Origin of the sequence: Paenibacillus anaericanus, assembly GCF_003994475.1 — a bacterium.
Classification (GTDB): domain Bacteria; phylum Bacillota; class Bacilli; order Paenibacillales; family Paenibacillaceae; genus Fontibacillus; species Fontibacillus anaericanus.
In genome coordinates this window covers 1-56483 of the sequence record NZ_RZNY01000028.1, presented here as the reverse complement: position 1 = coordinate 56483, position 56483 = coordinate 1, and the positions used below count along the sequence as shown (strand labels likewise).

The 56483-nt window shown below is 44.3% G+C and carries 70 protein-coding genes, 1 rRNA gene and 1 other annotated feature (1 of these 72 running past the window's edge); of the genes, 1 reads left to right on the top strand and 70 read right to left on the bottom strand.

The genetic code is table 11. The features are described 5' to 3' along the window. From EJP82_RS23120 to EJP82_RS22815, 62 genes are all read right to left on the bottom strand, one after another. Nucleotides 1–366, bottom strand: the 5' portion of a protein-coding gene (locus tag EJP82_RS23120; RefSeq protein WP_127194436.1) for a phosphoadenylyl-sulfate reductase. Its footprint begins 327 nt before the window's first position; the window shows 366 of its 693 coding nt (coding positions 1–366); the start codon lies at nt 364–366; its stop codon lies off the left edge, out of view. 161 nt (nt 367–527) lie between these two features. Then, complete coding sequence (gene rpsI, locus EJP82_RS23115) at nt 528–920, bottom strand: 30S ribosomal protein S9 (protein ID WP_127194435.1); 393 nt, start codon at nt 918–920, stop codon at nt 528–530. Between the two features lie 19 nt (nt 921–939). Next, nucleotides 940–1377: a 50S ribosomal protein L13 gene (rplM, locus tag EJP82_RS23110; RefSeq protein ID WP_127194434.1), complete on the bottom strand. Its 438-nt coding sequence runs from the start codon at nt 1375–1377 to the stop codon at nt 940–942. 246 nt (nt 1378–1623) lie between these two features. After that, nucleotides 1624–1980: a TFIIB-type zinc ribbon-containing protein gene (locus tag EJP82_RS23105; RefSeq protein WP_127194433.1), complete on the bottom strand. Its 357-nt coding sequence runs from the start codon at nt 1978–1980 to the stop codon at nt 1624–1626. Nucleotides 1981–2044: 64 nt separating this feature from the next. Further along, nucleotides 2045–2851 (bottom strand): tRNA pseudouridine(38-40) synthase TruA, encoded by an 807-nt coding sequence (truA, locus tag EJP82_RS23100; protein ID WP_127194432.1) that lies wholly within the window; start codon nt 2849–2851, stop codon nt 2045–2047. 156 nt (nt 2852–3007) lie between these two features. Further along, nucleotides 3008–3373 carry a 50S ribosomal protein L17 gene (gene rplQ / locus EJP82_RS23095; RefSeq protein WP_127194431.1) on the bottom strand — a complete coding sequence of 122 codons (366 nt, stop codon included), beginning with the start codon at nt 3371–3373 and terminating at the stop codon, nt 3008–3010. A 36-nt stretch (nt 3374–3409) separates the two neighbouring features. After that, nucleotides 3410–4354: a DNA-directed RNA polymerase subunit alpha gene (locus EJP82_RS23090; RefSeq protein WP_127194430.1), complete on the bottom strand. Its 945-nt coding sequence runs from the start codon at nt 4352–4354 to the stop codon at nt 3410–3412. Nucleotides 4355–4485: 131 nt separating this feature from the next. Next, complete coding sequence (rpsK, locus tag EJP82_RS23085) at nt 4486–4881, bottom strand: 30S ribosomal protein S11 (protein WP_127194429.1); 396 nt, start codon at nt 4879–4881, stop codon at nt 4486–4488. Between the two features lie 19 nt (nt 4882–4900). Next, nucleotides 4901–5269: a 30S ribosomal protein S13 gene (rpsM, locus tag EJP82_RS23080; RefSeq protein ID WP_127194428.1), complete on the bottom strand. Its 369-nt coding sequence runs from the start codon at nt 5267–5269 to the stop codon at nt 4901–4903. Between the two features lie 20 nt (nt 5270–5289). After that, on the bottom strand, nt 5290–5403 hold the full coding sequence (gene rpmJ / locus EJP82_RS23075) for a 50S ribosomal protein L36 (protein ID WP_037291536.1): 114 nt from the start codon (nt 5401–5403) through the stop codon (nt 5290–5292). Between the two features lie 232 nt (nt 5404–5635). Beyond that, nucleotides 5636–5851, bottom strand: coding sequence for a translation initiation factor IF-1 (infA, locus tag EJP82_RS23070; protein WP_028559500.1), 216 nt, complete (start codon nt 5849–5851; stop codon nt 5636–5638). Between the two features lie 2 nt (nt 5852–5853). Beyond that, nucleotides 5854–6168 carry a KOW domain-containing RNA-binding protein gene (locus EJP82_RS23065; protein ID WP_127194427.1) on the bottom strand — a complete coding sequence of 105 codons (315 nt, stop codon included), beginning with the start codon at nt 6166–6168 and terminating at the stop codon, nt 5854–5856. A 3-nt stretch (nt 6169–6171) separates the two neighbouring features. Continuing rightward, a complete protein-coding gene (gene map / locus EJP82_RS23060; RefSeq protein WP_127194426.1) occupies nt 6172–6924 on the bottom strand; it encodes a type I methionyl aminopeptidase in 753 nt (250 codons plus the stop codon). 5 nt (nt 6925–6929) lie between these two features. Further along, nucleotides 6930–7574: an adenylate kinase gene (locus tag EJP82_RS23055; protein ID WP_127194425.1), complete on the bottom strand. Its 645-nt coding sequence runs from the start codon at nt 7572–7574 to the stop codon at nt 6930–6932. Nucleotides 7575–7657: 83 nt separating this feature from the next. Continuing rightward, nucleotides 7658–8956 carry a preprotein translocase subunit SecY gene (secY, locus tag EJP82_RS23050; protein WP_127194424.1) on the bottom strand — a complete coding sequence of 433 codons (1299 nt, stop codon included), beginning with the start codon at nt 8954–8956 and terminating at the stop codon, nt 7658–7660. Beyond that, complete coding sequence (gene rplO / locus EJP82_RS23045; RefSeq protein WP_127194423.1) at nt 8956–9396, bottom strand: 50S ribosomal protein L15; 441 nt, start codon at nt 9394–9396, stop codon at nt 8956–8958. The genes secY and rplO overlap by 1 nt, the downstream gene beginning before the upstream one ends. 44 nt (nt 9397–9440) lie before the next feature. Further along, nucleotides 9441–9626: a 50S ribosomal protein L30 gene (gene rpmD, locus EJP82_RS23040; RefSeq protein ID WP_127194422.1), complete on the bottom strand. Its 186-nt coding sequence runs from the start codon at nt 9624–9626 to the stop codon at nt 9441–9443. Between the two features lie 12 nt (nt 9627–9638). After that, the gene (gene rpsE / locus EJP82_RS23035) at nt 9639–10136 is read right to left on the bottom strand and encodes a 30S ribosomal protein S5 (RefSeq protein WP_110931228.1); all 498 of its coding nucleotides are present in this window, start codon (nt 10134–10136) and stop codon (nt 9639–9641) included. A 27-nt stretch (nt 10137–10163) separates the two neighbouring features. After that, nucleotides 10164–10532 carry a 50S ribosomal protein L18 gene (gene rplR / locus EJP82_RS23030; RefSeq protein WP_127194421.1) on the bottom strand — a complete coding sequence of 123 codons (369 nt, stop codon included), beginning with the start codon at nt 10530–10532 and terminating at the stop codon, nt 10164–10166. Nucleotides 10533–10615: 83 nt separating this feature from the next. Then, a complete protein-coding gene (gene rplF, locus EJP82_RS23025) occupies nt 10616–11158 on the bottom strand; it encodes a 50S ribosomal protein L6 (protein WP_127194420.1) in 543 nt (180 codons plus the stop codon). 30 nt (nt 11159–11188) lie between these two features. Further along, nucleotides 11189–11587, bottom strand: coding sequence for a 30S ribosomal protein S8 (gene rpsH / locus EJP82_RS23020; protein WP_127194419.1), 399 nt, complete (start codon nt 11585–11587; stop codon nt 11189–11191). Between the two features lie 31 nt (nt 11588–11618). Then, a complete protein-coding gene (locus EJP82_RS23015; RefSeq protein ID WP_054025317.1) occupies nt 11619–11804 on the bottom strand; it encodes a type Z 30S ribosomal protein S14 in 186 nt (61 codons plus the stop codon). A 45-nt stretch (nt 11805–11849) separates the two neighbouring features. Beyond that, entirely contained in the window at nt 11850–12392 is a 543-nt protein-coding gene (rplE, locus tag EJP82_RS23010) for a 50S ribosomal protein L5 (RefSeq protein WP_127194418.1), read from the bottom strand. A gap of 33 nt (nt 12393–12425) precedes the next feature. Beyond that, complete coding sequence (gene rplX, locus EJP82_RS23005) at nt 12426–12779, bottom strand: 50S ribosomal protein L24 (RefSeq protein WP_211350252.1); 354 nt, start codon at nt 12777–12779, stop codon at nt 12426–12428. Between the two features lie 90 nt (nt 12780–12869). Next, complete coding sequence (gene rplN / locus EJP82_RS23000) at nt 12870–13238, bottom strand: 50S ribosomal protein L14 (protein ID WP_127194417.1); 369 nt, start codon at nt 13236–13238, stop codon at nt 12870–12872. A gap of 34 nt (nt 13239–13272) precedes the next feature. Continuing rightward, nucleotides 13273–13536: a 30S ribosomal protein S17 gene (gene rpsQ / locus EJP82_RS22995; RefSeq protein WP_127194416.1), complete on the bottom strand. Its 264-nt coding sequence runs from the start codon at nt 13534–13536 to the stop codon at nt 13273–13275. Nucleotides 13537–13584: 48 nt separating this feature from the next. Next, complete coding sequence (gene rpmC / locus EJP82_RS22990) at nt 13585–13785, bottom strand: 50S ribosomal protein L29 (protein WP_127194415.1); 201 nt, start codon at nt 13783–13785, stop codon at nt 13585–13587. Continuing rightward, entirely contained in the window at nt 13775–14209 is a 435-nt protein-coding gene (gene rplP, locus EJP82_RS22985) for a 50S ribosomal protein L16 (RefSeq protein WP_127194414.1), read from the bottom strand. The genes rpmC and rplP overlap by 11 nt, the downstream gene beginning before the upstream one ends. 2 nt (nt 14210–14211) lie before the next feature. Next, complete coding sequence (gene rpsC, locus EJP82_RS22980; protein ID WP_127194413.1) at nt 14212–14880, bottom strand: 30S ribosomal protein S3; 669 nt, start codon at nt 14878–14880, stop codon at nt 14212–14214. A gap of 13 nt (nt 14881–14893) precedes the next feature. Next, the gene (gene rplV / locus EJP82_RS22975; RefSeq protein ID WP_127194412.1) at nt 14894–15226 is read right to left on the bottom strand and encodes a 50S ribosomal protein L22; all 333 of its coding nucleotides are present in this window, start codon (nt 15224–15226) and stop codon (nt 14894–14896) included. A gap of 35 nt (nt 15227–15261) precedes the next feature. Next, complete coding sequence (rpsS, locus tag EJP82_RS22970; protein WP_127194411.1) at nt 15262–15540, bottom strand: 30S ribosomal protein S19; 279 nt, start codon at nt 15538–15540, stop codon at nt 15262–15264. Nucleotides 15541–15612: 72 nt separating this feature from the next. Further along, nucleotides 15613–16443, bottom strand: a complete 831-nt coding sequence (gene rplB, locus EJP82_RS22965) for a 50S ribosomal protein L2 (protein ID WP_127194410.1) — start codon at nt 16441–16443, stop codon at nt 15613–15615. Between the two features lie 27 nt (nt 16444–16470). After that, nucleotides 16471–16761 carry a 50S ribosomal protein L23 gene (gene rplW / locus EJP82_RS22960; RefSeq protein ID WP_127194409.1) on the bottom strand — a complete coding sequence of 97 codons (291 nt, stop codon included), beginning with the start codon at nt 16759–16761 and terminating at the stop codon, nt 16471–16473. Beyond that, nucleotides 16761–17384, bottom strand: coding sequence for a 50S ribosomal protein L4 (gene rplD, locus EJP82_RS22955; protein ID WP_127194408.1), 624 nt, complete (start codon nt 17382–17384; stop codon nt 16761–16763). Before rplD ends, rplW begins: the two co-directional genes overlap by 1 nt. A 26-nt stretch (nt 17385–17410) precedes the next feature. Beyond that, nucleotides 17411–18034, bottom strand: coding sequence for a 50S ribosomal protein L3 (gene rplC / locus EJP82_RS22950; RefSeq protein WP_127194407.1), 624 nt, complete (start codon nt 18032–18034; stop codon nt 17411–17413). Between the two features lie 45 nt (nt 18035–18079). After that, nucleotides 18080–18388, bottom strand: a complete 309-nt coding sequence (rpsJ, locus tag EJP82_RS22945) for a 30S ribosomal protein S10 (RefSeq protein WP_102715347.1) — start codon at nt 18386–18388, stop codon at nt 18080–18082. 353 nt (nt 18389–18741) lie between these two features. Then, nucleotides 18742–20088: a globin-coupled sensor protein gene (locus tag EJP82_RS22940; protein WP_170220277.1), complete on the bottom strand. Its 1347-nt coding sequence runs from the start codon at nt 20086–20088 to the stop codon at nt 18742–18744. A gap of 229 nt (nt 20089–20317) precedes the next feature. Then, nucleotides 20318–21508, bottom strand: a complete 1191-nt coding sequence (tuf, locus tag EJP82_RS22935) for an elongation factor Tu (RefSeq protein ID WP_127194405.1) — start codon at nt 21506–21508, stop codon at nt 20318–20320. A 92-nt stretch (nt 21509–21600) separates the two neighbouring features. Beyond that, on the bottom strand, nt 21601–23682 hold the full coding sequence (fusA, locus tag EJP82_RS22930; protein WP_127194404.1) for an elongation factor G: 2082 nt from the start codon (nt 23680–23682) through the stop codon (nt 21601–21603). 44 nt (nt 23683–23726) lie between these two features. Continuing rightward, complete coding sequence (gene rpsG / locus EJP82_RS22925; RefSeq protein ID WP_127194403.1) at nt 23727–24197, bottom strand: 30S ribosomal protein S7; 471 nt, start codon at nt 24195–24197, stop codon at nt 23727–23729. Nucleotides 24198–24242: 45 nt separating this feature from the next. Beyond that, nucleotides 24243–24665, bottom strand: coding sequence for a 30S ribosomal protein S12 (gene rpsL, locus EJP82_RS22920; RefSeq protein ID WP_127194402.1), 423 nt, complete (start codon nt 24663–24665; stop codon nt 24243–24245). Nucleotides 24666–24807: 142 nt separating this feature from the next. After that, nucleotides 24808–25059, bottom strand: a complete 252-nt coding sequence (locus tag EJP82_RS22915) for a ribosomal L7Ae/L30e/S12e/Gadd45 family protein (RefSeq protein WP_127194401.1) — start codon at nt 25057–25059, stop codon at nt 24808–24810. A gap of 186 nt (nt 25060–25245) precedes the next feature. Beyond that, nucleotides 25246–28860, bottom strand: a complete 3615-nt coding sequence (gene rpoC, locus EJP82_RS22910) for a DNA-directed RNA polymerase subunit beta' (RefSeq protein WP_127194400.1) — start codon at nt 28858–28860, stop codon at nt 25246–25248. 194 nt (nt 28861–29054) lie between these two features. Continuing rightward, nucleotides 29055–32600 (bottom strand): DNA-directed RNA polymerase subunit beta, encoded by a 3546-nt coding sequence (gene rpoB, locus EJP82_RS22905; protein ID WP_127194399.1) that lies wholly within the window; start codon nt 32598–32600, stop codon nt 29055–29057. A gap of 383 nt (nt 32601–32983) precedes the next feature. Beyond that, nucleotides 32984–33580, bottom strand: coding sequence for a class I SAM-dependent methyltransferase (locus EJP82_RS22900; protein ID WP_127194398.1), 597 nt, complete (start codon nt 33578–33580; stop codon nt 32984–32986). 116 nt (nt 33581–33696) lie between these two features. After that, nucleotides 33697–34056: a 50S ribosomal protein L7/L12 gene (rplL, locus tag EJP82_RS22895; protein WP_127194397.1), complete on the bottom strand. Its 360-nt coding sequence runs from the start codon at nt 34054–34056 to the stop codon at nt 33697–33699. A 65-nt stretch (nt 34057–34121) separates the two neighbouring features. Then, on the bottom strand, nt 34122–34631 hold the full coding sequence (gene rplJ, locus EJP82_RS22890) for a 50S ribosomal protein L10 (protein ID WP_127194396.1): 510 nt from the start codon (nt 34629–34631) through the stop codon (nt 34122–34124). A gap of 32 nt (nt 34632–34663) precedes the next feature. Further along, nucleotides 34664–34815, bottom strand: a sequence feature (ribosomal protein L10 leader region). Between the two features lie 81 nt (nt 34816–34896). Beyond that, nucleotides 34897–35589, bottom strand: coding sequence for a 50S ribosomal protein L1 (gene rplA, locus EJP82_RS22885; protein ID WP_127194395.1), 693 nt, complete (start codon nt 35587–35589; stop codon nt 34897–34899). A gap of 153 nt (nt 35590–35742) precedes the next feature. Continuing rightward, nucleotides 35743–36168, bottom strand: a complete 426-nt coding sequence (rplK, locus tag EJP82_RS22880; RefSeq protein WP_127194394.1) for a 50S ribosomal protein L11 — start codon at nt 36166–36168, stop codon at nt 35743–35745. A 70-nt stretch (nt 36169–36238) separates the two neighbouring features. Beyond that, nucleotides 36239–36772, bottom strand: coding sequence for a transcription termination/antitermination protein NusG (nusG, locus tag EJP82_RS22875; RefSeq protein WP_127194393.1), 534 nt, complete (start codon nt 36770–36772; stop codon nt 36239–36241). Between the two features lie 23 nt (nt 36773–36795). Beyond that, on the bottom strand, nt 36796–36987 hold the full coding sequence (gene secE, locus EJP82_RS22870) for a preprotein translocase subunit SecE (protein ID WP_127194392.1): 192 nt from the start codon (nt 36985–36987) through the stop codon (nt 36796–36798). Between the two features lie 21 nt (nt 36988–37008). Beyond that, nucleotides 37009–37158, bottom strand: a complete 150-nt coding sequence (rpmG, locus tag EJP82_RS22865) for a 50S ribosomal protein L33 (protein ID WP_071784256.1) — start codon at nt 37156–37158, stop codon at nt 37009–37011. A 290-nt stretch (nt 37159–37448) separates the two neighbouring features. Then, a complete protein-coding gene (gene sigH, locus EJP82_RS22860; RefSeq protein ID WP_127194391.1) occupies nt 37449–38099 on the bottom strand; it encodes an RNA polymerase sporulation sigma factor SigH in 651 nt (216 codons plus the stop codon). A gap of 160 nt (nt 38100–38259) precedes the next feature. After that, nucleotides 38260–38781: an NYN domain-containing protein gene (locus EJP82_RS22855; RefSeq protein ID WP_127194390.1), complete on the bottom strand. Its 522-nt coding sequence runs from the start codon at nt 38779–38781 to the stop codon at nt 38260–38262. Between the two features lie 5 nt (nt 38782–38786). Further along, a complete protein-coding gene (gene rlmB, locus EJP82_RS22850) occupies nt 38787–39548 on the bottom strand; it encodes a 23S rRNA (guanosine(2251)-2'-O)-methyltransferase RlmB (RefSeq protein ID WP_127194389.1) in 762 nt (253 codons plus the stop codon). An 86-nt stretch (nt 39549–39634) separates the two neighbouring features. Beyond that, the gene (locus EJP82_RS22845; RefSeq protein WP_127194444.1) at nt 39635–40096 is read right to left on the bottom strand and encodes a Mini-ribonuclease 3; all 462 of its coding nucleotides are present in this window, start codon (nt 40094–40096) and stop codon (nt 39635–39637) included. Between the two features lie 119 nt (nt 40097–40215). Further along, nucleotides 40216–41619 carry a cysteine--tRNA ligase gene (gene cysS / locus EJP82_RS22840; protein WP_127194388.1) on the bottom strand — a complete coding sequence of 468 codons (1404 nt, stop codon included), beginning with the start codon at nt 41617–41619 and terminating at the stop codon, nt 40216–40218. A gap of 38 nt (nt 41620–41657) precedes the next feature. Next, nucleotides 41658–42317 (bottom strand): serine O-acetyltransferase, encoded by a 660-nt coding sequence (gene cysE / locus EJP82_RS22835; protein ID WP_127194387.1) that lies wholly within the window; start codon nt 42315–42317, stop codon nt 41658–41660. A 500-nt stretch (nt 42318–42817) separates the two neighbouring features. Next, on the bottom strand, nt 42818–44284 hold the full coding sequence (gltX, locus tag EJP82_RS22830) for a glutamate--tRNA ligase (protein WP_127194386.1): 1467 nt from the start codon (nt 44282–44284) through the stop codon (nt 42818–42820). A 31-nt stretch (nt 44285–44315) separates the two neighbouring features. Then, nucleotides 44316–44804 carry a 2-C-methyl-D-erythritol 2,4-cyclodiphosphate synthase gene (ispF, locus tag EJP82_RS22825; RefSeq protein WP_127194385.1) on the bottom strand — a complete coding sequence of 163 codons (489 nt, stop codon included), beginning with the start codon at nt 44802–44804 and terminating at the stop codon, nt 44316–44318. Further along, nucleotides 44801–45508 (bottom strand): 2-C-methyl-D-erythritol 4-phosphate cytidylyltransferase, encoded by a 708-nt coding sequence (gene ispD, locus EJP82_RS22820; RefSeq protein WP_170220278.1) that lies wholly within the window; start codon nt 45506–45508, stop codon nt 44801–44803. Before ispD ends, ispF begins: the two co-directional genes overlap by 4 nt. Nucleotides 45509–45604: 96 nt before the next feature. Continuing rightward, nucleotides 45605–46693, bottom strand: a complete 1089-nt coding sequence (locus EJP82_RS22815) for a PIN/TRAM domain-containing protein (RefSeq protein ID WP_127194383.1) — start codon at nt 46691–46693, stop codon at nt 45605–45607. Nucleotides 46694–46901: 208 nt separating this feature from the next. Here EJP82_RS22815 and EJP82_RS22810 point away from each other — a divergent pair, with 208 nt between their 5' ends. Then, nucleotides 46902–47297, top strand: coding sequence for a nucleoside triphosphate pyrophosphohydrolase family protein (locus EJP82_RS22810; protein WP_127194382.1), 396 nt, complete (start codon nt 46902–46904; stop codon nt 47295–47297). A gap of 542 nt (nt 47298–47839) precedes the next feature. Here EJP82_RS22810 and pssA read toward each other — a convergent pair. From pssA to rrf, 8 genes are all read right to left on the bottom strand, one after another. Then, nucleotides 47840–48568 carry a CDP-diacylglycerol--serine O-phosphatidyltransferase gene (gene pssA / locus EJP82_RS22805; RefSeq protein WP_127194381.1) on the bottom strand — a complete coding sequence of 243 codons (729 nt, stop codon included), beginning with the start codon at nt 48566–48568 and terminating at the stop codon, nt 47840–47842. Between the two features lie 56 nt (nt 48569–48624). Further along, nucleotides 48625–49701 (bottom strand): DNA integrity scanning diadenylate cyclase DisA, encoded by a 1077-nt coding sequence (gene disA / locus EJP82_RS22800; protein WP_127194380.1) that lies wholly within the window; start codon nt 49699–49701, stop codon nt 48625–48627. 13 nt (nt 49702–49714) lie between these two features. Beyond that, nucleotides 49715–51082 carry a DNA repair protein RadA gene (radA, locus tag EJP82_RS22795; protein WP_127194379.1) on the bottom strand — a complete coding sequence of 456 codons (1368 nt, stop codon included), beginning with the start codon at nt 51080–51082 and terminating at the stop codon, nt 49715–49717. Between the two features lie 220 nt (nt 51083–51302). Continuing rightward, the gene (clpC, locus tag EJP82_RS22790; protein ID WP_127194378.1) at nt 51303–53747 is read right to left on the bottom strand and encodes an ATP-dependent protease ATP-binding subunit ClpC; all 2445 of its coding nucleotides are present in this window, start codon (nt 53745–53747) and stop codon (nt 51303–51305) included. A gap of 57 nt (nt 53748–53804) precedes the next feature. After that, nucleotides 53805–54881: a protein-arginine kinase McsB gene (gene mcsB, locus EJP82_RS22785; RefSeq protein WP_127194377.1), complete on the bottom strand. Its 1077-nt coding sequence runs from the start codon at nt 54879–54881 to the stop codon at nt 53805–53807. Between the two features lie 12 nt (nt 54882–54893). Beyond that, on the bottom strand, nt 54894–55418 hold the full coding sequence (mcsA, locus tag EJP82_RS22780; protein ID WP_127194376.1) for a protein-arginine kinase activator protein McsA: 525 nt from the start codon (nt 55416–55418) through the stop codon (nt 54894–54896). A 30-nt stretch (nt 55419–55448) separates the two neighbouring features. Continuing rightward, on the bottom strand, nt 55449–55907 hold the full coding sequence (locus EJP82_RS22775) for a CtsR family transcriptional regulator (RefSeq protein ID WP_127194375.1): 459 nt from the start codon (nt 55905–55907) through the stop codon (nt 55449–55451). A 348-nt stretch (nt 55908–56255) separates the two neighbouring features. Beyond that, a 5S ribosomal RNA gene (gene rrf / locus EJP82_RS22770) occupies nt 56256–56372 on the bottom strand. Between the last annotated feature and the right edge of the window lie 111 nt (nt 56373–56483).

The window sequence follows — 56483 nt, the reverse complement described above, 5'->3', positions numbered from 1 at the left end:
TTTTCTAATACCACAACATGCATTTGCATCTGTAGTCCACAATTCCTCACCATGTTGTAATGACTGTTCTTCAGGAGTTAATTTCGGAGATACCCGTACAAACTCTAGATCATATCTAGCAGCCATGGCATCGCGTGTCTCATACGTTTCTTTGAAATGATAATCCGTATCTAGATAAAAGATATCACTAGTAGGACTGATCTGTTGCAGCATATCTACGAGCACAACATCTTCTGCTCCAAAGCTACAAGCAAATGTTAAATGCGGAAATGCTTCTACTGCCCAAGCAATTACCTCCTCCGCAGATGCTGACTCCAGTTCCTCTGCCTTAACCTTGATCAATTCTTCCTTTTCTAATAAGTTCATTCCTTCTCCTCCTCAGACAATACATAAATAAGGAAATAGTCCTACTAAACACATTTGAATTATATATTAAAGTATAAAACTTTCCAGCAATAAGTCAATAATACAAAAAAAGAACCCTCTCTCGATTTCTCGAAAGAGGGTTCTTGAATGAACTGAAAATATTAACGTTTGGAGAACTGTGGCGCGCGACGAGCGGCTTTAAGACCGTATTTTTTACGTTCTTTCATCCGTGGGTCACGAGTCAAGAATCCTGCTTTTTTAAGAGCTGGACGAAGTTCTGGATCAGCTTTAAGCAATGCACGTGAAATACCGTGACGAATTGCTCCTGCTTGACCAGATGTACCGCCACCATGTGCGATAACTAGTACATCATAACTACCAAGCGTTTCTGTCAAATTAAGTGGTTGTTTAACAATCAGCTTAAGAGTCTCCAGACAAAAATATTCATTGATGTCGCGTTTATTAATGACAATGCGTCCTTCACCCGGTACAAGGCGAACACGAGCTACCGAATGTTTACGACGACCTGTCCCATAGTATTGTACTTGAGCCATGAAACTGTCCTCCTTTTAATTATCCGCGAAGTTCGTAAACTTCAGGTTTTTGTGCTGCATGTGGATGCTCAGCGCCAGCGTATGCTTTCAATCTAAGCTTCATTTTCTCGCCTTGGCGAGTTTTTGGCAACATGCCATGAATAGCAAATTCAATCATACGTTCAGGGTAAGTTCTAAGCAAGTCTTGAGCGACTGTAACTTTCAAACCACCTTGGTGCATGGAGTGACGGTAGTATTTCTTGTTTTCCATTTTCTTACCAGTTAGTGTAATCTTCTCAGCGTTAATTACGATAACAAAGTCACCGCCATCAACATGAGGAGTAAATTCGGGTTTGTGTTTACCGCGAATGAGTGCTGCAGCTTCGCTAGCCAATCGGCCTAACGTTTTGCCAGTGGCATCAATAATGTGCCATTTGCGCTCAACTTCGCTTGGCTTAGCAATATAAGTGGTACGCATGTAAAGATCCTCCTTCATTCTCGTCCGAAATAGTCCATTAATGCTGAATATGATCAACAATTCAGATTGCCGAACAACTCAGCCCATTTATCTTCGATCGTTGTTATTATCTTGTAAGCTAACATTAATTTTACTGTTGTTTTGGTCTTCTTAATTGGGGGCCGTGGGATAGCCATTAAGAAAACACAACTTTTATTCTACAGGATGTAAAAATAATACGCAAGTCTTTTTTCGTATTATTTCAGTTTAATCGAATAAATCTCCGAACACATCCAGCACTGACTTTTTCTTCTTATGTTGATGTCCTTTATTATATCCATGCTTTTGATCCCTGTAATCGTAGGCCTGATGCGACTGAGAACTAGATCCTTGATTCAAGTTAGGGGATTGACGGTTCACTTCTTTGCGGTCATATTCTGATTCGCCCTCACGATTACCATACCATTCGTTAAATGCGGGACGAATCTCACGTATTTCACTCAACAGTTTATCAAGCTCTCCCCTGTCAAGCCATACACCTTTGCATTCAGTACACACATCAATCAAAACTCCATCCTTCTCTACTTCTCTCATACGAACATTATCACATACAGGACACTTCATTCAGGTAGACCCTCCTATGGTTTGTTTTGTATATGCTACGTACAAATGTACCTATAGGTTTCGTTTATTCATCAGCTATCTCGGAATTTAACAAAAGAACCTCTTCATTAAATTCTACCTTCCACAACATCAGACCCTTACTCTCTGCTGTTGGACCTGCAGCCATACGATTCTTCTTTTCTAGGATATTTCCCATATCCTCTGGTCGACGCTTACCTTCACCAATCTCAAGTAAGGTCCCCATAATAATCCGAACCATATGTTGAAGAAACCCATTGCCAGTTATATAAAAGTGTATGATTCCTTGCTCGTGTGTACCCGGATAGTCAGAAGACGTATCTACTACCATTTGTGCCTCATAGATCGTACGTACATGACTCGTCTTAGTCGAACGCCGGGAAGCAAATGAAGTATAGTCATGGGTGCCCACTATATACTTCAATCCCTCACGCATAGCCGATAAGTCAAGCTTACCTGGGTGATGGTATTGTAAATTGCGTTGGAACACATCAGGTACACGATTGCCGTTAATCGAATACCTATAAGTCTTCCGCTTAGCCGAACGGCGAGAATGGAAGTCCATCGGCACTTCACGTACCTCAGTCACTCTTATATCGCTGGGGAGACGGCCATTTAGCGCTAACCGCCAACGTTCAAGTGGTATAAGTGAAGAGGTACTAAAGTGGAATGGCTGTTCACGAGCATGTACCCCAGCGTCAGTGCGACCAGAGCCGTGAATCTTCACAACTTCACCCGTCAAGTGAACTATTGCTGCTTCCAAATGATCCTGTATTGTGTTCCCACCAGGTTGGGTTTGGAAGCCGTAATAGTTCGTTCCATCATAACTGACAGTCATAAACACATTACGCAACAGACACCCTCCTTTCGCTATATCGTGAACAGTCTATAGAATGAACAACTCACTCTCATTACATGGAAAAACTCTCCGATCGCGAGGCCTAAAGGTCGCGCTGACAGAGAGTTTTCTATTCCCCAAGAAAGGGAACTAGGATATACACCCTAGTGATTACGAACGGTCTACCAATTCCAGATAAACCATAGGTGCTGCGTCACCGCGGCGAGGTCCTAGTTTCAAGATACGAGTGTATCCACCTGGACGTTCGGAGTAACGAGTTGCGATATCTGCAAACAATTTTTGGATTGCATCTTGCTCTCCATCAATAGATTCGCGACGAACATAAGCTGCCACTTGGCGACGAGCATGAAGATCTCCACGCTTAGCCTTAGTGATCAGTTTCTCAGCGATAGAGCGAACTTCTTTCGCTTTAGCTTCTGTCGTTTGGATACGTTCGTATAAGAATAGGTCTGTTACCAGATCGCGAAACAAAGCTTTACGCGCACTGGAATCGCGGCCCAACTTTTGGTATGCCATGAGTTTTCCCTCCTTCGCTAGAACGATTCAAGCAGTTTATTCTTCCGTACGAAGACCTAATCCGAGCTCTTCGAGCTTTTCTTGTACTTCCTCTAAAGATTTGCGTCCGAGGTTACGAACTTTCATCATATCTTCTTCGGTTTTCGTAGTAAGCTCTTGTACCGTATTAATGCCGGCACGTTTAAGGCAATTATAGGATCGAACAGAGAGGTCAAGCTCCTCAATCGTCATTTCAAGAACTTTTTCTTTCTTGTCTTCTTCTTTTTCAACCATAATTTCAGCGTCTTTCGCTTCGTCCGTGAGACCCACGAACAAGAAAAGATGCTCGGTCAAAATTTTAGCACCGAGGCTAACTGCCTCTTCCGGTCTAATGCTACCATCACTCCATACTTCAAGCGAAAGCTTGTCGTAGTTCGTCACTTGTCCAACACGTGTATTTTCTACAACGTAATTGACACGAGTAATTGGGGTATAGATCGAATCAACAGGAATCACACCAATTGGTTGATCATCTCTTTTGTTCCGATCCGCCTGAACGTAACCACGGCCGCGGCCAGCAAAAATCCGCATGTGGAGTCTGGAACCCGGCTCAAGTGTAGCAATATGCAAATCCGGATTAAGAATTTCCACATCGCTATCCGCACGAATATCTCCAGCCGTAATAATTCCTTCGCCTTCCGCATCGATTTCGAGAGTTTTCTCTTCATCGGAGTGGATTTTGAGCGAGAGAGCTTTCAGGTTGAGAATGATCTCCGTAACGTCTTCCATTACGCCCGGAATGGTTGCGAATTCATGCAGAACACCATCGATTTGGACCGATGTTACCGCCGCACCCGGCAGAGAAGAGAGCAAAATCCGGCGAAGCGAGTTGCCCAGTGTGGTGCCATACCCACGCTCAAGTGGTTCTACTACAAATTTCCCATAGGTGCCATCATCGTTAACTTCAACGGTCTCAATTTTCGGCTTTTCGATTTCTATCACGAAGTACCCCTCCTTCAAAACGTCGTTCCTCTAGAAAATGCACATGCTCACTGAAGTCTATCAACTAGTATGTCTAAACAACCATTGTTACCAAATTGCGCTGTTGTTATACCACACTAAAGGCGGCTTCATTAAACGCGGCGACGTTTTGGAGGACGGCATCCGTTATGAGGAATTGGAGTAACGTCTTTAATTACGTTAACTTCCAGACCAGCCGCTTGCAAGGAGCGGATAGCGGCTTCGCGGCCTGCTCCTGGTCCTTTAACCATAACTTCAACGGTTTTCATACCATGTTCCATTGCAGCTTTAGCAGCAGATTCTGCAGCCATTTGAGCAGCAAATGGAGTTGATTTACGGGAACCCTTAAATCCTTGGCCGCCGGAGCTAGCCCAAGAAATTGCGTTACCGTGTGGATCCGTGATCGTTACGATCGTGTTGTTGAAGGTGGAGCGGATATGTGCCACACCCGATTCAATATTTTTACGGTCGCGACGTTTAGTACGTACGACTTTTTTCGGTTTAGCCATTGTCAGTTATCCCCCCTTCTTATTTCTTCTTGTTCGCTACAGTACGACGAGGACCCTTACGAGTACGGGCATTAGTCTTCGTACGTTGTCCGCGAACAGGCAGACCACGACGGTGACGCACTCCACGGTAGCAGCCAATTTCGATCAAACGTTTAATATTTAAGGAAATTTCACGACGAAGGTCGCCTTCTACTTTGACTTCTTTGTCGATCGTTTCGCGTAGTTTGCTAACCTCATCTTCCGTCAAATCACGAACACGTGTGTCATGATTGATGCCTGTCAATTTCAGGATTTTCTGTGAAGTCGTTTTACCGATTCCGAAAATGTAAGTTAAGGCGATCTCAACGCGTTTATCACGTGGCAAATCCACACCAGCTATACGTGCCATTTTACGCTACACCCCCTTCTTTAACCTTGTTTTTGTTTATGCTTTGGATTTTCACAAATCACCATAACATTGCCTTTGCGACGAATGACTTTGCATTTTTCGCACATAGGCTTCACAGAAGGTCTTACCTTCATGTTGATTACCTCCTAAAAGTTTTACGAATGTAAAACTGACTTCGAAAGCGTAAGCTCCGTTTTTGAGAAGCAAAACTCTCTTCGTAAGGATAAACTAAGTTTTACTGTAGTAAAACTGAATTCATAGTGTTGATTTTGTACATTGCGATGCATGAATTACCCGCAAATAAAACTCAACCCGAATATCATATCATAAATACTTTATAAATGGTATGGGTATCGGAACCAGAATCTATTTACGGTATGTGATACGACCTTTTGTAAGATCATAAGGTGATAATTGAATTACAACTTTGTCTCCAGTCAGTATACGGATAAAGTGCATCCGTAGCTTTCCAGAAACATGAGCGAGAATTTGATGACCATTCTCGAGCTCAACCTTGAATGTAGCATTTGGTAGCGGTTCTATAACCGTACCTTCGACTTCAATGACATCTTCCTTAGCCACAGTCAGTCTCCTTTCTTCTCAGCATTTATATTGGCGGATTCCACATAAGCATTCACTGCGTAACGCAGCTTAGCATTTGTTACTCGCCCGCTTTCTTGCAAACTATGAACAACCTCGCTGCTGATCATTGGCTGAAGTTCAAGATGCTGTATATTTTTACGCTTAGGCTGATCAAACTTCCGTTTGGCCCCATCTACAATCATAACGAACTTGTCGTCAATAATCTGCACAATTACGTAAAATGAACCTGCATCTTTACCTTTCAGAACTCTCACAATTTGACCAATTTGAACTTCAGAACATGGTTTCATATTCATCGTCTAATCGTCCAGCTTTGTAAGAATTTCCATACCATCCGGTGTGACTGCTACAGTATGCTCGAAGTGAGCACAGAGTGAACCGTCTACCGTAACGACCGTCCAATTATCTTCAAGCGTTCTAACATACCGTTTGCCGATGTTAACCATCGGTTCGATCGCAAGCACCATACCTGGTTTAAGGCGTGGACCACGATCCGGTGTGCCGTAGTTCGGAATTTGCGGTTCTTCGTGAAGGCTCGATCCTATGCCGTGACCGACATATTCACGAACAACAGAGAAACCAGCATTTTCGATGTATTGCTGAATAGCATGCGAGACAGTGAACAAACGGACATCAGGTTTGACGAGCGCGAGACCAGCAAATAGTGATCCTTCGGTGACTTCTAGAAGCCGCTTAGCTTCATCCGAAATCGTACCGATGGGATATGTCCACGCCGAATCTCCGTGAAATCCACGAAACTCTGCGCCGATATCAATACTGATGATGTCGCCTTCGTTCAATTTGCGTTTGCCGGGAAATCCATGTACCAACTCTTCGTTGACCGAAGCACAAATGCTGTAAGGGAAACCGTTGTAATCTTTAAAAGACGGCAAAGCGCCTTGACTACGAATGTACTTATCGGCGATTTGATCGAGTTCCCCCGTCGTAATTCCTGGCTCAATCGATTTCGCCATGAGCCTGTGCGTTTCCGCGACGATTCGCCCTGCTTCTCTCATAAAGCCTAGTTCCGTTTCGGATTTACATATGATCATTACACCTAACCTCGCAGTAAGGATACGATCTCTTGCGATACCGCACCGATTTCCTGTTCTCCATCAACTTCACGTAGCAAACCCTTTTCATCATAAAACTTGAGAAGAGGTGCTGTTTTGTTGATATATTCATCCAAACGAATGCCTACGCTCTCTTCATTATCATCAGAGCGTTGGTACAACTCGCCACCGCATTTATCACAAAGACCTTCTTGCCCCGGAGGATTAAAGATCACATGATACGTGGCTCCGCAGGACTTGCATATCCGACGTCCGGTTAGACGCGCGAGTAGCTTGTTCCGGTCCACTTTCAGGTTAATGACATGCTCCAGCTTGCGATCTAATCCGCTAAGCAAATCCTCCAGCGCTTCCGCTTGCGAAAGGGTTCTTGGAAAACCATCCAATAAGAAACCTTTTTCGCAATCGGACTGCTGTAGGCGCTCACGAACGATGCCAACCGTTACATCATCAGGCACCAGAAGGCCTTGATCGATATACTCCTTGGCTTTAATCCCAATGGGAGTTCCCTCTTTAATCGCCAGGCGAAATGCATCACCAGTAGATATATGGGGAATGCCAAATTCTTTAACGATGACCTCAGCTTGTGTTCCTTTTCCTGCTCCAGGAGGCCCCATGAATAAAATGTTCATGATTATCACTCCCTCCAAGATGACTCAATACAAGAAACAGAACAACAGGTACCAGGCGAGTTCATCAACCTGGAACCTATCGCCTATTTTTTAATGAAGCCTTTATAGTGACGTTTGATCAATTGTCCTTCAATTGTCTTCATCGTATCAAGTGCAACACCGATAACGATCAGGATTGAAGTACCACCGATTTGTACTGACTGCGGCAAACCAGCCAAAGCACCCAGCCCAACCGGAAGGATCGAAACAGCCGCAAGGAATATGGCACCAGTCATCGTCAAACGAGTTAATACCCGTGTCAGATAAGTAGCTGTTGCTTTCCCTGGACGAATCCCTGGAATATAACCACCATTTTTCTTCATATTATCAGCCATCTGCTGTGGATTCATCTGCACAAAAGTGTAGAAGAACGTAAAGCCGACGATCATAAGAACATAAAGTAACATCCCGAGCGGTTTCGTATGCGACAAGTTAGTTCCGACCCACTTAGCCCAACCATGCGTCGCCCAGAAATTAGCGATAATTACTGGGAACTGCAATAGCGAGGATGCAAAGATAACCGGAATAACGCCTGCTGCATTGATCTTCAATGGGATATGCGTATTCTGACCACCATACATTTTGTTACCAACAACACGTTTTGCATACTGCACCGGAATTTTCCGAATCGCCTGTTGGATGTAAATAACACCAATGATGATTAGTATCACCACGATGAAGATAGCCAAAAATTTAACTACATTCATGAATGTTTGATTATCAACGATAAATTCGGAATTAGCAATGCTTTGAATCATTGTTGGAAAACCAGCGACGATCCCTGCGAAGATAATTAACGAAATACCATTTCCAATACCTTTTTCAGTAATTTGCTCACCGAGCCACATTAAGAACGATGTACCTGCAGTCAGTACAATAGCAATAACAGCATAATCCGCAAATGTTGCATTTGGAATCATTTCAGTGCTGTACAGCCGATTGAAACCGTATGAAGTAGCAAAGGCTTGAATGATAGCCAAGATCACTGTACCGTAGCGAGTGACTTGAGCCATCTTCTTCTTACCATGTTCCCCTTGTTTAGCCCATTCCGCAAATTTCGGAATAACATCCATAGAAAGGAGTTGTACGATGATAGATGCCGTGATATAAGGCATAATCCCCAGAGCGAAGATGGAGAAATTCTTCAATGCTCCGCCTGAGAATGTGTTGAATAACCCTAGTAAACCATTCTCTGGACCTGTAGTTGATTGAAACACTGCTGCATTAACTCCCGGAACCGGAACAAAAGTACCGATCCGGAAAATAATGAAGATAAACAGTGTGAATCCAATACGATTACGCAGATCCTTGACATGCCATATGTTCTTAATGGTTTTGAACATTAGATCACCTCGGTTTTACCGCCGGCAGCCTGAATTTTATCTACCGCGGATTGGGAGAACTTATTCGCTTTAACTGTCAATTTGACAGTAACTTCACCGTTGCCAAGAATCTTGATGCCGCTTTTAGCATTTTTAACGATTCCTTGTTGTGACAACAGTTCTGGAGTTACTTCCGTATCCGCCGCAAAGTTGTTAAGTTCCTCGATGTTAACGATCGCATACTCTTTCCGCGTTGGATTAGTAAATCCGCGTTTCGGCAAGCGACGATACAGCGGGTTTTGTCCGCCTTCGAAGCCTGGACGCACACCACCACCGGAACGAGAATTTTGACCCTTATGGCCACGACCTGATGTTTTACCCGTACCGCTACCTGTACCGCGACCTACGCGTTTGCGTTCTTTGCGGGATCCAGGAGCTGGGGAAAGCTCATGTAGTTTCATCGTTCGTTGCACCTCCTTATTTATTGTTAGACTTACTTAGTTGACTACTCTTGAATTTCTTTAACAGCTATCAAGTGACTTACTTGATTAACCATACCACGAATAGCTGCGTTGTCGTTTTGAACTACAGAATCATTGATTTTGCGAAGTCCCAAAGTTTTCACGGTAGTACGTTGAGTCTCCGGACGACCGATCAAACTACGCACAAGGGTAATTTGCAGTTTAGCCATGAGATTCCCTCCTTAACCGAGAAGTTCTTCGACGGATTTGCCGCGTAATTTCGCCACATCTTCAGCACGTTTCAGACGGGACAAGCCCTCCAAAGTCGCGTTGACCATGTTGATGGAATTCGAAGAACCTAGGGATTTTGTTAAAATGTCGCCTACACCAGCCAATTCAAGTACTGCACGAACTGGACCGCCAGCGATAACTCCAGTACCTTCAGATGCCGGTTTCAAAAGCACACGTCCGGCACCAAAGTGTCCGATCACTTGGTGAGGGACAGTAGTCCCCACTAGAGGAACGAATACAAGGTTTTTCTTAGCATCTTCAATTCCTTTGCGAATCGCGTCAGGAACTTCGCCCGCTTTACCGATACCAGCGCCAACCCAGCCTTTGCCGTCGCCGACAACGACGAGTGCGCTAAAGCTGAAACGGCGTCCGCCCTTAACTACTTTAGCTACGCGGTTAATATTTACAACTCTTTCAGTTAGTTCTAAAGTGTTCGGATCTACACGCAAGTCGTTAACCTCCTTTTAGAAAATATCTTAGAATTCAAGGCCTGCTTCGCGAGCTGCATCAGCCAATGCCTGAATTCGTCCATGGTACAAGTAACCTCCGCGGTCAAACACAACGTTTTTCACGCCTTTGCCTTCCGCACGTTTTGCGATAAGTTCGCCAACTTTACGAGCAGCTTCAACGTTACTTCCGCTAGTCAACCCTTCGCTCAGTTCTTTATCGACTGTCGAAGCGGAAACAATTGTTACGCCAGCCACATCATCAATCAATTGTGCATAGATATGTTTGGAAGAACGGTATACGTTAAGTCTTGGACGAAGAGCCGTTCCTTGAATTTTTCTACGTACACGCAAATGTCTTTTAAGACGGGCTTTGTTTTTATCCGGTTTTGTAATCATGACTTCCATTTCACTCCTTTCGGTTTACCATAACAAGCATTTCCATTCAAGACGCCAAAAGGATGGGTCCGTTAAGAAGAGGTTTATTTCTTCTTACCGGCTTTACCTTCCTTACGAATGATGCGTTCGCCTTCATACTTGATCCCTTTACCTTTGTAAGGCTCAGGTGCGCGAACAGAACGAATATTTGCAGCGTATTCACCAACACGCTCTTTATTAATTCCATTAACGATGATCTTTGTATTCGTAGGCACATCGAATTCGATACCTGGTTCTGGAGTGATTTCTACTGGATGAGAGTATCCAACGTTTAGTACGAGTTTATCGCCGACTTTACTTGCACGATATCCTACCCCTACCAACTCAAGAGTTCTGGAGAAACCTTCTGTTACTCCACTCACCATGTTGTTAACAACACTCCGTGTTGTACCATGCAAAGAACGATGTAATTTATTATCTGAAGGACGCTCAATAGTAATCAAATTTTCCTCAATAATTACTTTGATGTCTTTATGAAGCTCACGAGTCAAGGAACCTTTAGGTCCTTTTACTGTAATTACGGAATTATCAAGTGTGATATCTACACCACTTGGTACTGTAATTGGTTTGCGACCAATACGGGACATTTATTGCACCTCCTTATTTTGTGACGTTAATTACCAAACGTAGCAGACAACTTCGCCGCCAGCTTTGGACTGACGAGCTTCTTTGTCGGTCATAATTCCTTTTGAAGTCGAGATAATAGCGATTCCTAGACCGCCGAGTACACGAGGTACTTCATTACTTTTCGTGTATACGCGAAGGCCCGGTTTACTAATTCTCTTCAAACCGGTGATAACACGCTCATTGTTTGAACCGTATTTAAGAAAAATACGAATCATACCTTGTTTGTTATCATCGATAAATTCTGCATCACGGATAAAGCCTTCACGCTTCAAGATTTCAGCGATTTGCTTTTTAATCGTTGAAGCAGGCATTTCAACCGTTTCGTGACGAACCGTATTGGCGTTACGAATACGAGTTAACATGTCTGCAATTGGATCTGACATAGTCATTCGTGTAAACCTCCTTCCCGTTGTTGATTGTTTACCAGCTTGCTTTTTTCACGCCAGGAATCTGGCCTTTATGAGCTAATTCACGGAAACAAATTCTGCATACTTTAAATTTTTGCAGTACCGAATGTGGACGACCACAACGTTCGCAGCGGGTATATGCCCGTACTTTGAACTTCGGCGTGCGTTGTTGTTTAACTTTCATCGAAGTTTTTGCCACTTAGCCTGACACCTCCTAAATAGTTTCGGAGAATTTATGAACGATTTATTTCGCGAAAGGCATGCCGAGAGCGGTCAGCAATTCACGAGATTCTTCATCGGTTTTCGCCGTCGTAACGAGGACGATATCCATACCGCGTACTTTATCAACTTGATCATACTCAATCTCAGGGAAGATCAATTGTTCCTTGAGGCCAAGTGTATAGTTTCCACGTCCGTCGAATGCTTTCGTCGATACACCGTGGAAGTCACGTACACGCGGAAGCGTTACGTTAAACAATTTGTCTAAGAAATGGTACATGCGTTCACCGCGAAGGGTAACCTTAACACCGATCGGCATGTTCTCACGAAGTTTAAATCCAGCGATGGATTTCTTCGCACGAGTGATAACTGGTTTTTGTCCAGCGATTAATTGCATATCATTAAGTGCAGCATCTAACACTTTGGAGTTGGCAACAGCGTCACCCACACCCATGTTGATAACTACTTTCTCAATTTTAGGCACTTGCATCACTGACGTATAGTTGAATTTTTGAACCAAAGCAGGTGTCACTTCGTTCAAAAAGCGCTCTTTCAATCTTGTTGTCATGAATCGTGGTCCTCCTTTCTTAACGTTTCTGGATTAGTCGATTACTTCTCCGGATCTTTTAGCAACACGAACTTTTTTGCCGTTATCCAGCACTTTGTAACCGATACGGGTTACTTTTCCGCTCTTTGGATCAACGTGCATCACGTTCGAAACATGAATCGGAGCTTCTTTTTCGATAATGCCGCCTTGTGGGTTCAGCTGATTTGGCTTTTGATGTTTCTTCACCATATTCACGCCTTCCACAAGCACACGGTTTTCACGAGGGTAAGCAGCGATAACGCGGCCTTTTTTACCTTTGTCTTTACCGGTAATTACAATAACTGAATCGTCTTTTTTGACGTGCAACTTATTGTTATGGGATTCTAGAATTTTTTTCAGTCTTGGCATTCTTTACACCTCCTGCTTCAAGGGTTGGCCGTGCCTTGCAGCACGTCTATATCGTTTTCACCGAAAGTCACTCTTTCGGTGACATATGTTTTAGATAACTTCCGGAGCCAAGGAAACGATTTTCATGAAGTCTCTATCGCGAAGTTCGCGAGCGACAGGTCCGAAAATACGAGTACCACGTGGGCTCTTGTCATCTTTTACAACGACAGCTGCATTCTCATCAAATGCGATGTAAGAACCATCTTTACGGCGAACGGAACGTTTAGTACGAACCACAACCGCTTTGACTACATCACCTTTTTTGACAACGCCGCCTGGTGTTGCTTGTTTAACAGAACACACGATTAGATCACCGATTGCTGCTGTACGACGTCCAGTACCACCGAGAACGCGGATACACATCAATTCCTTCGCGCCAGAGTTATCGGCTACATGCAAACGTGTAAATGGTTGAATCATGGATATTTCCTCCTTTCGGTTAAGCTATATGCAATTAGATAACAACAGCCACTTCAATGATTTCTGCTAGTCTCCAACGTTTGTCTTTAGACAACGGACGAGTTTCGGTGATTTTAACAACATCTCCGATTTTCGCAGTATTGTTCTCATCATGCGCTTTAAATTTTTTCGTATATTTAATGCGCTTGTGGTACAAATCATGCTTTTTGTATGTTTCTACAGCTACTACGATGGTTTTATCCATTTTGTCGCTGACGACTTTACCCACTTGCACTTTACGGTTATTGCGTTCGCTCATGGTTAGCCTCCTTCCTGAATTCAGACGCTAATGCGATGCTTAATTACATTAGCTAGTAATTCCAAGTACTCTCTCATGTAAAATTGTTTTAGCACGAGCTATTTCTTTCCGTACATCGCGGATGCGAGTAGGGTTATCAAGCTGGCCTGTAGCCAATTGAAAACGGAGATTAAAGAGTTCTTCTTTATATCCGGCGACTTTTTGTTCAATCTCAGCAGTGGTTAAGTTGCGAAGTTCATTAGCTTTCATTTGCTTCACCACCCAATTCTTCACGTTTCACAAACTTAGTTTTGATTGGCAGCTTGTGAGAAGCAAGACGCATAGCTTCACGTGCGACTTCCTCAGAAACTCCTGCAATTTCAAACATAATCTTGCCAGGTTTCACAACTGCAACCCATTTCTCAACGTTACCTTTACCGCTACCCATCCGGACTTCTAGAGGCTTCTGAGTAATCGGTTTGTCAGGGAAAATTTTAATCCATACCTTACCGCCACGTTTCATATAACGCGTCATTGCAATACGCGCAGCTTCAATCTGACGGTTGGTGATCCAAGATGGCTCAGTTGCTTGTAGACCGAATTCTCCGAAGTTTAGTTCGGTTCCGCCTTTAGCCATACCTCTCAAACTACCGCGTTGTTGTTTGCGGTGTTTTACACGTTTTGGTACCAACATGATTAGTTGCCTCCTTCCTTAGCAGCTTGCTGTTTCTTAGCCGGGGGAAGAATCTCTCCACGATAGATCCATACTTTTACGCCGATGATACCATAGGTCGTATGTGCTTCTGCTGTACCATAATCAATATCAGCACGAAGTGTATGAAGCGGAACAGTTCCTTCGCTATAGCCTTCTGTACGAGCAATTTCAGCACCGCCTACACGACCGCTGACTGCTGTTTTAATCCCTTTTGCTCCTGAACGCATAGTTCTTTGAATTGCTTGTTTCAACGCACGGCGGAAAGAAACACGACGTTCCAATTGTTGTGCGATACTTTCAGCAACTAGAATTGCATCAAGATCAGGGTATTTGATTTCAGAGATGTTAATGTGAACTTTTTTGCCTTTTGCAATTTTTGTAATTGCGTTACGCAAGTTTTCAACTTCCGCGCCACCTTTACCGATAACCATACCCGGCTTGGCAGTGTGGATAGTAACATTCACACGATTAGCTGCTCTCTCGATTTCAATGCGAGATACTGCTGAATCTTTAAGTTTGTTTTTCAAGTGTTCACGAATTTTTACGTCCTCCAGCAAAAGATCACCAAAATCTTTGCCTGCGTACCATTTAGATTCCCAATCGCGAATAACACCTATACGCAATCCAATGGGATTTACTTTTTGGCCCACACGTTTTCCCTCCTTATTTTTCGGATACCACCAAAGTAATGTGGCTAGTGCGTTTGTTGATACGGCTTGCACGTCCCATTGCACGTGGACGGAAACGTTTCATTGTTGGTCCTTGGTTTACGAAGACCTCCGTAACAACCAATTTATTTACATCCATAGAATAGTTGTGTTCAGCATTGGCAATCGCAGAGTTTAGAAGCTTCTCAACGATCGGTGAAGCCGCCTTAGGAGTGTGGCGAAGAATCGCGATAGCGTCGCCTACTTGCTTACCGCGGATCAAGTCAATAACCAACTTAGCTTTCCGTGGAGCAATGCGAATTGACCTAGCATGTGCTTTTGCTTCCATAAGTGTTACCTCCTTTCAAACGAAGAACTTATAAATTAACGTCTCGTTTTCTTATCATCATCCGTATGACCTTTGTAGGTACGAGTTGGAGCAAATTCGCCCAGTTTGTGTCCGACCATATCCTCAGTAACATATACAGGTACATGTTTGCGACCGTCGTAAACCCCGAACGTTTGACCAATGAATTGCGGGAAAATTGTGGAGCGACGGGACCAAGTCTTGATCACGATCTTTTTGCTCGATGCTTCAGCATCTGCCACTTTTTTCAACAAGTAACCATCAATAAAAGGTCCTTTTTTTACACTGCGACTCATTTTTTATCCTCCCTTCATCACGCTGCTTGTTTCCAACTTATATCAGAGCCCGGAAGTGATCCGCGGAGCGGATTACTTCGTGCGGCTACGTACGATATATTTATTAGATGCTTTGCCTTTTTTACGCGTTTTGTAACCAAGTGTTGGTTTACCCCAAGGTGACAATGGCGATTTACGACCGATTGGAGCGCGACCTTCACCACCACCGTGTGGGTGATCGTTAGGGTTCATGACAACACCGCGGACTTGAGGGCGTTTACCCAACCAGCGATTACGTCCAGCTTTACCGATTTTCAAAAGCTCATGATCTTCGTTACCTACAGAGCCAATAGTAGCGCGGCAAACTTTTAGAATCTTACGCATTTCGCCTGAAGACAAACGAACTGTTACGTATTTTTCTTCTTTACCAAGCAATTGTGCTTCTGTACCAGCAGCGCGAACGAGTTGTCCACCTTTACCTGGTTGAAGTTCGATGTTGTGGATAACAGTACCTACAGGAATATTCTCCATTGGAAGGCAATTCCCGACTTTGATATCTGAACCAACGCCAGATTCGATTACATCGTCCACTTTAAGACCTTTTGGAGCGATAATGTAACGTTTCTCACCGTCAGCATAATGGATCAAAGCGATATTAGAAGTCCGGTTCGGGTCATACTCAATAGTAGCAACGCGGCCTGGAATTCCATCTTTAGTACGTTTAAAGTCGATAATACGGTATTTACGTTTGTGTCCACCACCATGGTGACGAACTGTAATTTTACCTTGGTTGTTACGACCAGCTGTTTTGCTCAGTGGCGCAAGCAACGATTTCTCCGGTTGATCCGTGGTAATTTCTTCGAAAGTTGACACGGACATATTACGACGAGCCGGGGATGTCGGTTTATACTTTTTGATTGGCACTATGTTTCCCTCCTTACTTTAGCAATTTTATACCGATTCAAAGAATTCGAGCGGTTTGCTATCTGCTTTCAAAGTTACGAACGCTTTTTTCCATTCGGATCTATATCCGAAGTGGCGTCCATAACGTTTTGGCTTAGCAGGAACACGCAGCGTATTCACATTGCTCACTTTAACATTGAAGATCGCTTCTACAGCTTGTTTGATTTCGGTCTTATTAGCACGAATATCCACTTCGAAGACATATTTCAGTCCGTTCATGTATTCTGCCGTACGTTCCGTAATCACCGGGCGCTTGATAATATCACGAGGATCTTTCATTACGCGAGCACCTCCTCTACCTTCTGAACTGCTTCCTTCGTAATGATCAGTTTGTCATGCGTTAGCACGTCAAGAACACTAATGCCGTCAGCTGCAATGAATTTAACACCTGGGATATTACGAGCAGAAAGCGCGATAACGTCGTCATAGCTACCAGCTACGATCAATGCTTTACGTTCCACTTTCAGGTTATTCAAGATTGCTGCAAACTCTTTAGTTTTTGGTGCGTTCAAAGTCAACGCATCAAGAACGATAATGTCTTGATCAATCACTTTCGACGAAAGCGCCGACTTGATCGCCAAGCGACGGACTTTCTTAGGCAGTTTAAACGAGTAACTGCGTGGAGTTGGTCCGAACACTGTACCACCGCCTACCCATTGCGGGGAGCGAATAGAACCTTGACGAGCACGACCTGTACCTTTTTGTTTCCAAGGTTTGCGGCCACCGCCACGAACTTCGGAGCGTCCTTTTACTTTATGGGTACCAAAACGTAAGGAAGCACGTTGCATAACCACTGCATCATGAAGCACGTGTACATTCGGTTCGATACCGAATACCGCATCATTCAATTCTACTTCGCCTACTTGGCTACCACTTACATTAAAAAGTGCTACTTTTGGCATTTGTTGTTCCTCCTTTCTTCAGAAAATTATTTCTTAATGCTTTCTTTTACTTTAATGAGGCCATTTTTAGGCCCTGGAATTGCGCCTTTAATGAGCAACACATTGTGTTCAACGTCTACTTTAATAACTTCTAGGCGTTGAATTGTTACTGTTTCGTGACCCATATGTCCTGGAAGACGTTTGCCTTTAAGAACATGGTTCGCTTGGATAGAACCCATCGAACCTGGTCTACGGTGATAACGCGACCCGTGAGACATTGGTCCGCGGCTTTGACCCCAACGTTTAATGTTACCTTGGAATCCTTTACCTTTAGAAACACCTGTTACGTCAACAAACTCGCCTTCAGCAAAAATATCAACTTTGACCTCTTGGCCAACTTCATATCCTGCCAAATCAATACCGCGAATTTCGCGAACGTAGCGCTTAGGTGTTGTATTTGCTTTTTTAGCGTGGCCTACTTCTGGTTTAGTCGCTCTTTGTGCTTTCTTATCAGAGTAACCAATTTGAATTGCTTCATAACCATCGTTCTCCACATCTTTCTTTTGCAGAACAACATTGGAGCTAGCCTCAATCACCGTTACAGGAATAACATTTCCTTCAGGTGTAAAAACTTGAGTCATTCCGAGTTTTTTTCCTAAGATACCTTTCATGTTGACACCTCTTTTCCTTTACTAATTAAACTGCTGTAATTAATATTACAATTTGATTTCGATATCTACACCGGACGGTAGGTCCAAGCGCATCAAGGCATCCACGGTTTGTGGAGTCGGGTTCACAATGTCGATAAGACGTTTGTGCGTCCGTTGTTCGAATTGTTCCCGAGAATCCTTGTACTTGTGTACCGCACGGAGAACAGTAATGATTTGTTTCTCAGTTGGAAGCGGAATCGGACCAGATACACTAGCACCCGAACGCTTTGCCGTTTCAACAATCTTCTCTGCGGATTGATCAAGAATTCTGTGGTCGTAAGCTTTCAAACGAATACGAATTTTTTGCTTTGCCATTTTTATTCCCTCCTTCTATCGCCCAATTTGGTATCGGACATACTCCGTGAAAATTTTCCAACCACTCTCCCATGGCAAAGGGGCCAGGTGTGTCGGTAACCTCTCACATCATCGCAACGTCACAGAACAACATTTATTATTATATAGAATAACCGGGACAATTGCAACAGGAAGTTGAAAGTTTTTTAAGATGTATTTATTCCCACCTCGATAATCCTATCTTTCGTAGATTAAGAGGTTCTGAACAAGCTGTCTCTTGTCAAAAAAAAGAGCCATAACCTTAGATCAGGCCGGCTCAGTAATTATTTTTGCCATTCTAAAATTTATTTCTTCTATATATATGCTAATTAGAACTATAAATCTGAAGATACCTGGTTTAAACGTTCAGCCGATGCAGCAACCTGAGATGTAGATGAACCGATACCTTCAATCGTCTCAATCAATTCACTAATCTGTCCTTCAACAGCGACAATTTCATTAGCACTGTTATGCATTGAACTTAATATATGAATAAAGACTTCATTCGTCGCCTCAGACTGCAATTTACCGCTCTCCGCTAGTTTACGTACTTCTTCTATTAATTGTACTACTTGAGAGGTCATCGAAGCAGAATGCTGTACTAATGCAGCAATTTGAGTTACTGTGTCTTTCGTATTCTCTGACAGTTTACTTACCTCTTGGGCGACAACTCCGAATGCCTTACCTTGCTCTCCAACCCGCGCTGCTTCAATTTTTGCATTTAGGGATAATAGTTTAATTTGACCAGCTATCCCAGCAACGGTATCCACTATTTTTTGAATGTGCCGTGATGAAATATCTAACTGCTGTACGGATTGATCCATCACACTAGTCCGTTCATTAATACTCCCTATTCGTTCATTTAACTGTTGTAAATGACTTCGCCCTGCTTCAGCAAGTTGTTGTGATTCATTAGCTGTTTGTACCGAACGTTTAATTGCCTCATTTACTCCCTGACTGCTCGCCACAAGCTCTTCTACTGCTGCGTTCGTGCCAAGACTCAAATCTTCCAATTCTTCACTAAACATTGTGATTTTGCCTTTAAGTTCATTCTTTACAATTTCATATTGTTGTTCCTTCTCAAGCAGATTCTCCCGTTCATATGCCTCGAGTACAAGTTGCTGTTCAAGACTTAGAAGCTTACTAGTCGTCTTAATCATCTGCAAACGTAGATCTTCACTCTTGATTTCATCATAGATCACCTTCAAAAAAGCATTTTGCAAATTCTGAAAAGCAGATAAATACCATTTTGGTTCAAGTCCTACCTTTTTGTGCACCTTTGCGATTCTCAATCTCTTAGAAATAAATTCTTGATCTATATTACCGCTGAACATATCAAGCAAATGTTCCTGCAAAGTCATTTTCAGTCGTTCAACCGTGCTGTGCTTGATTATAATTTCTGTCAGTTTGGGGACGTCAAGAACCGATTGATAGAAAGTACTTGTAATCCATTCAATCCTCTTCTCTATGAAAGGCTTCATTTGATGCAATAATTCAATATCACTTGCACTCAAATCAATCATCCGTAGTTGCTCGTTAATCTCCTGCTCACCTTCAATTTCAAGATATACAGGCCCTGTATCCAGATTCGTTATTACCTTTATTCGATCTATCGAGTATGTAGCGTCTGTTAATTCTTGCTTTGTTGATGACTTGAGTAAAGTTGAAAAGGGACACTTCATAAAGCGATCTCCACTCCTTGTCCGCAGACACATATTTAGTTGTTACAGGTCATTATACCTGTGACAATAATCACTGTAAACAAAATTATGCCATTATTCGACAGTATTCGATCTATTTCTGGAATGGAGTCTCGTTTCTTCATTTGTTCTCAAATTTATATAGATAAAAAAAGAGCTACTCCATGTCATAAAGACAGGAATAGCTCTTTCTAAAGGTTATAAAACCTAATTATTTTTGGATGCTAACTACAGCACCGGATCCAACTGTACGTCCACCTTCACGAATGGAGAAGCGAGTTCCTTCTTCAAGAGCGATTGGAGCGATCAGTGAAATGGTAACAGTGATGTTATCACCAGGCATAACCATTTCAGTACCTTCAGGCAGGTTGATAATACCTGTTACGTCAGTTGTACGGAAATAGAATTGTGGACGGTAACCAGTGAAGAAAGGTTTGTGACGTCCGCCTTCTTCTTTAGTTAGAACGTATACTTGTGCAGTAAATTCCATGTGTGGCTTAACGGAACCTGGCTTTGCAAGTACTTGACCACGTTCGATTTGGTTACGGTCTACACCACGTAGCAATGCGCCGATGTTGTCGCCCGCTTGAGCGGAATCGAGCAATTTACGGAACATTTCAACGCCTGTAACAACCGATTTCTTAGTTTCTTCGTGGATACCAACGATTTCAACTTCTTCGCCAACTTTAACAGTTCCGCGTTCTACACGACCTGTAGCAACGGTACCGCGACCAGTGATGGAGAATACGTCTTCGACAGGCATAAGGAACGGCTTGTCAACTGGACGCTCTGGAAGTGGAATGTATTCGTCGATTTGTTCGAACATTTCAACGATCTTTTTAGCCCATTCGCCTTCAGGGTTTTGAAGAGCTTCACGAGCAGAACCACGAACGATTGGAGTATCGTCGCCTGGGAACTCATATTCGCTAAGAAGGTCGCGAACTTCCATCTCAACCAATTCCAAGAGTTCTTCGTCTTCAACCATGTCGCATTTGTTCAAGAATACGACGATGTAAGGAACACCTACGTTACGGGACAAAAGGATGTGCTCGCGTGTTTGCGGCATTGGGCCGTCAGCAGCGGATACAACCAAGATAGCGCCGTCCATTTGAGCAGCACCAGTGATCATGTTCTTAACATAGTCGGCGTGACCTGGGCAGTCAACGTGTGCGTAGTGACGGTTGTTAGTTTCATACTCCACGTGGGAAGTTGAAATTGTAATACCGCGCTCGCGCTCTTCAGGAGCCTTATCGATTTGATCAAAAGACATTGCAGCACCACCGTAAGTCTTGGACAATACAGAAGTGATTGCAGCAGTCAGGGTTGTTTTACCATGGTCGACGTGACCGATTGTACCGATGTTAACATGCGGTTTTGTACGTTCATATTTAGCCTTAGCCATTTTAAACAGTTCCTCCTTAAAATATGGATTGTTATGTTGGACTAATCGGGGATTTCCGCCGAAACGGATCCCCAATTAGTAAATACAAAAAATTATTCTGCGTTGCCTTTGTACTTAGATACGATTTCTTCAGCAATGCTCTTCGGAACTTCTTCATAGTGAGAAAGTTCCATTGAGAACACACCGCGTCCTTGCGTACCGGAACGAAGTGTTGTTGAATATCCAAACATTTCAGACAAAGGTACCTTCGCACGGATAATTTGCGCTCCACCACGAGAATCCATACCTTCAATCCGTCCACGACGGGAATTCAACATACCCATAACATCACCCATGTACTCTTCAGGAACCGTTACTTCAACTTTCATAATCGGCTCAAGGAGACAAGCTTGACATTTCTCTTTGGCTGCTTTCAGTGCCATCGAACCGGCGATTTTAAACGCCATTTCATTGGAATCGACATCATGGTATGAACCGTCTACGATTGTGGCTTTAACGTCTACAAGCGGGAAGCCTGCAAGGACACCATTCTTCATAGATTCTTCAATACCTTGTTGTGCAGGACCAATGTATTCTCTTGGTACTGAACCACCCACAACTTTACTTTCGAACTGGTTGCCTGAACCGGCTTCCAAAGGTTCGAACTCAACCCATACGTGACCGTATTGACCACGACCACCGGATTGACGGACAAATTTACCTTCAACACGTGCTGGCACTTTGAAAGTTTCACGGTAAGCTACTTGTGGTTTACCCACATTAGTCTCTACCTTAAACTCGCGGCGCATACGGTCGATGATAATATCCAAGTGAAGCTCACCCATACCTGCAAGAATCGTTTGACCGGTTTCTTCATCAGTATGAGCACGAAGAGTTGGATCTTCTTCAGTCAATTTACCGAGAGCTACGCCCATTTTATCTTGGTCGGCTTTCGTTTTTGGTTCAACGGCGATTTCGATAACCGGATCAGGGAAGTTCATCGATTCAAGAATGATCGGAGCCTTCTCATCACATAGTGTATCACCTGTGCTCGTATCTTTCAAACCTACTGCAGCCGCGATATCACCACAATAAACGATGCTGATTTCTTGACGGCTGTTAGCATGCATTTGAAGAATACGGCCGATACGCTCGCGTTTGTTCTTAGTTGCATTCAGTACGTACGAACCGGATTGAAGCACACCGGAGTACACACGGAAGAACGTAAGTTTACCAACGTAAGGGTCTGTCATGATTTTAAATGCTAGCGCTGAGAACGGTTCTGCATCATCAGAGTGACGTTCTTCCAAAGTACCGTCTTCCAAGTGACCTTGGATACTTGGTACGTCTGTTGGCGCTGGCAAGTAATCAACAACAGCATCCATCATCAATTGAACACCTTTGTTACGGTAAGAGGAACCACAGATAACAGGGAAGATCTTAACTTCGATAACACCTTTACGGAGAGCTTTTTTGATCTCTGCAACAGAGATTTCTTCACCCTCTAGGTATTTCATTGTTAATTCTTCATCTAGTTCTGCAACTTTCTCAATCAATTCTGCACGAAGTTCTTCTACTTGCGCTTGGAACTCTGCTGGAATATCTGTTTCTTCGATATTTTGACCTAAGTCATCGTGGAAAATATGAGCTCTTTGAGCAACGATGTCGATGATACCATCAAAATGGTTCTCTGCACCCATTGGCAACTGAATTGCTACCGCATTGGCTTGCAGACGATCACGCATACTAGCTATAACGTTAAGATAGTCAGCACCGATGATATCCATTTTGTTTACATAAGCGATCCGAGGAACGCCATAGCGGTCAGCCTGTCTCCATACGGTTTCAGACTGTGGCTCAACGCCTTCTTTCGCACTGAAAACGCCTACTGCCCCGTCCAATACACGTAGGGAACGTTCAACTTCAACTGTGAAGTCTACGTGTCCCGGGGTATCGATGATATTTACGCGGTGACCTTTCCATTGAGCGGTTGTTGCAGCGGAAGTAATTGTAATTCCGCGCTCCTGCTCTTGTTCCATCCAGTCCATTGTCGCAGCACCCTCGTGAACTTCACCGATTTTGTGCGTAAGGCCTGTATAGAACAAGATACGTTCCGTCGTGGTTGTCTTACCAGCATCAATATGCGCCATGATCCCAATGTTACGTGTATTATTCAAGGAGAAATCTCTTGCCATAATGATGTCTCCCTTCAATATATACTACTAACTTTAGCTTAATCCTACCAACGGTAGTGAGCAAACGCTTTGTTTGCTTCAGCCATTTTGTGCGTGTCTTCACGTTTCTTAACGGAAGCTCCTGTGTTGTTAGCTGCATCCATGATTTCAGCAGCCAAACGCTCTTCCATAGTCTTCTCGCCGCGGTTGCGGGAGTAGTTTACGAGCCAACGTAATCCCAAAGCAGTACGTCTCTCTGGTTTCACTTCGATAGGAACCTGATAGTTTGCTCCGCCTACACGACGAGCTTTAACTTCCAGGACAGGCATAATGTTCTTGATTGCTGCTTCAAATACTTCCATTGGGTCATTGCCCGTGCGTTCTTGAATCAATTTGAATGCATTATAAAGGATGCTTTGAGCAACGCCGCGTTTGCCGTCTAGCATGATGCGGTTGATCAATCGAGTAACAAGCTTGCTGTTATACAATGGATCCGGCAATACGTCTCTTTTGGTAACTGGACCTTTGCGTGGCATAGTTATCCCCCTTTCAATGATAGTTTAATTCTTTAGGTATATAACCTAGGATTTTTTAGCTTTAGGACGTTTAGCACCGTATTTAGAACGAGCTTGCATCCGGTTGTTTACACCAGCAGTGTCCAATGCGCCGCGTACGATGTGATAACGTACACCCGCAAGGTCTTTCACCTTACCACCACGAATCAGAACCACACTGTGCTCTTGCAAGTTGTGTCCGATACCTGGGATGTAAGCCGTAACTTCTAAACGGTTCGTCAAGCGAACACGAGCATATTTACGAAGTGCGGAGTTCGGTTTACGAGGAGTCATAGTGCCGACACGAGTACACACCCCACGTTTTTGTGGAGCACTCAAATCAGTAGCCTCACGTTTCAGGGCATTAAACCCTCTTTGCAATGCTGGTGATTTAGATTTGTATATCTTGTCTTGGCGTCCCTTGCGTACCAATTGGTTAATAGTTGGCATGTTGTTGCCACCCCCTTCCTCAAATCTTTATGTTTCTTTACAAACCTCTTGTTTAAGCCCACAGATCCAGGCGGTTCATAAAAGAACAAATGAAAAGTTCTTGCCGAAAGGATTTGCCCAATCAGCAAAAACGAATTCTAAACTATGGTCTTACGATCGCAACCATCGCTGCTCCCACTTGTATCCCGCAAGCTTTGCCGAGATTATCCATTGTGTCAACATATGTGACCTTAACGGAGTTTCGATTACATAGCGCAATGACTTTCGATGTAAGGCGTGGATCTGCATCTTCAGCTACGTAAACCTCATCAGCCTGTCCTTGCTCCACCATTCGCATGGTTTGCTTGGTGCCGATTTTAATATGTGCATCCTGTAAACCTTTATCATTAGACATTATAAGCGTCCTCCAAAGCACAGGGTTATCCGTTCTCACGCACTTTGACATAATATCACTTTTCAATGGGCTATGTCAAGAAAATTATTAACTAATTTCAATCAATAATTTAATTAATAAAACAGCGACCGGCACAGATCAGCTACAACACTGACTGGCCGCGCCGCTGTCTCTTACAGTCTAGAACTATTCAACAGAAACAGGTTCTAAACCTTTTGAAGCAGTTAGATCATTCTCTGGTTCTTCAAACTGAATACTGCGGTAACGATTCATTCCTGTACCCGCTGGAATCAGTTTACCGATAATAACATTCTCTTTCAGGCCGAGCAATTTATCCACTTTGCCTTTGATTGCTGCATCGGTAAGTACCCGTGTAGTTTCCTGGAAGGAAGCTGCAGACAAGAATGAGTCTGTTTCGAGCGATGCCTTCGTAATCCCCAGAAGGACCGGTTTGGCCACAGCTGGTTCTTTGTCGGACAGAATAGCTTCTTTGTTTGCTCTTTCATATTCATGCAAATCGACGTATGCTCCTGGCAGAAGCGGCGTATCTCCCGCATCAACTATGCGGATTTTGCGCAACATTTGCTTGATCATAACTTCGATGTGCTTATCATTAATTTCTACGCCCTGATTACGGTATACGCGTTGTACTTCTTGTAGAATGTAGTTCTGTACGCCACGAATACCTTTGATACGTAGGATTTCCTTCGGATCAATTGAACCATCGGTGAGTTCATCACCGGCTTCAATTTCCTGACCTTCGCTAACACGAAGACGAGAACCGTAGGTAACAGAGTAGATCTTCGTTTCAGCTTCACCTTGAACCTCAACTTCACGACGGTCCTTAGCTTCACGAATTTCCTTCACGACACCATCAATTTCACTGATTGTCGCTTGACCTTTCGGATTCCGTGCCTCAAACATTTCGACGATACGCGGCAAACCTTGCGTAATATCATCACCCGCAACGCCCCCGGTATGGAACGTACGCATGGTGAGCTGAGTTCCCGGTTCTCCGATAGATTGTGCAGCGATGATACCAACTGCTTCACCAATTTCAACATGTTTGCCTGTAGCCAAGTTACGACCGTAGCATTTCTTACACACGCCATGGCGAGCACGGCAACTAAGTACCGAACGAATTTGCAGTTTAGTAACGCCAGCATTGACGATCTCATGTGCTTTGTCGGAATCGATCAGTTCGTTGCGCTGAGCAATAACCGCACCGGTCTCAGGATGCTTGATCGTTTCGAAAGAGTAACGTCCTTCGATCCGGTCATACAGATCCTCAATAACCTCTTTACCGTCTTGGATGACACTAACAGAGAAGCCTTTATCCGTGCCACAATCCTCTTCGCGCACGATCACATCTTGTGCAACGTCTACGAGACGACGAGTCAAGTAACCAGAGTCAGCTGTCCGTAGTGCAGTATCCGCCAAACCTTTACGAGCACCATGCGTCGAAAGGAAGTACTCGAGGACGGTTAGTCCTTCACGGAAGTTCGATTTGATTGGCAACTCGATGATACGTCCTGATGGGTTGGCCATCAAACCACGCATACCGCCGAGCTGAGTAATCTGCGATTTGTTACCCCGTGCTTTGGAGTCAACCATGAGCATGATGGAATTGTAACGATCCATCGATTTCATCAATACTTCGGTAATTTGATCTTTAGTTTTACCCCAGATTGCAATAACACGGTCATACCGCTCTTCGTTTGTAATCAAACCACGACGGTATTGATTCGTAACGACACGGACTTTCTCATCAGACTCGTGAAGAATAGCCGGTTTTTCATCTGGAACAATAACGTCAGAAACCGCAATACTAACACCGGAACGGGTAGAATAAGTAAATCCAGTTTGCTTAATTCTATCCAGGATCACTGAAGTTTCCGTAGTGTGATAAATTTCAAAGCATCGACCGATAATTTCGCCCAGATACTCTTTACCTATCCCATTAGCTTGAGGTGCTTCATTGATACGTTCCGTAATATTAGCGCCCTTATCAAAGATAAAGAAGTGATCAGGTGTCCCTTGGAACAAGTTCGCACGAGTCGCATCGTTAATATATGGGAATGTGGATGGGAAGATTTCATTAAAGATAATCTTACCCACAGTAGTAATAAGCAACGCATTTTGTTGTGCTTCTGTGAATCCAGTTTTGTTGAGCGCTTTAGCAGGAATAGCAACACGTGCATGTAGTTCAGCTGTACCACGTTGGTATGCTGATACCGCTTCGTTTACCGAGCGGAGAATCATGCCAGTACCTTTAGCTTCTTTGTTATCCATCGTTAGATAGAAAGAACCAAGGACCATATCCTGTGAAGGCGTAACTACTGGTTTGCCGTCTTTAGGGTTCAGGATGTTACCGGAAGCTAGCATCAATATGCGAGCTTCTGCCTGAGCTTCCGCAGACAACGGTACGTGAACCGCCATTTGGTCACCGTCAAAGTCAGCGTTATATGCTGTACATACGAGTGGGTGAAGACGAATTGCACGGCCTTCAACCAAAATCGGTTCAAATGCTTGAATACCGAGACGGTGAAGTGTTGGTGCACGGTTCAGAAGAACCGGATGCTCTCTAATGACTTCTTCCAATACATCCCATACTTCTGGGCTGACACGTTCTACTTTTCTCTTCGCGCTCTTAATGTTATGAGCCAGTCCTTTGTTGACCAGTTCTTTCATTACAAACGGTTTGAATAGTTCAAGCGCCATTTCCTTCGGAAGACCACATTGGTACATTTTGAGATAAGGTCCTACTACGATAACTGAACGACCAGAATAGTCGACCCGTTTACCGAGCAAGTTCTGACGGAAACGTCCTTGTTTACCTTTCAGCATGTGGCTGAGGGATTTAAGTGGACGGTTACCTGGACCTGTTACTGGACGACCACGACGGCCGTTATCGATCAAAGCATCAACCGCTTCTTGGAGCATCCGTTTCTCATTTTGCACGATAATATCTGGTGCACCGAGATCAAGAAGTCGTTTCAGTCGGTTGTTGCGGTTAATTACACGACGATACAAGTCATTTAAGTCAGAAGTCGCGAAACGTCCACCATCAAGTTGAACCATCGGACGAAGTTCCGGTGGAATAACTGGAAGTACATCAAGGATCATCCATTCTGGTTCGTTACCAGAATTGCGGAATGCCTCGATAACTTCTAGACGTTTGATAGCACGGTTACGACGTTGTCCTTGAGCCGTACGCAACTCTTCCTTAAGAAACTCTAAATCTTTTTCAATATCGATATCCTGAAGCAATTTCTTCACAGCTTCAGCACCCATACCAGCATGGAAACCATAACCATACTTTTCACGATAGCTACGGTATTCTTTCTCGGACAGAAGCTGCTTTTTCTCAAGAGGAGTTTCACCTGGATCCGTTACTACATAAGATGCAAAGTAAATAATCTCTTCTAAAGAACGTGGCGACATGTCGAGTGCAAGACCCATACGGGATGGAATCCCTTTGAAATACCAAATATGCGAAACTGGTGCAGCAAGCTCAATATGCCCCATACGTTCACGACGTACTTTAGCTCTTGTAACTTCAACGCCGCAGCGATCGCAGACAACGCCTTTATAACGGACACGCTTATATTTACCGCAATGACATTCCCAGTCTTTGGTCGGGCCAAATATCTTCTCGCAAAAGAGCCCTTCCTTTTCCGGTTTCAATGTACGGTAGTTAATTGTTTCCGGTTTCTTGACTTCTCCGCGGGACCAAGAACGAATTTTATCTGGGGAAGCAAGCCCAATTTTCATAAACTCGAAGTTGTTAACGTCCAACAAGGAGCATCCCTCCTTAACCAAGTCCTGATATTAACAATCTGGATAGAGTGAACGAAAGACTGTGTCTCCACGGTCTCCCTAATTCAATCTATCTATTTTGGAAACATCGGCCGCCAAGTGGCAGGCCGATTGTCCAATAAGGCAGCTTCCACTGCGAAAATCTTCATCACACGACAGCATAGGCCGTCAGGATGTTATTCTGCGCCGACTTCCGCGCCCTCTAAGTTCAGGCTCAATTTATCTCCTGCCGCATCATCTTCATCGTCCATTTCTTTCATCTCAATCTCTTCTTCGTTTTCGCTCAGGATTTTAACATCCATCCCTAAACTTTGAAGCTCTTTGATCAAGACCTTGAAGGATTCCGGTACGCCAGGTTCTGGCACATTTTCACCTTTGACGATAGATTCGTAGGTTTTCACCCGACCAACCACGTCATCGGATTTAACTGTTAAAATTTCCTGCAGTGTATACGCGGCGCCATAAGCTTCAAGCGCCCACACTTCCATCTCTCCGAAGCGCTGTCCACCAAACTGAGCTTTACCGCCCAGAGGCTGTTGCGTAACGAGTGAGTATGGTCCAGTTGAACGGGCATGGATTTTATCATCAACCATGTGCGCCAGTTTGATCATGTGCATGACACCGACGGTTACTTCGCGTTCAAAGCGATCCCCCGTGCGACCATCGTACAACACAGTCTTACCATTACGCTGCATGCCTGCTTCTTCCATTGCATCAAATACGTCGTACTCACTAGCACCATCAAATACTGGTGTTGCTACGTGAATACCGAGACGAAGAGCTGCCATACCTAGATGGATCTCCAATACCTGACCAATGTTCATCCGTGACGGAACCCCTAGTGGGTTAAGCACGACTTGAACTGGTGTACCATCAGGCATAAACGGCATATCCTCTTCAGGTAAAATACGAGCTACGACACCCTTATTACCGTGACGTCCTGCCATTTTGTCACCTTCGGATATTTTACGTTTTTGGGCAATATATACCCGAACGAGTTGGTTCACACCTGGTGGCAATTCATCGCCATTCTCACGAGTGAACACTTTAACGTCAACGACAATACCGTCAGTACCATGAGGCACTCGAAGGGAAGTATCACGCACTTCGCGAGCTTTCTCACCGAAAATCGCATGTAGAAGGCGTTCTTCTGCAGTCAGTTCTGTAACCCCTTTAGGTGTTACTTTACCAACCAAGATGTCACCTGCACCAATTTCAGCACCAACACGGATAATACCGCGTTCGTCAAGGTTACGAAGCGCTTCTTCACCTACGTTTGGAATATCACGAGTGATTTCTTCCGGTCCAAGCTTCGTATCACGGGCTTCAGACTCGTATTCTTCAATGTGAATTGACGTATACACGTCTTCTTTCACAAGCTTCTCACTCAGTAGGATTGCATCCTCATAGTTGTAACCTTCCCAAGTCATGAAGGCAACGACTACGTTTCGTCCAAGTGCCAATTCGCCCATTTCCGTTGATGGTCCATCCGCAAGAATATCTCCTGCTTTGACTACATCTCCGTGTTTAACGATTGGACGTTGGTTGATGCATGTCCCTTGGTTAGAACGCATAAATTTGTGCAATTTATGTTTAACAAGGTCGCCTTTGACTTCCTTGCCGTCTACAGTCTCGATCCGACGCAACCAAATTTCATTAGCTGCAGAACGTTCGATAATACCATCGTATTTGGACACAATACATACGCCGGAATCTTTAGCAGACTTATGCTCCATACCTGTTCCCACGAGCGGGGCTTTTGGTATAAGAAGAGGTACCGCTTGGCGTTGCATGTTTGATCCCATTAGCGCACGGTTAGAGTCATCGTTCTCTAGGAACGGGATGAGCGCCGTAGCTACGGATACAACCTGTTTAGGAGAAACGTCCATGTAATCTACACGATCACTTGGCATTGTCAGGATGTTGTCTGCTTGTTTATTGTAACGAACGATAACATTCTCATCTTGGAACGTACCATCCTCGTTAAGGATAGCGTTCGCTTGAGCGATGATATAGTTGTCTTCCTCATCGGCAGTTACATAAGCAATTTGATCCGTAACTTTCGCTGTCTTCGGATCTACCCAACGGTATGGAGCTTCAATGAAGCCATACTCATTAATGCGAGCAAATGTAGACAATGAGTTAATCAACCCAATGTTCGGTCCTTCTGGAGTCTCGATTGGACACATCCGGCCATAGTGTGAATGATGGACGTCCCGTACTTCAAAGCCCGCACGTTCCCGCGTCAAACCGCCGGGTCCTAGGGCTGACAGACGACGTTTATGCGTCAATTCTGCAAGTGGGTTCGTCTGATCCATAAACTGTGACAACTGGGAGCTACCAAAGAACTCTTTAATTGAAGCAATTACAGGGCGTATGTTAATCAACGCTTGAGGCGTGATAACATTAGCATCCTGAATTGACATTCTCTCGCGTACAACACGTTCCATCCGTGACAAACCAATACGGAACTGGTTCTGAAGCAGTTCACCTACGGAACGCAGACGGCGGTTGCCAAGATGATCGATATCATCCGTGCTACCAATACCGTGTAGCAAATTCAAGAAGTAACTGATTGACGAAATGATATCAGCAGGCGTGATATGTTTCACTGACTTGTCGATATTACAATTCGCAATAACCTTAACTACTTTCCCATCTTCAATCGGCGAGAAAATGTCGATAGTTTGGAGCGGCACATCATTAGCATCAAGAACACCGTTAGCAACATGGTAGTTTTTGAAACCTACGCCATTCTCCAAATAAGGGAGTATTTCATCCAGCAAACGCCGATCGACCATTTGGCCTGCTTCCGCGATAATTTCACCTGTACTGATGTCAATAAGACTCTCAGCAAGACGCTGGTTGAAAAGACGATTCTTAATATGAAGCTTCTTATTTACCTTATAGCGGCCTACATTGGCCAGATCATAACGTTTTGGATCAAAGAAACGCGCCACCAATAGACTCTTCGCATTATCGAGAGTCGGAGGTTCACCCGGACGAAGACGCTCGTAAATTTCAATGAGAGCTTTCTCCGTCGAATCCGTGTTGTCTTTATCCAAGGTGTTACGGATATATTCATCGTTTCCGAGCAAATCTAAGATTTCTGCGTCCGTCCCAAACCCAAGCGAACGGAGTAGTACGGTAACTGGAATTTTACGAGTACGGTCGATACGAACATATACAATATCCTTCGCATCCGTCTCAAGTTCCAGCCATGCACCGCGGTTAGGAATAACCGTAGCAGCATATGTTTTCTTACCGTTTTTATCTACTTTCGTGTTGAAATAGACGCTAGGAGAGCGAACCAATTGGCTGACAATAACCCGTTCTGCACCATTAATAATAAAAGTGCCGGTTTCCGTCATCAATGGGAAATCTCCCATGAACACTTCCTGCTCTTTAACTTCGCCGGTTTCCTTATTAATGAGCCGGACTTTAACCCTAAGCGGCGCCGCATATGTCACGTCACGTTCTTTCGCGTCGTCTACTGTATACTTTGGTTCGCCCAGGCTGTAATCGATAAATTCCAACACCAAATTCCCCGTGAAATCCTGAATCGGCGAAATGTCATGAAACATTTCCCGTAGGCCCTCTTCCAAGAACCATTCATACGATTTCTGTTGGATCTCGATCAGGTTCGGAATTTCGAGTACCTCGTTAATTCGCGCATAACTTCGCCGAGTGCGTCGACCATATTGAACAAGATGTCCTGCCAACTTTAACTCACCCCTCATGTCTACTCACTTTAAAAAATTGATTGCGAACCCGTGTTTGTACCCTTATAATAGGTTCAAGAACAACGGATTCATCCACAAATAAAGAAAAGCCCTTATCGAATGCTTTCGAAAAAAGAGCACCATTATCTGTGACACTTCTGCCCTGATGTCCTCGTATTCAGTAGATTTGCCCAAAATGTGCATATTATACGTCAAACAATATGATTTAATGCATTGTTCTCGTAAAACTCTTGACATTTCAGCAAACTAAAGTCACAAAGACCATCCTAATACTGACATTTTATAATAATATCACATTCAATTTTCTAAGTCAACCTATATCTTTCAACTCTTCTTCTTTTGATTCTTTTCTATCTACTTCATTACTTCGTAGCCTTGTATATTCGGTATCCTTTATCCTTGGTCACTTCTTCCACCTTCGTAAAAAGTGATTCCAGTTTACGAAGTGCGGATGGTGCCCCCTGCTTTTTCTGAATAACAATCCACAGTGTGCCCCCTTGCTTTAACCGTTCAGAAGCCCCTTCGAAAATAGCATGTACCGTTTCTTTGCCTGCCCGAATTGGCGGATTAGTCAGAACAACATCGAATTTTTGTTCTCCCAGTGCCTCAAACAAATCACTCTCTAATACAGTTACATTATCCACCTTGTTCAGCGCAGCATTCTCTCGTGCTAATTCTACCGCCCGACTGTTAACATCGATCATTGTAACATGCCCATGAACAACAAGTTTTGCAGCTGTTAGACCTATAGGACCGTATCCACAACCGATATCTAGCACCTGAGCACCCTTCGGAATTTCCATTGCTTCAATTAATGTCCTACTGCCATAATCAACACCACTCTTGGCGAATACCCCTGCGTCGCTTACAAATCGGAATACTTGCCCCTTTAGCTGTGTCTCCCAAACCTTTCGGTCATGATCAGCCTTCGGCTTACTGGTATAGTAATGATCAGACATTGTTACATTCCCTCCGGTTAACGGTTTTAATAGATTTATCATTCTCATTCTTACTTCTAACTAAAACAAAACCCCTTGAATTTGATTCAAGGGGTTTGTGTATAGCAGAGATGGAATTACTTCACTTCTACAGAAGCGCCTGCTTCTTCCAATTTCGCTTTTACTGCGTCTGCTTCTTCTTTGCCAACTTTTTCTTTGATTGGTTTTGGTGCATTGTCAACAAGGTCTTTTGCTTCTTTCAAGCCTAGGCCTGTAATTTCGCGAACGACTTTGATAACGTTGATTTTGGATGCGCCAGCACCATTCAAAATTACGTCGAATTCGGATTGCTCTTCAGCTTCTACAGCTGCGGCACCTGCTGCTGCTACTGGAGCTGCTGCAGTTACACCAAATTCTTCTTCGATTGCTTTAACAAGATCGTTCAGTTCAAGAACGGTCATACCTTTGATTTCTTCCAAAATAGTTTCTTTACTCATGGTTGAACCTCCGTTATATTAGTTTATTTGGTTGATTATTTTAAATCACTTGAGTCAGAAGAAGTTTACGCGCTTGCGTTGCCTTCTTCTTTCTCTGCAACGGCTTTGACTGCAAGTGCGAAGTTGCGCACTGGAGCTTGAAGCACGCTGAGGAGCATGGAAAGGAGACCATCGCGGGATGGAAGATCCGCAAGCGCTTTGATTTGATCAACGCCTACTACCTTACCTTCAACCACGCCACCTTTTATTTTAAGAGCATCGTTCTTCTTAGCGAAATCGTTAATGATTTTCGCTGGAATTACAGCGTCTTCTGTACTGAACGCAACGGCTGTAGGACCAACCAATACTTCGTCCAGTTCAGAAAGTTCTGCAGCAGCTGTAGCACGACGAACTAGCGAGTTCTTAAGCACTTGGAATTCCACACCAGCTTCACGAAGCTGTTTGCGAAGTTCCGTAACTTGAGTAACGTTAAGTCCGCGGTAATCTGCAACTACAGTCGTTACGCTATTGCGCAACTTCTCAGTAACAACATCAACAGCTTCCTGTTTTGCTTGAATCAGTTTTACGTTTGCCAAACTGTACACCTCCTGATAGATTTTCTAGGCCTTATCCCATTAAAAAAGCCTCCGTAGAATCACGAAGGCCTGATGAAATCATCTTTTGCAGAAACCTGCAAAATACTGACGTTCTATCACAACACCTCGGTAGGGAATTAAGCCCGAAGGCACCTACTGTCTACGGTAAGCATATTCAAATTTAATTCTCACATCAAAACAACTTTCTCAGTATACCCAGGGACATCCATAATGTCAATCCCTAACTCACTATAAGCGAGTGGTATTATCTGTATACAGAAGTGTTGACACGAGCGCTCGGGCCCATTGTTGAAGAAATCGCAATGTTCTTCAAGTAAACGCCTTTAGCAGCAGCCGGTTTAGCCCGGTTCAATGCATCAACAAGAGCCTTAAGGTTCTCGTTCAATTGATCAGTAGTGAAAGACACTTTACCGATCGGTGCATGAATTTGTCCTGCTTTGTCTAGACGATACTCGATTTTACCTGCTTTGATTTCTTGAACCGCTTTAGCTACGTCAAACGTAACTGTACCTGCTTTAGGGTTAGGCATAAGACCTTTACCACCAAGCAGACGACCCAATTTACCAACTTCACTCATCATGTCCGGTGTTGCTACGCAAACATCGAACTCGAACCAGCCTTGTTGGATTTTGTTAATTACGTCTTGATCGCCAACATAGTCAGCTCCAGCAGCTTCCGCTTCTTTCGCTTTCTCACCTTTAGCAAAAACCAAAACGCGTTGTGTTTTACCTGTACCGTGAGGTAGAACTACTACGCCACGAACAGCTTGGTCTTGTTTACGAGGGTCTACACCCAAACGAACTGCGATCTCAACGGTTTCGTCGAACTTTGCAGTCGCTGCCTTTTTCACCAACTCAACAGCTTCTAAAGGCTCATAAGTTGCTTCGCTATCAATAAGCTTAACAGCTTCTTGGTACTTCTTACCGTGCTTAGCCATGAATTCATCCTCCTTTGTGGTATTAGCGGAAATTCCTCCCACTGATCTCTGTAAAAATAAGTTATCCAAAGGAAAACTTATTTATCAGAGGCAACTTCAGTTGCTATCTTCACTTCAAGATTAACAACTTCCGTTGCTTGTACTCTCCAAAAACTAGTCTTGGATCGTGATGCCCATGCTGCGGGCGGTACCTTCAACCATACGCATAGCTGCTTCAACAGAAGCTGCGTTAAGGTCAGGCATTTTTTGCTCTGCGATTTCACGAACAACGTTGCGATTCACAGTAGCTACTTTTTTCTTGTTTGGTTCACCGGAACCCTTCTCAATCTTCGCTGCAACGCGAAGTAGAACGGCTGCCGGAGGAGTTTTGGTGATGAAAGTAAACGAGCGATCTTCAAACACCGAAATTTCAACCGGAATAATCAAACCTGCTTGATCGGCAGTACGTGCGTTGAACTCTTTACAGAATGCCATGATGTTGACACCCGCTTGACCCAATGCCGGACCTACCGGAGGTGCAGGATTCGCTTTTGCTGCAGGGATCTGCAACTTTACAACTTTGATAATCTTTTTCGCCATGTAAGACACCTCCTTGCCCTAGTAGTGGTAGACGGAACCGAAGCCCCTCCCACGTAAAACACAAGAAACCCTAAATTTTCTCCACTTGAGTGTAATCCAGTTCAAGCGGGGTTTCTCGTCCAAACATGTTAACGTGAACCTTGACCTTGCTCTTCTCGACCAGAATTTCTTCGATCGAACCAACGAAATTGGCAAACGGACCAACTTTGATACGTACGGATTCTTTGAGTTCGAACTCCATAACTGGTTTTGGTTCTTCCATACCCATATGTTTAAGGATCTGTTCTACTTCTTCAGGAAGCAGAGCAGTTGGTTTGGAACCAGAACCTGTAGAGCCGACAAATCCAGTAACTCCTGGTGTATTGCGAACAACATACCAAGAATCATCGGTTTGGACCATTTCCACCAAGACATATCCGGGGTAAACTTTACGCATGACAGTCTTTTTCTTACCGTCTTTGTTTACCACTTCTTCTTCCATCGGAACAAGAACGCGGAATATCTTGTCTTCCATGCCCATAGACTCGACACGCTTTTCTAAATTGGCTTTGACTTTGTTCTCATACCCAGAATAGGTATGAACGACGTACCATCTTTTTTCCATATCAAGCCACCTAAGGACCCTTCTTAAATTATCGCTTCGATCACAGCAGAAATGCCGATGTCAAGAACCCAAAAATAAATCGCGACAACTGCAATTGTACCAAGCACAATCAGCGTATAATTGGTCAGCTCTTTACGATTAGGCCAGCGAACCTTTTTAAGCTCTGCCCAGCTTTCGGAGAAAAAAGAAAACAACGACTTGAAACTTCGTTTCACGCGCGACTACACCTCCAAAGACTATCTGGTTTCGCGATGAGGAACTTGCTCGTTACAAAACTTGCAAAATTTCTTCATCTCCATGCGGTCGGGGTGGTTACGCTTGTTTTTCGTTGTCGTGTAGTTTCTTTGTTTACAGTTCGTACAAGCCAACGTAATAATTACCCGCATGATGTGCACCTCCCGAAGACATTCTACAATATGAGATGTCTCTATATTGACCCAAAATTAAAATAAAAAATTGGGCCTACCTAAAACACTTTATCACAATGGACCTATTCGTGTCAACGAGGCTTACAGCTTTTGGGATTAGCTATTAAACAGTATTACACTGCACTTTTAAAGATAAACCTCAAAAACATCCTGAATTTACTAATAGGAATTTTTATCATGATATAAAAAAAGACAGCTATTAAAATAGCTATCTTTTGTATTGACCTTCTGAGCTTATAGAATAGAGATTAAAAATCACCATCTCGAACTTCTAGGTACTTCTCAAGTTTACGTTTGACACGCTGTAGTGCATTATCAATGGACTTAACATGACGTTTCAAATCTACTGCAATCTCCTGATATGAACGCCCGTCTAGATAAAGCATGAGTACTTTGCGTTCCAGATCGCTGAGAATTTCGGACATCTTGTCCTCCAGGCCCATGAACTCCTCCTGGTTAATAATCAACTCTTCGGGATCACACACTTGGGACCCACAAATAACATCAAGCAACGTCCGATCAGAATCCTCATCGTAAATTGGCTTGTCCAAAGATACATAAGAGTTCAATGGAATATGTTTCTGCCGTGTCGCCGTCTTGATCGCCGTAATGATTTGACGTGTTATACATAACTCGGCAAACGCCTTGAATGAAGCAAGCTTATCCCCTCGGAAATCTCTGATCGATTTATAGAGCCCTATCATTCCTTCTTGAATGATATCTTCCCGATCAGCACCGATTAAGAAATAGGATCTGGCTTTGGCGCGCACGAAACTCCGGTACTTATTAATTAAGTACTCTAGCGCTTCACTGTCACCTTCACGGACCGATTCGACAATTTCTTCGTCACTTTGGATCTCATAGTCATACCTTACCCATTTCTCGAGATTGACACTCACCACAAATCCCTCCGGCTGCAACGCACGGTGCCCCGTCACTCTGTCAAGTAATACGAACAGTATATATTACGGTGCATATTAGCGTCAACAACAAAAGTACCAAAAGATGTAAGTTGATCTAGCAAAGAGTACCAAAAAGTATGACTTGGTGAACACTCCTCTATTCTCTTCGCCATCTTTCAAACATTAGCTTTACTTCCGGACTCAGCTTATCATCAATTGTATTACGGCTTGATTTAACGCTGCGATCGGCGATTTTCATCTGAACTTCTTTCTCACTTTTCTCCACTTGAATTAGCAGTTCGCGAGCTGATATCCGTAGTGCTCCCTGTCCAAAAATGACATGTTGTTCCACCATATCGCTTGTTGCAACATAAATTTGTCGCCGTTTGTGTGTTAGTTCGCGCACCAGTCGTTCAATGCATTCGTCCGCCGTTTCTTTCTCCTTGGTGAAATGTACTTCTAGCTGATTCTGGGCAAACGACTTTCCGAGTCCAGGTACCCGGTAAGCATCAAAAACGGTGATGGTTCTAATACCGGAAAAGGCTTGGTAATCAGCAAGTCTCTCCAACAGTCGGTCACGCGCTTCCTGCAAACCGATCCTGGACAATGCCGCAAGTTCTGGCCATCCTCCGATCATATTATAGCCATCAACTAATAGCACATCGCGCATTTCGCGCATTTTGTCTACCCCTCAGCGCGACGTCTACGCAACACTTCGTACATCACAACTCCCGCAGCAACCGATGCGTTCAAGGAGTTAAGACGACCCGTCATTGGAAGTTTGAGAAGCACATCACACTTCTCGCGGATCAAACGTCCCATTCCTTTGTTCTCATTCCCGATTACAATCGCCACAGGACCTGTAAGTACGTTGCCACCATTTCCATACATCTCATCTTTGGTATCAACATCTGTACCCACTACCCACACGCCTGCTTCTTTCAATTCCTCAATACATTGAGCCAGATTCGTCACTCGTGCAACAGGCACATACTCCACTGCTCCAGCTGATGTTTTCGACACTGTTGCTGTTACTGCAGCAGATCTGCGCTTCGGAATAATAACACCATGAGCACCTGTACATTCCGCAGTACGTAAAATTGAGCCGAGATTATGAGGATCTTCAATTTCATCTAGAATAAGAAGAAAAGGAGGTTCCCCTTTGTCTGCTGCCTTAGCTAGCAATTCTTCGACTCCTACATAAGCATACGGCGCAGCCTGAGCTACAACTCCTTGATGCTGTACATCTGGAACCATTTGATCAAGCTTCCGTTTATCAACGAATTGAACAACGATTCCTTGTTTCTTTGCCTCTGTCAAAATAGGCCCGGTAAGGTGTTTTTGAGCGCCTTCAGCGACCCATATTTTATTGATCGTACGACCAGCCCGCAGCGCTTCAAGTATTGAGTGCTTACCAGCGACCCATTCTTGGTCTTGATCCTCCATGTGATTCCTCCTGCGAAAGATCCTCGGATCTTTCTTATATTATGTTTAATGTTTGTTCTGATAAAAATTAAGCACCTAAATTACTTTCAAATCGACTTTGTCTCTGAGTCTAATAGGTCAAATCCATATGAAATGAGACTACGAAGGCGTTCGTGCGCGCCAGTGTAGTATAAGTATCCAACAAGGCTCTCAAATGCTGTCGCATGCCGATAATCGATCACGTTTCCATTCTTCGGTACACCTGATTTAGCATTGCGCCCCTGACGCACTACATCTTTCTCATCCTCAGTAAGATTAGGCTCGAGTAAGCTCAGTAGCTTAGCTTGTGCTTTAGCAGCGACATACTTCGTCGACTGTCCGTGCAAGTGATGCGGCCGCAAATTGAGCTGCGCCATAACATGTTGACGAACGGCCACCTCGAAGACGGCATCCCCTATATAGGCTAGAGCGAGCGGCGGTAGTAGCCGAGCGGGCTTGGATGGCTTCTCTGCGAACCATAGCGGTGAGACCTCCCCATTCCCAAGGGCAATACCTCCAGCTAGCGCCATATCTTGTCCAGTAGCCTCAGCAGAGTTGGCAGAGAGAGTCTCCCCCTCGCCTCCGCCAAGGGGCGCAGCGCTTGACTGGGCCCCTTCCGACAAACCATGGGTATTCTCGTCGCTTGTACTCATTTACGACGCCATCTCATGCCCTGAGGCGTATCTTCCAATAGAATTCCCTGAGCATCCAACAAGTCGCGGATTTCATCAGCACGAGCCCAATTTTTAGCTTTGCGTGCTTCCCCCCGCTCTGTGATGAGGTTCTCTATGTCCTGGTCTAATAACTCCGATTCAGTATCAGCTACAATACGCAAGATACTATTCATTTCGGCGAACAGTTTCTCTGCCGCTTCCAAATCAGCACGACTTACATCGGCTTGCTGCAATAAGCCATTTACTTCAGTAACCCATTCGAAAATCGCTGTAATCGCATCTGGTGTATTGAAATCATCTTGCATTTTGGCATGGAATGTCGCACCAATTTGAAGCAACTTATCATTCCATTCTGGAGTAACTTCAGCGCTTTCCTTAGCAGCCGAACCGAGTCTGTGGCGGAGATTGCCCACCGCATTGGTGATCCGCTCTAAACTACGCTCTACTTGCGTCATCGTTTCTTCTGTGAAGCTGAGTTGATTGCGATAATGCGTCGATAACATAAAATAACGCAATGCCTCACGCTTATAATGGCTACGTAAGTCTTTAACAAGCACGCCATTTCCCAGTGACTTCGACATTTTTTCGCCATCGATATTAATATATCCGTTATGCATCCAATATCTCGCAAGAGGTTTGCCTGTTACAACCTCGGATTGGGCAATTTCGCACTCATGATGCGGAAACTGTAGATCCTGTCCCCCCCCATGAATATCGATCGTATCCCCAAGTAGATGACGTGACATCGCAGAGCATTCAATATGCCAACCAGGACGTCCTTCACCCCAAGGGCTGCTCCAATGGATTTCTCCCGGCTTGGCAGCCTTCCACAATACGAAGTCTTCAGGATTTTCTTTGCGCTCATCTACGTCTACTCGGATACCAAACTGTAATTCACCGATATTTTGGCCTGACAGCTTACCATAACTTTCGAATTTATTGGTGCGGAAGAACACATCTCCACCATTTTCATAAGCAAAACCTTTACGTTCCAGGTCCTCTATAAATTCTATGATGATCCCCATATTATCCGTTACGCGAGGATTCGCTGTGGCACGTGGTACGCCAAGACCCTCTAAATCTGCATAATAAGCCTCAATAAAAGTCTCCGCTACATCAGAAACAGAAGTATTCATCTCCTCCGCCTTACGGATTAGCTTATCATCCACATCCGTAAAATTGACGACATAATTGACCTCATAATTTTGGTTCTCTAAATACCTACGAACGATATCGAAAAAAATCACAGGTCGTGCATTTCCAATATGGATATATCCATATACGGTTGGACCGCAGACATAAATACTAGCCTTTCCCGGCTCTTGGCTTACGAACTTCTCTTTCGTTCGGGTTAACGTGTTGTATATTTGTAGTGCCATATTCACTTTCCTCTCAATCATATGATTATTGAAAGAGGTTACTCTTTCGGGAGTTTCTCTGCCTCTAGTTGTTCTTTCAAACTCTTCATTTCCACCTGGAGTTGTTCAATCTCACGCTGCAACAATCCCATTGCATCAACGACGGGATCCGGCATCTGATGGCTTAATCGATCCAGGCGCTTCCCACCCTGGCGAACGACTCTACCTGGGATGCCTACCACCGTACTGCCAAAAGGTACTTCCTTCAGCACTACCGAATTTGCTCCAATGTTGCACTGATCTTCTATTTTAAAAGAACCTAAGATCTTCGCTCCCGACCCAATCACTACATTATTGCCAATAGTGGGATGCCTTTTCCCTTTCTCTTTACCGCTTCCCCCCAAGGTCACTCCCTGATAGATAACCACATCATCACCGATTTCGCAAGTTTCACCAATGACAACGCCCATGCCATGATCAATGAACAACCGATTGCCGATTCTGGCACCAGGATGAATCTCTATTCCGGTAAAAAAGCGACTAGCTTGTGAGATAATCCGCGCAATTGTGAACCAATGATGCCGGTAGAAAAAGTGCGCCATCCGATGGTTCCATATCGCATGGAGTCCAGAATAAGTGAAGATTACCTCGAACCAACCTCTTGCAGCCGGATCGTTATCAAACACAGCCTGTATATCAGACCTCATTCTCTTTAACATAGAACTTCCCCCTGTTCTCCCATGCTATGCCGGCTTGCACTTAACCCTTAACCTTTGATCATTCCAACAAAAATAGCGCCCCTGTAGCTTTCGCTACAGAGACGCCTTACGCGCGGTTCCACTCTGCTTGGATTCTTCTTGTATCACAGCCGCTCATTATAAGCGGTGGCACTCGAAGCCTCCCCCTTGGGTCCTTAACGCGGACATTACGTCAGGATCTACCCACGCTTTCGCGCGCTCAATCCCGCAGCTCCCGGGTGCATTTCCGCCCTCTGTACCTAGATAACTTTCAGCCTGAAACCAAGTAGAAAAGTAAGCAAAGTATAAATTGAAAATATACTTTCTTAAATATCCACTTCAAAGTCCCGGTTATCCTCTCTGGTAAATACAGACACCTGCGTACTTCTCCCGATCTATGCATTTCTTATTTTGATATATTGTGCCAAGAATAGGATTCTTGTGCTTATCTTACCCGAAATTCCATAAAGCTGACAAGAGGTTTAGCTCTGTAGCTTACTAATTTGTAACTTGAGACGTTCAATCGTAAGTTCCTGACCAAGCAGGTAGATCGTCTGGTTCAAATCACGTCCATGCATTTGCCCCGTTAAAGCTACACGAATTGGCATGAACAAGCCTTTGCCTTTGAAGCCAGTTTCTTTCTGCACTTCTTTGATCGCTGCTGCAATGTTCTCTGGTGCAAATGGTGAAAGTTCCTCCACCTTGCTCAGAAAAGCGCTTAGCACGATTGGAACCTGTGGTTCGGACAACACAGCGTTTGCTTCATCATCCAGTTCCAGATGAGTTCGGAAGAATAGGTCAGACAGCTCGACGATATCAGAAGCCGACGTCATCTGCTCCTGATACAAGGCAACCAACTTATTCGCCCAATCTTCTTGTTCTACTGTCAAATCATTAGGCAAGAGAGAGGCTTTCTGCAAGTGTGGAATAGCTAATTTAGCAATTCGCGCAGTATCCGCATTCTTGATGTAATGATTGTTCAGATGAGCCAGCTTTTGCTTATCAAACAAAGCAGGGCTACGTGATAAACGCCCGGCATCAAAGATTGAAATCAGCTCTTCTTTCGTGAAGAACTCTTCCTCTCCAGTCGGTGACCAGCCAAGTAATGCGATGAAATTAAACATGGCTTCCGGCAAATAACCCAATTCATCATATTGCTCAATAAATTGAATGACTGATCCGTCGCGTTTGCTCAACTTCTTATGATTTTCTCCGACAATCAGTGTCATATGTCCAAAAATCGGTGGCTCCCAGCCAAGCGCATCGTAGATCATCAACTGACGTGGTGTATTGGATACATGGTCTTCACCACGTAGTACATGTGTAATTTTCATCAGATGGTCATCGAGCGCAACTGCAAAGTTGTAAGTCGGAATTCCATCTTTCTTCACGATAACAAAGTCGCCGCTGACGTCTGACTCGAATGAGATCGGTCCCTTCACTAGATCATCAAACGTGAAGGTGCGTCCTTCTGGCACGCGGAAACGGATACTAGCTTGTCTACCTTCTGCTTCGAACGCAGCGCATTGTTCCGGTGTCAGATCTCGGTGTTTCCCAGAATAACGCGGCATCTCGCCCCGAGCTATCTGCTCTTCGCGTTCTTGCTCTAATTCTTCTTCCGTACAATAACAACGATAAGCTAGTCCACGGTCGAGCAAATCCTGCCAGTACGTACGATAAAGGTCCAAACGCTCCGTTTGACGGTAAGGGCCATACTCCCCGCCTACGTCAACACTCTCATCCCATTCAATACCAAGCCATTTGAGATAAGTGAACTGGTTCTCTTCCCCACCTTCAACGTTGCGCTTCACATCTGTATCTTCTATACGGATAATGAATTTGCCTCCGTGATGTCTAGCGAATAAATAGTTGAAGAGCGCTGTTCTTGCGTTGCCGATATGTAAGTGTCCCGTCGGACTCGGCGCGTAACGCACACGAACTTCCGTCATGACAATCCCCCCTAAAAGTTTTGATTCAATCTTACGATGATAGCACATCTGCAACGAGGCAGACAATACACTGAGAGGCAATGCCTTCTCCGCGTCCAGTAAAACCAAGTTGTTCAGTCGTTGTTGCTTTGACGTTGATTTGCTGCGGCTGTGATTCTAGTGCTCCAGCTATAATGTCAACCATCTGCGGGATATAAGGTGCCATCTTAGGACGTTGCGCGATAATCGTGGCATCTAGATTTCCGAGACGATATCCACGTTCTTTTGCCATACCCCATACTTCTTGCAGTAACTTCAAGCTGTCTGCATCTTTAAAGTTTGGATCGGTATCAGGAAAATGGCGTCCGATATCTCCTAGACCAAGCGCTCCCAATATTGCATCGGTCACCGCATGTAGCAGTACGTCAGCGTCGGAATGTCCCATTAGTCCCTTCTCGAAAGGAATCGTAACCCCCCCAATAATACAAGGTCTTCCCTCAACCAGTTCATGTACATCAAAGCCTTGTCCTACGGTAATCATTTTATGCCCTCTCCCTTTAATTCTTTTTTCATACGGATAAATTCCGCGTAATCCAAATCTTCCGGTGTTGTAATCTTGATGTTAGCATATCCACCTTCCACTACCATCACTTGAACACCCAAACGCTCAATTAACATGGAATCATCCGTCCCTATAAAGCCCTCTTCCTCAGCAACCTCATGTGCTTGTATTAATTCGGAACGTCGAAAAGCCTGCGGGGTTTGAATCGCCCACAAGCTGCGACGGTCAGGTGTAGCCGTGACCCATCCTTGGCCGTCAACTTGTTTCACCGTATCCTTAACAGGCACTGCCAGAACAGCTGCACCATGTTGAACCGCTGCCTCATAGCATGAGGTTACCTGTTGCTGCGTGACAAAAGGGCGAACGCCGTCATGCACCAGTACCCAGGGTGAATTCATATGAAGCAACCCTTGGTAAACTGAATGCTGACGCTCAGCGCCGCCCGCAATAACTTTTATCTTTTTAGTCATACCGAACTCATGAATCCATGATAAGCAGCGTTCCACATCCTGCGCACCCGTTACTAATATAATCTCAGTAATCAACGGATGGCGGTCGAACACCTCCAGCGTATGGATGACGATCGGCTTGTCCTGCAGCATAAGATACTGTTTGGACTCTTTACTTCCCATGCGGGTTCCCCGACCTGCCGCCACCACAATAACTCCTGTTCCCGTGTTCACTTCTGTCACCATGATCCCTGCCTTACACTGCCTGAATTATGCGTGGTTTTGGATTACCCTCCAAGATGCCATGCATTTGTACCCATCATACCGAATTTACTGGGCTTTTTCCAACAGTTTTGGTTTGGCAAATATCATACGACCCGCTGATGTCTGTAATACACTGGTTACTAACACTTCTGTAACGCTACCAATAAAGTCTCGGCCGCCTTCAACCACGATCATAGTACCATCATCCAAATACGCAACGCCTTGCCCATGTTCCTTGCCGTCCTTAATCACCTGCACCATGATCTCTTCACCTGGTAGTACGACCGGCTTAACGGCATTAGCCAGATCGTTGATATTGAGCACCGAAACCCCCTGTAACTCACACACTTTATTGAGATTAAAGTCATTAGTAACAACTTTACCCTGCAATACTTTAGCAAGTTTTACGAGTTTGCTATCCACTTCAGATATATCCTCAAAATCTCCCTCATAGATCATAACTTGAACATCGAGCTCTTTCTGGATTTTATTCAAAATATCCAAGCCCCGGCGCCCCCTATTTCGCTTGAGCAGATCCGATGAATCCGCGATATGCTGCAGTTCTTCCAGAACGAATTCAGGGATAACGATGGTACCTTCGATAAAGCCAGTTTTGCAAATATCCGCTATCCGCCCATCAATAATTACGCTTGTATCCAAAATTTTATGTTCCTCAAGTTTCCGCTCTTTTCCCTCTGTTCCACTTCCCCATTTTCCTGATTTCCAAAATGAGGACAGTTCTTCTTTCTTCCCCAATGCAACCGTTAGTCCTATGTAGCCGAGCAGCACCGAAACAGCAAACTGCGCAAAGCTCTCTAAAGATCCAAGCAAGGACAAAATAGGGTAAGTCATTAAAGAAAGAAGTAGTCCCGCAGTCAGTCCAGCTGATCCGGCTGCCATTTCGCTCATTGGAATTACGGTCAATGCCTCAATCCACCGTCTTATCCGGGCGGAAAAGACCCCCGCACCTATTGAGAACAAGAATAAGAACAGAAAAGCTCCGGTTACCGCCAATATGAAGTGACTCGCTATGGGGTTCATTCCGTCAAACCAAGTTTGGAGGAATTGTGGAAAGAATCCTATCATCCCGCCTACCGTATATCCAAACCAAGCTCCACATAAACCGACCACGCTAAAAAAACCTTTTTTGATCATGTCTCTCTTCACCTCCTGATAAAGTATGTTCTTTAATAAGTATGGTCCAATTTTTGGAAACGTAATCGGTCGAATTGTAACTTTTTTCTAGGTAAAATAATGGACGTAGGAATGAGTAGTCCCCCACTACGTGGGATTTCCTGTTGATAAGAGGGGAAACTGTGGCATATAATGTATTCAATTCTTAATTATCGAGGTGGATGGAAAAATGAACACACCAAGTCTTCAATCTTTCCAAGAACAAGTCTCTGAACTGTTGCTCCGTCACCGTAGTTTGTTGGATGTGTTATCTAAATCAGGGCAGACGAATGCTTCTGTCGTCCGTTCAGTCACCAAAGCAGTTACTGAATGCGGCTGTATTGAACTACATGCTACGAAACAAGACTTTGAGCCTGGTATAGATCTACAACAAGCCAAAGATACGATTCGTAAGCATGTTCAAGGCGAACTGTGTGAGAACTGCCGTGATGCTATTACCAATGAACTGGGACGAAACCTTTTTTATATGTCAGCACTTTGCAATTTGTTAGAAATTAATATGAATGAAGTCGTTGAACGGGAGTTCAAGAAGTGCTCAACGTTGGGATTGTTTAATTTGTCATAGTTGTGGGGATCCGGTATCCCATCCCACCCAAACCCTCCCTTATCGTAAGGGAGGGCCCCAAGGGCTGCCCGCCCTCTGGACTCCCGCTTAAGGAACGTGGGAGTGTTAGAGGCGCTCCTGCATCGCTATCCCCGTTGGGGATGCGCTCAGGGTGGTACGTGGCACGCTTTTCCCCCTTCGGGTACGTCTCACTTTGGGCACACCCGTATTACCAGGGTAAACATGCTGCAGACACTACTACTTTAGAAGCACACGAGTGACTTGGGTGGAATTGGGTCGCTTACGCCCTAAAGGGCACGCTTTACTTTTAGGGCTTCTGCCGGTCTGAGAGTGATGCGTAAAGACCACTATGTGTGAGGAGTCGCTGTCCCCCTTGGGGATGCGCTGACTTACAAAACAGTTAACAACATTAAATATTTAAAATATTAAGATTGAAAAATGCTAAAGATTAAAGATTGAAAACCATTAAAGAATAAGCCTAAAAAAAGGCATTGATCATTCCGCTTCGCGGTGATCAATGCCTTTTTGTACGTTGAGTGATATTAACGTTTAGGGCGGTAAACTTCTTCGGAGTCGTCCTCATGACGCTTTTTCCGACGGAGTAGTTTGTCGACGTTTTGTTTCAATCCATATAACGCGTAAATAACAAGCGGAATAAAGATCATTTTAGAAAGTTGCTCTGGAAAGAGTACGGCAAGAACAACCGCTAAGACAACGACAAATGGTGCAACGGCAACTGCTTTCTTCGGCAGACCGACTTTCTTGAAATTAGGATACTTCACGGAGCTAACCATGAGATAGGATAATAGCAACATCGCAATGATAAAGTAAGGCGCTGTAATATCTTTATGAAATAATGAAAGTGTTGCTAAAACACCACCAGCAGCAGGAATAGGTAAGCCGATAAAGTAACCCGGAATTCCTTTTTGCACATTGAACCGTGCCAATCGTAATGCTCCGCACATCGGAAATACAGCTGTAACTGTCCAAGCTAATCCAAACGGAATGCTGTGGAAAGAAATAGTATACATAAGAAGGGCTGGTGCAATACCGAATGATATAATATCCGATAATGAATCGAGTTCTTTACCAAATTCACTTTGACAATTTAACGCTCGTGCAACGCGCCCGTCTAGGCCGTCCAGCAGCATTGCGACAATTACCATGATGGCGGCTAGGCTAAACCTACCATCGAACGCCAACATAATGGCTAACATTCCGAGAAACAGGTTACCTAAAGTAAACAAGTTCGGAATTGATTTTGTAATCATCTCTTCACCTCGAGTGCGTATTTCAAGAATATAACTATCACTTGATTGTAGGAGATTTAAATTTGCCTGTCAATGAACACCTGTTCTTGTAGGCGGTTTAATCCATCTTTAATTACCCGTGCCCGTACCTCTCCAATACCATCAACTTCATCCAATTGTTCAATTGTAGCCCTAAGTACGCCAGGTAACTGTTGAAAACGCTCAACCAAATTATGAATAATGACATTGGGCAACCGCGGAATTTTGTTCAGTACACGGTACCCACGAGGCGAGATTAAATCTTCCGATGTGGCCATCGACGCAGGGTATCCAAGCAGACGTACGATGTGATTCATATCGAGTAGCTCATCATCACTGGAACGTTTGAGGTTATGGATGATTTCACGGATCGCTTCATCACTTTCCTCTTTGGCATAGTCTTTATATAGCAACCACGCCTCTTCCTCCATATTGCTAACAAGTTCCTCCATCTGCATGCTGATCAGGCGTCCTTCTGTGCCCAATTCATTGATAAACCGTTTGATCTCCATTTTGATACGAATTACCATTTCAACCCGCTGAATAACATTTACTACTTCAGGTATGGTGACTAGTTCCTCAAATTCCGAAGCTGCCAAATTAGTTAAGGCTTGGTTGAGCACAGACCGATACTTCTCAAGCGTTTGAATCGCTTGATTGGCTTTCGTTAGGATCACACCAATCTCTTTCAGTGCGTACCTTAGCCCTCCTTGATACAAAGTAATAATGTTACGGCGCTGAGAGATGGAAACGACGAGCTTACCGGTTTGTTTAGCAACCCGTTCTGCTGTACGATGACGAATCCCGGTCTCTGAGGATGATATTGAGGAGTCGGGAATAAGCTGAGTATTCGCGTAGAGAATGCGTTTCAAATCCTCGCTTATTATGATGCCCCCATCCATTTTGGCCAACTCATACAGATAATTGGGTGTGAAGTCACAGTTAATAGAGAAGCCACCTTCAACTACTTCCATCACTTCAGGACTATAGCCCACTACAATTAATCCTCCGGTTTTGGCCCGAAGCACATTCTCCAATCCGTCGCGAAAGGCGGTGCCTGGCGCAACGAGTCTTAACAGATCATTCATCTTCTCTAACTGAATTGTTTCTTTCATTAATTATTGCCCCCTAATCTAACGCAACCGCTAGCGCCTCTGCAACTGAATTTATACCTACTAATTGAATTCCCTCCGGTCCCTTCCACCCTTTCAGGCTTTTCTCCGGTAGAATTACTCTTTTGAATCCTAGTTTAGCGGCTTCTTTCACCCGCTGCTCAGCCCGGGAGACCGCCCTGACCTCACCGGTTAATCCCACTTCTCCGAAAATAACATCATATGGCTTGGTTGGTATATCACGAAAGCTTGATGCAATACTTACCGCAATGGCCAAATCAACAGCCGGTTCATCCAACTTCACCCCACCAGCTAAATTCACATAGGCATCTTGGTTCTGTAAATACATCCCCATCCGTTTCTCTAAAACAGCAATGATCAAATTCAGTCTATTGCTATCAACACCCGTTGCCATCCTACGCGGGGAAGGAAAGTTTGTTGAAGCAATTAAAGCCTGCAGCTCCACTAACATCGGGCGTGTTCCCTCCATACTAGCCACTACGGTGGAACCTGCTACACCAAGCGGTCGCTCAGACAAGAACAATTCCGATGGATTAGACACTTCAACCAGCCCAGACTCATTCATTTCAAATATGCCGATCTCATTGGTTGAGCCAAATCGATTCTTTACAGCCCTCAGTAATCGATATGAATGATGTCGCTCTCCTTCAAAATAAAGGACACAATCGACCATATGCTCCAACAATCGCGGACCAGCAATAGCTCCCTCTTTAGTAACGTGTCCAACCAATACCGTAGCAATCCCTTGGCCCTTAGCAATTCGCATAAACCGGGCCGTACATTCGCGAATCTGGGATACACTTCCGGGTGCACTCGTTACTTCTGGCAAATACACCGTCTGAATGGAATCAATAACTAAGAAGTCTGGCTTTACACTCTCGATGGCCTCTTCAATTCCATCCATACTACTCTCACAAAGCACATAAAGTTCTGGAGAAAGGGCCCCTAATCTCTCCGCACGTAGTTTAGTTTGTCGCATGGACTCTTCTCCAGATATATAGAGTACTTTAAGTCCAATATGGGCCATTTCGTGCGAAGTCTGCAGTAAGAGTGTAGATTTCCCAATGCCGGGATCTCCCCCCACCAATACTAAGGATCCGGGAACGACTCCTCCACCTAATACACGATTGAGTTCTTCAATACCAGTTTTGATTCGTGGTTCTTTGTCGCTCTCTATATTTATGATCGAAAGGGGTTTTTCTTTCGTGTGAAATATGCCTGTGGAGACTCCTTGTGTCTTTACTACTTTTTCTGTTTCTTCAACCATGGAATTCCATGCGCTACAACCTGGGCACTTCCCGTACCACTTCGGTGATTCATAGCCACAATCGGTACAAAGAAACTTTGTCTTTACTTTAACCATTTTGCTCTCCTTATCACTCTGCAAAATTTGTCAAACTTTGCAGGTACAACCACAAAAGGTGACATTTAAAGTTTACCATTGTTTCAGATTTATCGTAAAGTTTTTTCCAACCCTATATTAACTTAAAAACAGAGCATTATGTAATACAAAAGGATAGCATCCCCGAGGCATTACCTTAGGGAAGCCATCCTTATTTTAATCGGCTTTATAGCTCAACTTTTTAAGCGTTTTTGGAAAATGTTCCTGTTTTCTCAACGGTCAATCCGCCATTCTCCTCGTCGATCGTTAACAACTCACCTTTTTTCACATTACCCGTCAGCAATTCTTCAGACAAACGGTCTTCAATATGCTTCTGGATCGCACGACGTAGTGGACGAGCACCATATGCAGGATCGAAACCTTCCTTGGCCAAAAATGCTTTGGCTTTGTCCGTTAAGACAAAATCAACTTCATGCTCCTGCAGACGTTTGCGAAGCTCTTCAGACATCAGATTAACGATCTGGCTGATATGATCCTCACCGAGTGAATGGAAGACGATCGTTTCATCAAGCCGGTTGAGGAATTCCGGACGGAAGCTCTTCTTAAGCTCTTCCATCACTTTACCCTTCATGCTATCGTAATCACCCTTGGCATCAACCACCGCAGTGAATCCCAATCTTGTATTGCGCTTGATTGCTTCAGCTCCTACGTTAGATGTCAGGACGATCAACGTATTACGGAAATCGACTACACGGCCTTTGGAGTCCGTTAAGCGACCGTCTTCTAGTACCTGCAACAAGATGTTAAATACTTCTGGATGAGCCTTCTCAATCTCATCAAGCAGTACAACAGAATACGGTTTGCGGCGTACTTTCTCGGTTAATTGTCCGCCTTCTTCATAACCAACATATCCTGGAGGGGCACCCACAAGACGAGATGTAGAATGTTTCTCCATATACTCCGACATGTCGATACGAATGACTGCATTCTCGTCACCAAACATAGCCTCAGCCAACGCCCGTGCAAGTTCAGTCTTACCCACCCCTGTTGGTCCCAGGAAAATGAAGGAGCCAATTGGACGCTTCGGATCTTTAAGTCCTGCACGTGCCCGGCGAATCGCTCGGCTAACTGCTTTAACAGCTTCCTCTTGACCAATAACGCGCTCATGGAGAATTTGTTCCATGTTAAGCAAACGATCCGTTTCTTCTGCCTTCAGTTTCCTAACTGGGATCCCAGTCCAACTCGCCACAATTTGTGCGATATCATCAGGCGTCACTTCAGAATCTGTACGTCCTTGTTTCTCTTTCCATTGATTCTTCGTAACATCAAGCTCTTCACGAATTTTCTGTTCCGTATCGCGTAATGCTGCCGCCTTCTCAAACTCTTGGCTTTGCACTGCGGAATCTTTTTCCTTGCGGATATCATCAAGACGGCTTTCTAATTGCTTCAAGTTAGGCGGTACAGTATAAGAGTTTAGTCTTACTTTGGAACCAGCCTCATCAATCAAATCAATTGCTTTATCCGGTAAGAAACGGTCTGGAATGTAACGGTCGGACAACTTAACTGCCTGTTCAATCGCTTCATCCGTGATCTTAACGCGGTGATGGGCTTCATATCGGTCACGAAGACCATGCAGAATTTGAATCGCTTCTTCAACTGATGGCTGATCTACAGTAATCGGTTGGAAGCGGCGTTCTAAGGCTGCATCCTTCTCAATATATTTGCGGTATTCATCTAGTGTCGTTGCCCCAATGCACTGAAGCTCCCCACGAGCAAGCGCTGGCTTCAAGATGTTAGATGCGTCAATGGCGCCTTCAGCTCCACCTGCTCCAATTAAGGTGTGTAATTCATCGATAAACAATATGATGTTCCCCGCTTGGCGGATTTCATCCATTATTTTCTTTAATCTATCTTCAAACTCACCGCGGTATTTCGTACCCGCGACAACAGATCCCATATCGAGTGTCATTACTCTTTTGTCACGAAGTGTCTCAGGGATTTCATTATTAATGATCATCTGAGCTAAGCCTTCAGCAATCGCCGTTTTACCGACGCCTGGTTCACCAATTAGGACTGGATTATTCTTCGTCCGGCGGCTAAGAACCTGGATAACACGTTCAATTTCTTTGCTTCTTCCGATAACAGGATCTAAGTTTCCTTCTTTGGCAGTTACCGTCAAATCACGGGCCAAACTGTCAAGTGTAGGTGTATTTATATTAGCTGGCGCTCCATGATGGCTTGATACGGCTTCACTGCTACCGAGCAACTGCAACACTTGTTGGCGTGCCTTATTTAGGCTAATCCCCAAATTGTTCAGTACACGTGCAGCTACGCCTTCTCCTTCACGGATCAATCCAAGCAGGATATGCTCTGTACCGACATAGGTATGACCGAGTTTCCGCGCTTCATCCATTGAAAGTTCAATAACTTTTTTGGCACGTGGTGTATAAGCGATATTGGTAGGTTGCTCTTGACCGCGTCCAATTAAGGTTTCGACTTCATCCTGTATTTTCTCAAGACCCAGTCCAAGACCGATCAATGCCTTAGCTGCAATACCTTCCCCTTCACGAATCAATCCGAGTAAAATATGTTCTGTACCAATATTATTATGTCCTAACCTTACGGCTTCTTCCTGGGCTAATGCCAACACCTTCTGGGCACGTTCTGTAAATCTTCCAAACATCATCTTCTCCTACACCTCCATGATTGTTCTATTGCTTGCGGTAAGGAACCCTAGCTGAAGCTAGTTTTCTTTACCGTTATTTACATTTACTTTGTCACGGATTAGCTTAGCGCGGTACATATCCCGCTCTCCTGGTGACATATTCTCGCTAAATATTTTCTGCAAAAAACCGGGCTGTGTCATCACATTCAGTTCATTTAGCACTTGAGGCGACAACGTATCAATTAGTCCCAAATCCACCCCTAACCGAACATCAGATAAGCGCTGCGCGGCTTCTTTTGACTCCATAATGGCCGCATGAGATAAAATCCCGTACGAACGCATCACTCGGTCAACCATACGTAGGTGTGATTCGGTTAGCAATGTTTCCCTTGCCGTCTTCTCATGGTCAATGATCTGTAGAACAACGCTGTATAAATTCTCAATAATTTCATCTTCGCTTTGTCCCAGTGTAATCTGATTTGAGATTTGAAACAAGTTCCCCATTGCTTCGCTTCCTTCGCCATAGATCCCCCGAACTGTAAGTCCTACTTGGGAAACTGCAGAAAGAATTCGATTAATTTGACCCGTCAACACAAGTGCAGGTAAATGCATCATCACGGATGCTCTTAGTCCAGTACCTACATTTGTTGGACAACTGGTTAGAAATCCCCGGTTATCGTCAAATGCATAATCTACATGATCTTCAAAAATGTCGTCCACCGAGGTTGCTCGCTCCCATGCTTCCTGTACCTGAAAGCCGGGATATAGACATTGAATTCGTAAATGGTCTTCCTCGTTCACCATTATGCTTAAACTTTCGTTTTCGCTAATGAAAACAGCTCCACTTTTGGACTCATTGGCCAAGCTCGGACTGATCAAATGCTTCTCAACCAGCACTTTTTTATCCAGATCCTCCAAATCGTCAAGAAGGATAGGATATATTTTACCAAAATCCTCTATTCGTTCATCATCAAGCACATCCTGCAGCTTTCTTAGAACATCCTCGGATTGCTCACTGGTGGCCAGCATCGGAAATGGAGCATGTAGCAGATTACGTGCAATCCGAACCCGGCTGCTAATGACGATATCAGAATCCTTGCCTCCACTGCTCATCCATTCGCTCAGTGGTTGTTCTGTAAACCGGAGATTTGGCATAGCACATTCCTCCTACTCTGCAGAAATATTCTTCTCAAGCTCGCGAATCTCATCTCGTAACCCAGCAGCTTCTTCGAACTCTTCCTGAAGAATACGTTCCTGCAGTTGCTGCCGAAGCTCATCGAGCTTACGCTTCACTTGGATGTGACTTCCTGCGCGTTTGGGTACTTTTCCTACGTGAACTGTATTTCCATGAACTCGCTTAAACAGAGGGTCCAATCGATCGTTGAAGTATTTATAACAAGAACTGCAACCAAAACGTCCTATTTTGCTAAATTGCGAGTAAGTTATTCCACATTCTTCGCAACGTAGATTCTCCGGGGCTTTAATCGTTGGATTCTGACTGTGACTTCCAGGGTTGAAATCCAGAAAACCAGACAATAAGTTATGAATGGAGAATCCCCCTGTTGTTCCTGGGATAATCTCTCCCTTTTCTCTGGCACAGGACTCACAGATACGAAATTCTGTCTTTTCCCCGTTCACAATTTTGGTAAAGTGCAGTGTCGCGGGACGTTTACCGCATTCTTGACATTGCATCGAGTATCCCTCCTCCTTTAGATGGACTCCTCAGCCTAACAAAGAGATGAGCATAGCTTTCATGATTCGTGCCCTGATCTGGTCCCGGTAAGGAAGTTGTACCATCAGCACTTCCCTAGATATGGCAGCACGCATAAGAGCAGCCTCTCGACTACTAAGGAACCTCGCCTCCACAAGCTGATAGATCAGTCCCTCTGCAGCTGTCTGACCCATTTCGTCACCAATTGTATGATGTAAGTGTGTATGCAAGGTGGTTGGTCCAGGAAATTCAATCCGCCTAATACGAACATAACCGCCACCACCCCTTTTACTCTCCACAAGGTAGCCCTTTTCCAGCGTAAAACGTGTACTAATGACGTAATTGATTTGGGATGGTACACAGGAGAATTGGTCGGCCAGATCGTTACGCTGAATTTCTATGGCTCCCTCAGGACTTTCATGCAGAATACCCTTGAGATATTTTTCTATAATATCGGAGATATTACGCATCACTCATCCTCCATTGCTCAAACATCAAGCCAATATTTTAAAATAACCTACTTCGAACCTTATAAAACACTTACTTATAAACTGTATAGCATGTTGTGAAATAGCGACTGTTGACTTTGACTTTCTTTGACCTTGTTTTCATTATAACATAATTTATTGGTTTGCCAAGAGGGCGTCTTTCTACATTCAGTGTGAACCTGTTAGGTTGAAAATATTCTCCTGGTTAAACACGCACATATAACAGAAAAAGCCCATCCTAAGGATGGACTCAACACTTTAATATAATGGTCGGGACGACACGATTTGAACATGCGACCCCCTGGTCCCAAACCAGGTGCTCTACCAAGNGCTTGGCGGCGTCCTACTCTCCCAGGACCCTGCGGTCCAAGTACCATCGGCGCTGGAGGGCTTAACGGTCGTGTTCGGGATGGGTACGTGTGGAACCCCTCCGCCATCGCCACCAAACGTGATTTTTTGAAGCTTCGCTTCTCGAAATCGCTGCGAGAAAATATCAATCATCAGAAAGACATGCTCGCTCAAGGTTTAATCCTTGAAAACCGGATACGAAACGAAATT

Bases quoted from the DNA above. Each gene is read 5' to 3' on its own strand.
- rpsI (WP_127194435.1), bottom strand. From the start codon at position 920: ATGGCTCAAGTACAATACTATGGGACAGGTCGTCGTAAACATTCGGTA.
- rplM (WP_127194434.1), bottom strand. From the start codon at position 1,377: ATGCGTACCACTTATATTGCTAAGCCAAGCGAAGTTGAGCGCAAATGG.
- EJP82_RS23105 (WP_127194433.1), bottom strand. From the start codon at position 1,980: ATGAAGTGTCCTGTATGTGATAATGTTCGTATGAGAGAAGTAGAGAAG.
- rplQ (WP_127194431.1), bottom strand. From the start codon at position 3,373: ATGGCATACCAAAAGTTGGGCCGCGATTCCAGTGCGCGTAAAGCTTTG.
- rpsK (WP_127194429.1), bottom strand. From the start codon at position 4,881: ATGGCTAAACCGAAAAAAGTCGTACGTACTAAACGTCGCGACCGTAAA.
- rpsM (WP_127194428.1), bottom strand. From the start codon at position 5,269: ATGGCACGTATAGCTGGTGTGGATTTGCCACGTGATAAACGCGTTGAG.
- rpmJ (WP_037291536.1), bottom strand. From the start codon at position 5,403: ATGAAGGTAAGACCTTCTGTGAAGCCTATGTGCGAAAAATGCAAAGTC.
- EJP82_RS23065 (WP_127194427.1), bottom strand. From the start codon at position 6,168: ATGAATATGAAACCATGTTCTGAAGTTCAAATTGGTCAAATTGTGAGA.
- map (WP_127194426.1), bottom strand. From the start codon at position 6,924: ATGATCATATGTAAATCCGAAACGGAACTAGGCTTTATGAGAGAAGCA.
- EJP82_RS23055 (WP_127194425.1), bottom strand. From the start codon at position 7,574: ATGAACATTTTATTCATGGGGCCTCCTGGAGCAGGAAAAGGAACACAA.
- secY (WP_127194424.1), bottom strand. From the start codon at position 8,956: ATGTTCAAAACCATTAAGAACATATGGCATGTCAAGGATCTGCGTAAT.
- rplO (WP_127194423.1), bottom strand. From the start codon at position 9,396: ATGAAACTACATGAGCTTTCCCCAGCTCCTGGATCCCGCAAAGAACGC.
- rpmD (WP_127194422.1), bottom strand. From the start codon at position 9,626: ATGGCTAAACTGCAAATTACCCTTGTGCGTAGTTTGATCGGTCGTCCG.
- rplR (WP_127194421.1), bottom strand. From the start codon at position 10,532: ATGATTACAAAACCGGATAAAAACAAAGCCCGTCTTAAAAGACATTTG.
- rplF (WP_127194420.1), bottom strand. From the start codon at position 11,158: ATGTCCCGTATTGGTCGCAAACCAATTACAGTACCAAGTGGTGTAGAT.
- rpsH (WP_127194419.1), bottom strand. From the start codon at position 11,587: ATGACTATGTCAGATCCAATTGCAGACATGTTAACTCGTATTCGTAAC.
- rplE (WP_127194418.1), bottom strand. From the start codon at position 12,392: ATGACAACAAGATTGAAAGAGCGCTTTTTGAACGAAGTGACACCTGCT.
- rplX (WP_211350252.1), bottom strand. From the start codon at position 12,779: ATGCCAAGACTGAAAAAAATTCTAGAATCCCATAACAATAAGTTGCAC.
- rplN (WP_127194417.1), bottom strand. From the start codon at position 13,238: ATGATTCAACCATTTACACGTTTGCATGTAGCCGATAACTCTGGCGCG.
- rpsQ (WP_127194416.1), bottom strand. From the start codon at position 13,536: ATGAGCGAACGCAATAACCGTAAAGTGCAAGTGGGTAAAGTCGTCAGC.
- rpmC (WP_127194415.1), bottom strand. From the start codon at position 13,785: ATGAAAGCTAATGAACTTCGCAACTTAACCACTGCTGAGATTGAACAA.
- rplP (WP_127194414.1), bottom strand. From the start codon at position 14,209: ATGTTGGTACCAAAACGTGTAAAACACCGCAAACAACAACGCGGTAGT.
- rplV (WP_127194412.1), bottom strand. From the start codon at position 15,226: ATGGAAGCAAAAGCACATGCTAGGTCAATTCGCATTGCTCCACGGAAA.
- rpsS (WP_127194411.1), bottom strand. From the start codon at position 15,540: ATGAGTCGCAGTGTAAAAAAAGGACCTTTTATTGATGGTTACTTGTTG.
- rplW (WP_127194409.1), bottom strand. From the start codon at position 16,761: ATGAAAGATCCTCGTGATATTATCAAGCGCCCGGTGATTACGGAACGT.
- rplD (WP_127194408.1), bottom strand. From the start codon at position 17,384: ATGCCAAAAGTAGCACTTTTTAATGTAAGTGGTAGCCAAGTAGGCGAA.
- rplC (WP_127194407.1), bottom strand. From the start codon at position 18,034: ATGAAAGGTATCTTAGGAAAAAAACTCGGAATGACTCAAGTTTTTACA.
- rpsJ (WP_102715347.1), bottom strand. From the start codon at position 18,388: ATGGCAAAGCAAAAAATTCGTATTCGTTTGAAAGCTTACGACCACAGA.
- EJP82_RS22940 (WP_170220277.1), bottom strand. From the start codon at position 20,088: ATGAAGTGTCCCTTTTCAACTTTACTCAAGTCATCAACAAAGCAAGAA.
- tuf (WP_127194405.1), bottom strand. From the start codon at position 21,508: ATGGCTAAGGCTAAATATGAACGTACAAAACCGCATGTTAACATCGGT.
- fusA (WP_127194404.1), bottom strand. From the start codon at position 23,682: ATGGCAAGAGATTTCTCCTTGAATAATACACGTAACATTGGGATCATG.
- rpsG (WP_127194403.1), bottom strand. From the start codon at position 24,197: ATGCCACGCAAAGGTCCAGTTACCAAAAGAGACGTATTGCCGGATCCA.
- rpsL (WP_127194402.1), bottom strand. From the start codon at position 24,665: ATGCCAACTATTAACCAATTGGTACGCAAGGGACGCCAAGACAAGATA.
- EJP82_RS22915 (WP_127194401.1), bottom strand. From the start codon at position 25,059: ATGTCTAATGATAAAGGTTTACAGGATGCACATATTAAAATCGGCACC.
- EJP82_RS22900 (WP_127194398.1), bottom strand. From the start codon at position 33,580: ATGTCTGATCATTACTATACCAGTAAGCCGAAGGCTGATCATGACCGA.
- rplL (WP_127194397.1), bottom strand. From the start codon at position 34,056: ATGAGTAAAGAAACTATTTTGGAAGAAATCAAAGGTATGACCGTTCTT.
- rplA (WP_127194395.1), bottom strand. From the start codon at position 35,589: ATGGCTAAGCACGGTAAGAAGTACCAAGAAGCTGTTAAGCTTATTGAT.
- rplK (WP_127194394.1), bottom strand. From the start codon at position 36,168: ATGGCGAAAAAGATTATCAAAGTTGTAAAGTTGCAGATCCCTGCAGCA.
- nusG (WP_127194393.1), bottom strand. From the start codon at position 36,772: ATGGAAAAAAGATGGTACGTCGTTCATACCTATTCTGGGTATGAGAAC.
- rpmG (WP_071784256.1), bottom strand. From the start codon at position 37,158: ATGCGGGTAATTATTACGTTGGCTTGTACGAACTGTAAACAAAGAAAC.
- EJP82_RS22855 (WP_127194390.1), bottom strand. From the start codon at position 38,781: ATGCGCGAAATGCGCGATGTGCTATTAGTTGATGGCTATAATATGATC.
- rlmB (WP_127194389.1), bottom strand. From the start codon at position 39,548: ATGGAGGATCAAGACCAAGAATGGGTCGCTGGTAAGCACTCAATACTT.
- EJP82_RS22845 (WP_127194444.1), bottom strand. From the start codon at position 40,096: ATGGCGCTAGCTGGAGGTATTGCCCTTGGGAATGGGGAGGTCTCACCG.
- cysS (WP_127194388.1), bottom strand. From the start codon at position 41,619: ATGGCACTACAAATATACAACACGTTAACCCGAACGAAAGAGAAGTTC.
- cysE (WP_127194387.1), bottom strand. From the start codon at position 42,317: ATGTTAAAGAGAATGAGGTCTGATATACAGGCTGTGTTTGATAACGAT.
- gltX (WP_127194386.1), bottom strand. From the start codon at position 44,284: ATGACGGAAGTTCGTGTGCGTTACGCGCCGAGTCCGACGGGACACTTA.
- ispF (WP_127194385.1), bottom strand. From the start codon at position 44,804: ATGATTACCGTAGGACAAGGCTTTGATGTACATGAACTGGTTGAGGGA.
- EJP82_RS22815 (WP_127194383.1), bottom strand. From the start codon at position 46,693: ATGATCAAAAAAGGTTTTTTTAGCGTGGTCGGTTTATGTGGAGCTTGG.
- EJP82_RS22810 (WP_127194382.1), top strand. From the start codon at position 46,902: ATGAACACACCAAGTCTTCAATCTTTCCAAGAACAAGTCTCTGAACTG.
- pssA (WP_127194381.1), bottom strand. From the start codon at position 48,568: ATGATTACAAAATCAATTCCGAACTTGTTTACTTTAGGTAACCTGTTT.
- disA (WP_127194380.1), bottom strand. From the start codon at position 49,701: ATGAAAGAAACAATTCAGTTAGAGAAGATGAATGATCTGTTAAGACTC.
- radA (WP_127194379.1), bottom strand. From the start codon at position 51,082: ATGGTTAAAGTAAAGACAAAGTTTCTTTGTACCGATTGTGGCTATGAA.
- clpC (WP_127194378.1), bottom strand. From the start codon at position 53,747: ATGATGTTTGGAAGATTTACAGAACGTGCCCAGAAGGTGTTGGCATTA.
- mcsB (WP_127194377.1), bottom strand. From the start codon at position 54,881: ATGCCAAATCTCCGGTTTACAGAACAACCACTGAGCGAATGGATGAGC.
- mcsA (WP_127194376.1), bottom strand. From the start codon at position 55,418: ATGCAATGTCAAGAATGCGGTAAACGTCCCGCGACACTGCACTTTACC.
- EJP82_RS22775 (WP_127194375.1), bottom strand. From the start codon at position 55,907: ATGCGTAATATCTCCGATATTATAGAAAAATATCTCAAGGGTATTCTG.